The 57671-nt window shown below is 40.4% G+C and carries 58 protein-coding genes (1 of these 58 running past the window's edge); 28 read left to right on the forward strand and 30 right to left on the reverse strand.

What is annotated here, in order from left to right:
* Window positions 1-449 precede the first annotated feature (449 nt).
* The gene (locus tag AAEU30_RS19800; RefSeq protein WP_421962043.1) at window positions 450-983 is read left to right on the forward strand and encodes a gamma carbonic anhydrase family protein; all 534 of its coding nucleotides are present in this window, start codon (window positions 450-452) and stop codon (window positions 981-983) included.
* On the opposite strand, the gene AAEU30_RS19805 is transcribed toward AAEU30_RS19800, so the two are convergent.
* Together AAEU30_RS19805 and aroE are read right to left on the reverse strand one after the other, a co-directional pair.
* Window positions 980-1234, reverse strand: coding sequence for a DUF1488 family protein (locus AAEU30_RS19805; protein ID WP_421962044.1), 255 nt, complete (start codon window positions 1232-1234; stop codon window positions 980-982). The two genes, AAEU30_RS19800 and AAEU30_RS19805, sit on opposite strands and share 4 nt — an antisense overlap.
* Window positions 1231-2055, reverse strand: a complete 825-nt coding sequence (gene aroE, locus AAEU30_RS19810; RefSeq protein WP_421962045.1) for a shikimate dehydrogenase — start codon at window positions 2053-2055, stop codon at window positions 1231-1233. Before aroE ends, AAEU30_RS19805 begins: the two co-directional genes overlap by 4 nt.
* 54 nt (window positions 2056-2109) lie before the next feature.
* Here aroE and AAEU30_RS19815 point away from each other — a divergent pair, with 54 nt between their 5' ends.
* Both AAEU30_RS19815 and AAEU30_RS19820 read left to right on the forward strand, forming a co-directional pair.
* The gene (locus tag AAEU30_RS19815; RefSeq protein ID WP_421962046.1) at window positions 2110-2547 is read left to right on the forward strand and encodes a group II truncated hemoglobin; all 438 of its coding nucleotides are present in this window, start codon (window positions 2110-2112) and stop codon (window positions 2545-2547) included.
* 104 nt (window positions 2548-2651) lie between these two features.
* Window positions 2652-4256, forward strand: a complete 1605-nt coding sequence (locus AAEU30_RS19820) for a methyl-accepting chemotaxis protein (protein WP_421962047.1) — start codon at window positions 2652-2654, stop codon at window positions 4254-4256.
* A gap of 101 nt (window positions 4257-4357) precedes the next feature.
* Here the strand turns inward: AAEU30_RS19820 and hemF are convergent, their stop codons facing one another.
* From hemF to AAEU30_RS19850, 6 genes are all read right to left on the reverse strand, one after another.
* Window positions 4358-5308, reverse strand: coding sequence for an oxygen-dependent coproporphyrinogen oxidase (hemF, locus tag AAEU30_RS19825; RefSeq protein WP_421962048.1), 951 nt, complete (start codon window positions 5306-5308; stop codon window positions 4358-4360).
* 3 nt (window positions 5309-5311) lie between these two features.
* On the reverse strand, window positions 5312-5878 hold the full coding sequence (gene tsaC / locus AAEU30_RS19830; protein ID WP_421962049.1) for an L-threonylcarbamoyladenylate synthase type 1 TsaC: 567 nt from the start codon (window positions 5876-5878) through the stop codon (window positions 5312-5314).
* Between the two features lie 32 nt (window positions 5879-5910).
* On the reverse strand, window positions 5911-6483 hold the full coding sequence (locus tag AAEU30_RS19835) for a DNA topoisomerase family protein (RefSeq protein WP_421962050.1): 573 nt from the start codon (window positions 6481-6483) through the stop codon (window positions 5911-5913).
* Between the two features lie 61 nt (window positions 6484-6544).
* A complete protein-coding gene (locus tag AAEU30_RS19840; protein WP_421962051.1) occupies window positions 6545-7018 on the reverse strand; it encodes a DUF494 family protein in 474 nt (157 codons plus the stop codon).
* A gap of 1 nt (window position 7019) precedes the next feature.
* Window positions 7020-8108, reverse strand: coding sequence for a DNA-processing protein DprA (gene dprA / locus AAEU30_RS19845; RefSeq protein ID WP_421962052.1), 1089 nt, complete (start codon window positions 8106-8108; stop codon window positions 7020-7022).
* Window positions 8109-8136: 28 nt separating this feature from the next.
* Window positions 8137-9258 (reverse strand): LysM peptidoglycan-binding domain-containing protein, encoded by a 1122-nt coding sequence (locus tag AAEU30_RS19850; protein WP_421962053.1) that lies wholly within the window; start codon window positions 9256-9258, stop codon window positions 8137-8139.
* A gap of 117 nt (window positions 9259-9375) precedes the next feature.
* Between AAEU30_RS19850 and def the strand changes: the two genes are divergently transcribed.
* From def to trkA, 4 genes are read left to right on the forward strand one after another with little or no spacing between them, the layout of a single operon-like run.
* Window positions 9376-9882, forward strand: coding sequence for a peptide deformylase (def, locus tag AAEU30_RS19855; protein ID WP_421962054.1), 507 nt, complete (start codon window positions 9376-9378; stop codon window positions 9880-9882).
* Between the two features lie 21 nt (window positions 9883-9903).
* Window positions 9904-10857 carry a methionyl-tRNA formyltransferase gene (fmt, locus tag AAEU30_RS19860; protein ID WP_421962055.1) on the forward strand — a complete coding sequence of 318 codons (954 nt, stop codon included), beginning with the start codon at window positions 9904-9906 and terminating at the stop codon, window positions 10855-10857.
* Window positions 10850-12148, forward strand: a complete 1299-nt coding sequence (gene rsmB, locus AAEU30_RS19865; protein WP_421962056.1) for a 16S rRNA (cytosine(967)-C(5))-methyltransferase RsmB — start codon at window positions 10850-10852, stop codon at window positions 12146-12148. The genes fmt and rsmB overlap by 8 nt, the downstream gene beginning before the upstream one ends.
* 8 nt (window positions 12149-12156) lie before the next feature.
* A complete protein-coding gene (trkA, locus tag AAEU30_RS19870) occupies window positions 12157-13533 on the forward strand; it encodes a Trk system potassium transporter TrkA (protein WP_087533881.1) in 1377 nt (458 codons plus the stop codon).
* 90 nt (window positions 13534-13623) lie between these two features.
* Here the strand turns inward: trkA and AAEU30_RS19875 are convergent, their stop codons facing one another.
* The 14 genes from AAEU30_RS19875 to AAEU30_RS19940 all read right to left on the reverse strand — a co-directional run bounded on the left by AAEU30_RS19875 (window position 13624) and on the right by AAEU30_RS19940 (window position 24245).
* On the reverse strand, window positions 13624-13839 hold the full coding sequence (locus tag AAEU30_RS19875) for an EF-hand domain-containing protein (RefSeq protein WP_087533882.1): 216 nt from the start codon (window positions 13837-13839) through the stop codon (window positions 13624-13626).
* 69 nt (window positions 13840-13908) lie between these two features.
* A complete protein-coding gene (locus AAEU30_RS19880) occupies window positions 13909-14121 on the reverse strand; it encodes an EF-hand domain-containing protein (protein WP_421962057.1) in 213 nt (70 codons plus the stop codon).
* A 132-nt stretch (window positions 14122-14253) separates the two neighbouring features.
* Window positions 14254-14466: an EF-hand domain-containing protein gene (locus AAEU30_RS19885; protein WP_421962058.1), complete on the reverse strand. Its 213-nt coding sequence runs from the start codon at window positions 14464-14466 to the stop codon at window positions 14254-14256.
* 81 nt (window positions 14467-14547) lie between these two features.
* Window positions 14548-14760 (reverse strand): EF-hand domain-containing protein, encoded by a 213-nt coding sequence (locus tag AAEU30_RS19890; RefSeq protein WP_421962059.1) that lies wholly within the window; start codon window positions 14758-14760, stop codon window positions 14548-14550.
* A 484-nt stretch (window positions 14761-15244) separates the two neighbouring features.
* The gene (locus tag AAEU30_RS19895; protein WP_421962060.1) at window positions 15245-15709 is read right to left on the reverse strand and encodes an OsmC family protein; all 465 of its coding nucleotides are present in this window, start codon (window positions 15707-15709) and stop codon (window positions 15245-15247) included.
* Window positions 15710-15724: 15 nt separating this feature from the next.
* On the reverse strand, window positions 15725-16309 hold the full coding sequence (locus AAEU30_RS19900; RefSeq protein WP_421962061.1) for a DUF998 domain-containing protein: 585 nt from the start codon (window positions 16307-16309) through the stop codon (window positions 15725-15727).
* Between the two features lie 417 nt (window positions 16310-16726).
* On the reverse strand, window positions 16727-16939 hold the full coding sequence (locus tag AAEU30_RS19905; RefSeq protein WP_421962062.1) for an EF-hand domain-containing protein: 213 nt from the start codon (window positions 16937-16939) through the stop codon (window positions 16727-16729).
* A 122-nt stretch (window positions 16940-17061) separates the two neighbouring features.
* Window positions 17062-17280, reverse strand: a complete 219-nt coding sequence (locus tag AAEU30_RS19910) for a calmodulin (protein ID WP_087533887.1) — start codon at window positions 17278-17280, stop codon at window positions 17062-17064.
* A gap of 68 nt (window positions 17281-17348) precedes the next feature.
* On the reverse strand, window positions 17349-17561 hold the full coding sequence (locus AAEU30_RS19915; protein ID WP_087533888.1) for an EF-hand domain-containing protein: 213 nt from the start codon (window positions 17559-17561) through the stop codon (window positions 17349-17351).
* 461 nt (window positions 17562-18022) lie between these two features.
* A complete protein-coding gene (locus tag AAEU30_RS19920; protein WP_421962063.1) occupies window positions 18023-18703 on the reverse strand; it encodes a flagellar brake domain-containing protein in 681 nt (226 codons plus the stop codon).
* Window positions 18704-18784: 81 nt separating this feature from the next.
* Window positions 18785-20236, reverse strand: coding sequence for a TrkH family potassium uptake protein (locus AAEU30_RS19925; protein ID WP_421962064.1), 1452 nt, complete (start codon window positions 20234-20236; stop codon window positions 18785-18787).
* Between the two features lie 47 nt (window positions 20237-20283).
* Window positions 20284-20898: a YigZ family protein gene (locus tag AAEU30_RS19930; RefSeq protein WP_421962065.1), complete on the reverse strand. Its 615-nt coding sequence runs from the start codon at window positions 20896-20898 to the stop codon at window positions 20284-20286.
* 57 nt (window positions 20899-20955) lie between these two features.
* The gene (pepQ, locus tag AAEU30_RS19935) at window positions 20956-22278 is read right to left on the reverse strand and encodes a Xaa-Pro dipeptidase (RefSeq protein ID WP_421962066.1); all 1323 of its coding nucleotides are present in this window, start codon (window positions 22276-22278) and stop codon (window positions 20956-20958) included.
* A gap of 80 nt (window positions 22279-22358) precedes the next feature.
* The gene (locus tag AAEU30_RS19940; RefSeq protein ID WP_421962067.1) at window positions 22359-24245 is read right to left on the reverse strand and encodes a transglycosylase SLT domain-containing protein; all 1887 of its coding nucleotides are present in this window, start codon (window positions 24243-24245) and stop codon (window positions 22359-22361) included.
* 210 nt (window positions 24246-24455) lie between these two features.
* Here AAEU30_RS19940 and fadB point away from each other — a divergent pair, with 210 nt between their 5' ends.
* The 3 genes from fadB to tusA all read left to right on the forward strand — a co-directional run bounded on the left by fadB (window position 24456) and on the right by tusA (window position 28220).
* The gene (fadB, locus tag AAEU30_RS19945; RefSeq protein WP_421962068.1) at window positions 24456-26615 is read left to right on the forward strand and encodes a fatty acid oxidation complex subunit alpha FadB; all 2160 of its coding nucleotides are present in this window, start codon (window positions 24456-24458) and stop codon (window positions 26613-26615) included.
* A 4-nt stretch (window positions 26616-26619) separates the two neighbouring features.
* Window positions 26620-27789 carry an acetyl-CoA C-acyltransferase FadA gene (gene fadA / locus AAEU30_RS19950; RefSeq protein ID WP_087533895.1) on the forward strand — a complete coding sequence of 390 codons (1170 nt, stop codon included), beginning with the start codon at window positions 26620-26622 and terminating at the stop codon, window positions 27787-27789.
* Window positions 27790-27980: 191 nt separating this feature from the next.
* Entirely contained in the window at window positions 27981-28220 is a 240-nt protein-coding gene (gene tusA, locus AAEU30_RS19955) for a sulfurtransferase TusA (protein ID WP_421962069.1), read from the forward strand.
* A gap of 34 nt (window positions 28221-28254) precedes the next feature.
* On the opposite strand, the gene AAEU30_RS19960 is transcribed toward tusA, so the two are convergent.
* From AAEU30_RS19960 to dnaA, 8 genes are all read right to left on the reverse strand, one after another.
* The gene (locus tag AAEU30_RS19960; RefSeq protein ID WP_421962070.1) at window positions 28255-29874 is read right to left on the reverse strand and encodes a KAP family P-loop NTPase fold protein; all 1620 of its coding nucleotides are present in this window, start codon (window positions 29872-29874) and stop codon (window positions 28255-28257) included.
* A gap of 72 nt (window positions 29875-29946) precedes the next feature.
* Complete coding sequence (locus AAEU30_RS19965) at window positions 29947-30396, reverse strand: early set domain-containing protein (RefSeq protein ID WP_290211139.1); 450 nt, start codon at window positions 30394-30396, stop codon at window positions 29947-29949.
* A gap of 60 nt (window positions 30397-30456) precedes the next feature.
* On the reverse strand, window positions 30457-32526 hold the full coding sequence (gene glyS / locus AAEU30_RS19970; RefSeq protein ID WP_421962071.1) for a glycine--tRNA ligase subunit beta: 2070 nt from the start codon (window positions 32524-32526) through the stop codon (window positions 30457-30459).
* A gap of 2 nt (window positions 32527-32528) precedes the next feature.
* Window positions 32529-33428, reverse strand: a complete 900-nt coding sequence (glyQ, locus tag AAEU30_RS19975) for a glycine--tRNA ligase subunit alpha (protein ID WP_421962072.1) — start codon at window positions 33426-33428, stop codon at window positions 32529-32531.
* Between the two features lie 142 nt (window positions 33429-33570).
* Window positions 33571-35997: a DNA topoisomerase (ATP-hydrolyzing) subunit B gene (gene gyrB / locus AAEU30_RS19980; protein WP_421962073.1), complete on the reverse strand. Its 2427-nt coding sequence runs from the start codon at window positions 35995-35997 to the stop codon at window positions 33571-33573.
* A gap of 12 nt (window positions 35998-36009) precedes the next feature.
* Complete coding sequence (recF, locus tag AAEU30_RS19985; protein WP_087533903.1) at window positions 36010-37104, reverse strand: DNA replication/repair protein RecF; 1095 nt, start codon at window positions 37102-37104, stop codon at window positions 36010-36012.
* A 6-nt stretch (window positions 37105-37110) separates the two neighbouring features.
* Window positions 37111-38214: a DNA polymerase III subunit beta gene (gene dnaN, locus AAEU30_RS19990; protein WP_087533904.1), complete on the reverse strand. Its 1104-nt coding sequence runs from the start codon at window positions 38212-38214 to the stop codon at window positions 37111-37113.
* 13 nt (window positions 38215-38227) lie between these two features.
* Window positions 38228-39616 (reverse strand): chromosomal replication initiator protein DnaA, encoded by a 1389-nt coding sequence (gene dnaA / locus AAEU30_RS19995; RefSeq protein WP_421962074.1) that lies wholly within the window; start codon window positions 39614-39616, stop codon window positions 38228-38230.
* 508 nt (window positions 39617-40124) lie between these two features.
* On the opposite strand from dnaA, the gene rpmH reads away from it, so the two are divergent.
* From rpmH to atpH, 18 genes are all read left to right on the forward strand, one after another.
* The gene (gene rpmH, locus AAEU30_RS20000) at window positions 40125-40259 is read left to right on the forward strand and encodes a 50S ribosomal protein L34 (RefSeq protein WP_004335215.1); all 135 of its coding nucleotides are present in this window, start codon (window positions 40125-40127) and stop codon (window positions 40257-40259) included.
* 7 nt (window positions 40260-40266) lie between these two features.
* The gene (rnpA, locus tag AAEU30_RS20005; protein WP_421962075.1) at window positions 40267-40692 is read left to right on the forward strand and encodes a ribonuclease P protein component; all 426 of its coding nucleotides are present in this window, start codon (window positions 40267-40269) and stop codon (window positions 40690-40692) included.
* 125 nt (window positions 40693-40817) lie between these two features.
* The gene (yidD, locus tag AAEU30_RS20010; protein ID WP_087533906.1) at window positions 40818-41093 is read left to right on the forward strand and encodes a membrane protein insertion efficiency factor YidD; all 276 of its coding nucleotides are present in this window, start codon (window positions 40818-40820) and stop codon (window positions 41091-41093) included.
* A gap of 8 nt (window positions 41094-41101) precedes the next feature.
* Window positions 41102-42736 (forward strand): membrane protein insertase YidC, encoded by a 1635-nt coding sequence (gene yidC / locus AAEU30_RS20015; protein WP_421962076.1) that lies wholly within the window; start codon window positions 41102-41104, stop codon window positions 42734-42736.
* A gap of 137 nt (window positions 42737-42873) precedes the next feature.
* Window positions 42874-44238: a tRNA uridine-5-carboxymethylaminomethyl(34) synthesis GTPase MnmE gene (mnmE, locus tag AAEU30_RS20020; protein WP_421962077.1), complete on the forward strand. Its 1365-nt coding sequence runs from the start codon at window positions 42874-42876 to the stop codon at window positions 44236-44238.
* A 541-nt stretch (window positions 44239-44779) separates the two neighbouring features.
* A complete protein-coding gene (locus tag AAEU30_RS20025; protein ID WP_421962078.1) occupies window positions 44780-44992 on the forward strand; it encodes a helix-turn-helix domain-containing protein in 213 nt (70 codons plus the stop codon).
* A gap of 136 nt (window positions 44993-45128) precedes the next feature.
* Window positions 45129-47756 carry a TrlF family AAA-like ATPase gene (locus AAEU30_RS20030; protein WP_421962079.1) on the forward strand — a complete coding sequence of 876 codons (2628 nt, stop codon included), beginning with the start codon at window positions 45129-45131 and terminating at the stop codon, window positions 47754-47756.
* A complete protein-coding gene (locus AAEU30_RS20035) occupies window positions 47735-48892 on the forward strand; it encodes an RNA/DNA-binding domain-containing protein (RefSeq protein ID WP_421962080.1) in 1158 nt (385 codons plus the stop codon). The genes AAEU30_RS20030 and AAEU30_RS20035 overlap by 22 nt, the downstream gene beginning before the upstream one ends.
* A 1293-nt stretch (window positions 48893-50185) precedes the next feature.
* Window positions 50186-50641 (forward strand): flavodoxin domain-containing protein, encoded by a 456-nt coding sequence (locus tag AAEU30_RS20040; protein ID WP_421962081.1) that lies wholly within the window; start codon window positions 50186-50188, stop codon window positions 50639-50641.
* A gap of 422 nt (window positions 50642-51063) precedes the next feature.
* A complete protein-coding gene (gene mnmG / locus AAEU30_RS20045) occupies window positions 51064-52953 on the forward strand; it encodes a tRNA uridine-5-carboxymethylaminomethyl(34) synthesis enzyme MnmG (RefSeq protein ID WP_421962082.1) in 1890 nt (629 codons plus the stop codon).
* Window positions 52954-52968: 15 nt separating this feature from the next.
* Entirely contained in the window at window positions 52969-53589 is a 621-nt protein-coding gene (gene rsmG / locus AAEU30_RS20050) for a 16S rRNA (guanine(527)-N(7))-methyltransferase RsmG (protein ID WP_421962083.1), read from the forward strand.
* Between the two features lie 13 nt (window positions 53590-53602).
* Window positions 53603-54388: a ParA family protein gene (locus AAEU30_RS20055; RefSeq protein ID WP_087533915.1), complete on the forward strand. Its 786-nt coding sequence runs from the start codon at window positions 53603-53605 to the stop codon at window positions 54386-54388.
* A gap of 20 nt (window positions 54389-54408) precedes the next feature.
* Window positions 54409-55332: a ParB/RepB/Spo0J family partition protein gene (locus AAEU30_RS20060; RefSeq protein WP_421962084.1), complete on the forward strand. Its 924-nt coding sequence runs from the start codon at window positions 54409-54411 to the stop codon at window positions 55330-55332.
* A 142-nt stretch (window positions 55333-55474) separates the two neighbouring features.
* Window positions 55475-55855, forward strand: a complete 381-nt coding sequence (locus AAEU30_RS20065) for an ATP synthase subunit I (protein ID WP_421962085.1) — start codon at window positions 55475-55477, stop codon at window positions 55853-55855.
* 15 nt (window positions 55856-55870) lie between these two features.
* Window positions 55871-56728 (forward strand): F0F1 ATP synthase subunit A, encoded by an 858-nt coding sequence (gene atpB, locus AAEU30_RS20070; RefSeq protein WP_087533918.1) that lies wholly within the window; start codon window positions 55871-55873, stop codon window positions 56726-56728.
* Between the two features lie 60 nt (window positions 56729-56788).
* A complete protein-coding gene (gene atpE, locus AAEU30_RS20075) occupies window positions 56789-57022 on the forward strand; it encodes a F0F1 ATP synthase subunit C (protein WP_010561330.1) in 234 nt (77 codons plus the stop codon).
* A 41-nt stretch (window positions 57023-57063) separates the two neighbouring features.
* A complete protein-coding gene (gene atpF / locus AAEU30_RS20080; RefSeq protein ID WP_087533919.1) occupies window positions 57064-57534 on the forward strand; it encodes a F0F1 ATP synthase subunit B in 471 nt (156 codons plus the stop codon).
* 16 nt (window positions 57535-57550) lie between these two features.
* On the forward strand, window positions 57551-57671 hold the beginning of the coding sequence (atpH, locus tag AAEU30_RS20085; protein WP_421962086.1) for a F0F1 ATP synthase subunit delta. It continues 413 nt past the right edge of the window; only the first 121 of its 534 coding nucleotides appear in the window; its start codon is at window positions 57551-57553; the stop codon falls past the right edge of the window.

Here is a 57671-nt window from a genome sequence, read left to right on the forward strand (position 1 = left end):
TTAGCGAACTAAGCTCGGCTGTTAGAACTCAATCTGTACGAGTGCCCACACAGATGATTGCTTTATATTGTTAAAGAACGTTGCGATTAAAGCGCTTTGCTTTATCTCGCTAGGGCTGCGCATATTACGCTTTCCTATTTTTTTGTCAACACTTAATTTTAAACTTTTTAAAAAATCTAAACTCAAGTTTTACTCGACTTACTAAGTGACTTGCTTGCCTCGCTAAGCGTTGCCTGCCCTGCCGTCTCAGTGGGGTCGCATTATAGGGAGAACAGATTTTTACGCAAGTGTTTTTTAAAGAAAACTTGAAATAAAGTGCTGTTCGCTCGATTTACGACCGAAACACCTTAAAACCGCTAGTTTAGTAGTCAATTCACTTCCTCTCTGGCCATTTTATAAGCTCTACTGCTATCATCAGCTTTAATAGCTTTCATTTTATTAGGTGTTCTATGACTATCCGTTCTTATAAAGGAGTTACTCCTACGTTTAACCAATCTGTCTATATAGATGAATCAGCAGTATTGGTCGGTGATATCACATTGGGTGACCACAGCAGTGTTTGGCCATTAGTCGCGGCTCGGGGAGATGTTAACTATATCCGAATTGGTGAACGTACCAATATACAAGATGGCAGCGTGTTGCATTTAACTCGCTCAAGTAAAAGCAACCCAGATGGTTACCCTCTCGTTATTGGCGACGATGTTACGGTTGGCCATAAAGTAATGTTACACGGGTGTCGTTTAGGCAATCGTATCTTAGTTGGTATGGGTGCTATTGTTATGGATAATGCTATTGTCGAAGATGATGTAATTATAGGTGGTGGCTCCCTAGTGCCGCCTAATAAACGTTTAGAATCAGGCTACCTTTATGTTGGTAGCCCTGTTAAGCAAGCTCGCCCTTTAACAGAGCAAGAACTTAGCTTTTTAAAAATCTCTGCAAATAACTATGTTGAGCTAAAAGACGAGTATTTAGCAGAAAGCTAAGTAAGTGCATTTATTTCAATTTGTCCCGCTGAGTTATACTCTTCATCTTCGATTAGTTGCTCAGCAAGTTCTTCATAATCAAAACGCAGTGATTCAAAATGTTGTTTAGCCGCTGTCATATCTGAGATTAATAAGCTTTGCGTATTCACAATGCACTCAACCATGAGTCCACTAACTTGCGCATAAAAGGTTAATAGCTGAGGTTGCTCATCAAATTCGACTCTATCTATAAATTGGATTGCTTGATTCATGCAAGCTCCCCTGCTTTTAATGCACTAACTACGGGTAATATCTCTGGCATTTTATTGCGCCATACATAAAACGCTTGTGCGGCTTGGCCAACTAACATACCACTGCCATCTAAAACTGAAATATCGGGTTTATTATCTTGCGCCCACTGCATGAATAAAGTGTTTTCAAGCGAATAGAACATATCATAAACGCAATTACAGCCACTAAGATGCTTTTTATCAAGCGCAGGTAGCTCACCCAGCATGCTGCTAGATGTTGAGTTTACAATTAGCGAGTAATCACTTACTGGTAAATCATCAAAACCATAACCTTTTATTTCGCCATATTGTGCAAATAATTCAGCAAGCGCTTTTGCTTTTTCGTTAGTGCGATTAACGATAATAATTTCACTAGGCTGTTGAGCTAAAAGCGGTAACACCACGCCACGGGCAGCACCACCAGCACCAACTAACAGTACTCGTTTATCTTTTATAGCAACTTTGTTTGCTAGTAAGTCATTTACAAATCCTACACCATCGGTGTTGTCACCGAGTAAGCGACCATCATCAAGTAATTTAATGGTATTTACTGCACCAACAATTTTAGCGAGTTCTGTACGCTCATCAACCAGCTCATAGGCTTGTTCTTTAAATGGCATAGTGACATTAGCTCCGAGCCCACCTTGAGCGAAAAAGTCTCTCACTGATTTTTTAAAGCCGTCAATCGGTGTTAATATTGCGCGGTAGTCAATTTGCTCGCCTAATGAGGTTGCAAATTGCGTATGTATAGCGGGTGATTTTGAGTGTTCGATTGGGTTTCCAAAAACCGCATATTTGTCCATGTTCAAGCAACCTCTTTGCACAGTAAATACTGTTAATTAACGATGATAAAAATTATGATTAAACGACTTTTCTCAAAATCGAAACCAGCAGAGCCACAACAAGCTCCCTCGCCAGAAAAAACACCTTATCAGATGATGGGCGGTGAACAAGGAGCACGTGCTCTGTCTGATAGATTCTACGATATAATGGCGAGCGATGAATACGCTAAACCGTTATATGATATGCATCCTCAACCATTAGACCGCATACGCCAAGTTTTTTTTGAATTTTTATCAGGTTGGTTGGGCGGTCCAGACTTGTTTGCAGAAAAGTACGGCCATCCAATGCTACGAAAGCGCCATATGCCGTTTCCTATCGATCAGGACTTACGCGATCAATGGATGCATTGCATGAACAAAGCATTGGATGCTGAAATTGATAATCCATTACTGCGTGAAGGGCTACGTAAATCACTTGAGCAACTTGCTAGCCATATGATTAATCAGCACTAAAATAAATTATAGCAACTTTAACCTTTTAAGTTTGCGCTACATCAAAGCCCATTGCTTTTAAATGAAGATAATAATGTAATCTTGTTTAACAGAGCATATTGCGCGTGAAATCCATTCAACATAAAATTTATGCACTACTTGCGCTCACTGGGGCGCTTGTTTTGTCTGCTAGTCTTTTTAGTAGTTCCAATCAGCAACATTCTCTCGCGCAAGATACTATTGAAAGTAATATAAAATTGCTTGCTGATAATTATTTTGACTCTATCAATACTATGATGCTCACTGGCACAATGGCTAATCGTGATATTTTAGGAAGTAAGTTGCGTAGCCACCCTAATATTGAAGATGCGCATATAATTCGCGGCCCTATTGTGACAAAAGCATTCGGGCCTGGGAGTCAAAATCAGGCTCCGGTCACCTCTGCGGAACATTCAGCATTAACAGGCAAAGAAGCTCTATTTATTGAGCAACACAAAGGCACACGTTTCATGACCTACTTAAAGCCAATCTTTGCACGCAGCGACTACAAAGGCACCAATTGCTTAGGATGTCATCAAGCAAAAGAAGGTGATGTGTTAGGCGTTGTTAAAATTAGCTATTCACTAGATGACATTGATGAAAAGGTCACTAGAAACACTCTAATTAACACGCTGTTACTCTCAACCTTGTTTTTAATTGCATTCGTATTATTAGGTTTGTTATTTAGAAAGATATTCATTAAAAGACTTAAAAAAATGAATCATGTTATTCATTTAGCCACCAGCAATAATGATTTGAGTTTAACTATTGATGACAACAATAATGATGAACTTAGCTCTTTAGCCGGTAGCTTTAATCAGATGATAGGGGCATTTAAAGAAAATATTGCTCAAGTATCTCACTCATCGAAGGTACTAATTCATTGTGCAGAATCAATTTATGCATCTGCAGATGCAACAGAACACGCAATTTTAAATCAAAAACAAGGGACTGATTCGGTCGCGGCTGCGATAAATGAACTTGAAAGCTCATCAAATGAGGTTAAAAATACAACACATTTCGCCTCGGAAAAATCACAAAGTAGTAACTCACTCGCACAAGAGAGTTTACAAGTAGCAACATATACCGAGCAGAGCATTAATCAACTTGCCGAAGATGTACGCAGTGCGGCTGCGCAAGTAAGTCAATTACAAGCACAAACCATAGAAGTAGGAAATGTACTAGAGGTGATCAGTAGCATTGCTGAGCAAACTAACTTACTGGCACTTAATGCAGCAATCGAAGCTGCACGTGCAGGCGATACTGGTAGAGGGTTTGCTGTAGTGGCAGATGAGGTACGTACTTTAGCAACTCGTACACACGCTTCAACAGATGAAATTCGCCAAACAATTAATAAGCTGCAAGCTGAAGCGGCAAATACTGTCACAATGATGAGCAGTTCTTGTGAGGAAGCTGATGAACGGGCATTACAGGTTAAAAATGTCGCCCAAGCTCTACAGGAAATATCTTCGCAGATGAACGAGATCAATCAGCTGAATGTTCAAATTGCCAATGCCACCGAGCAACAAAACTTGGCTGCCGAAGAAATTAATCAAAGCGTTGTGGCGATTAGCGATAATGCTGAATGTTCGTTAGTTGATGCTAAAGATAATCAAAAAGTCAGTGAAGAGTTATTATCACTCGCTCGATCTTTAGACGAGAAAGTACGTTCCTTCAAACTGACTAAGTAAACCTGCATAAAAATGGCGCTAATGTATTAGCGCCTTATGCCTAAATCGCTTTTAATTCCAACGACGCTCACATATAGAGGTGGCTTGGGTATAATTTGGCTCTACAGTTGCCAGTCTCGAGCAACTAACTGATCGTGTTGCGTATCTAACCAGTTTTGTGGACGTAAGTAATATTGATATAAATTCGCTTCAGCGCTATCCGCCTCGGGGCTATAATTATATTCCCAACGGGCTAAAGGTGGCATCGACATTAAAATAGATTCAGTCCTGCCTCCTGTTTGCAAGCCAAACAGGGTTCCTCTATCCCAGACAAGGTTAAACTCAACATAACGACCGCGACGATACAATTGAAAATCACGTTGCTGTTGAGTGTATTTGTCATTTTTACGACGTTCAATAATCGGTAAATAAGCATCGAGAAAACCATTTCCTACCGCTTGCATAAAGGCAAAGCTCTTTTCAAACCCTTGCTCGTTCAGGTCATCAAAGAATAAACCACCCACACCTCGAGTTTCATCGCGATGCTTAATATAAAAATACTCATCGCACCATTTTTTATAGTTCGGATATACGTCATCACCAAACGGCGCACAGAGATCACTGGCAACTTGATGCCAATGCTTAACATCGTCAAGCACGGGGTAAAATGGAGTTAAGTCAAACCCACCACCAAACCACCAAATAGGTTGTTCACCTTCTTTTTCTGCAATAAAAAAGCGAACATTTGCGTGGCTCGTTGGAATGTGTGGATTTTTTGGATGAATAACTAATGACACACCACAAGCATGAAAGCTACGACCAGCAAGTTCGGGACGATGCGCCGTCGCAGATGCTGGCATTGAAGCACCAAAAACATGCGAGTAGTTAACACCGCCTTGTTCAATAACGTGACCATCACGAATAACACGAGTGCGGCCACCGCCGCCTTCAGCCCGCTGCCAGCTATCTTCAACAAACTTGGCGCTACCATCAGCTTGTTCTAAGCCTTGGCAAATGCTGTCTTGCAATGTCATTAAATAGGTTTTTACTTGTTCGAGTAGGTTACTGTGCATTGCTTATCCTCTAAATACTTTGCCTGTCATTACATCTTTAATGGTACTAGGTTGTGTATTGCCACCCAGTGGTTCATCGACATAAAATGCAACCTGCTCAGCAAATTCATTCTTAGCCATTGCGATACTGGTAACCGTATCGTGTCCAGATAAATTAGCACTGGTTGATACCAATGGTTTACCTAACTCTTGGCATAACCGCTTTACTGTTGGATGGTTGGTAACCCGTACAGCAATAGTATCAAACTGTCCGGTCAACCATTTTGGTGTATTTTTGGCTGCTGGCATAACCCAAGTAATCGCACCGGGCCAGCTAGAAAAAATATCAGCACGCTTATCCATTGGAATTTTTGCATCATCAATATATTTTAATAATTGACCGTAATTATCAGCAATTAAAATTAGCCCTTTTTCGACTGGCCGCTGTTTAATTGCTAATAAGCTTGTTACAGCTTGTTGGTTATCTGGGTCGCAGCCTAAACCAAAGACAGCTTCAGTTGGATAAACAATTACACCACCTTGCTTTAATGCATCAACAGCAGTTAAAGGTGAAGGGATTGGATCTGTCACACAAATCTCCAAATACAATAAAAGTTAAGCGTTTACTCGCTGACAGTTATTTTATGCGAGCAACTTTTCTGTGGGCATTGTAACACAACACTGTTGGTCATTTGCTTTTGCATCATGACTGGCCACTGACACTCAGGGCAAGTATGCTCTATAGGTTTAAAATTAAGGGTATATTTACAGCTTGGGTAGCTGTCGCAGGAATAAAAGGTTTTGCCAAATTTATTGCTACGTGCAACTAACTGCCCTTTTTTACATTTAGGGCAAGCAGGTAACGCTTCTTCATCTGGCTCCTTTTCATCATGAACAATGTAATTGCACTGAGGATAGCCGGTACAGCCTATAAACATGCCATAACGCCCATTCTTAACCACCAGCGAATTTCCACATTCAGGACACGGGCTATCATCAAGTACTTTAATTTGTTGAGTATCGTGCTGTGCTAGAGGGCGAATAAAGTCACACTTGGGATAGCTTGCACAGCCGAGAAAAGGCCCGCTTTTACTGTTACGGATCACTAATTCAGAACCGCATTGAGGGCAAATTTCGACTTCTTTTTCGAGGGCATGCTGGTTAGCAGAGAAAAGCGAATGATCTATTTTACTCATGTGATTCCAAAGCGATTGGCTAATTTTCGCCTAATATACCCAAACTAATTAAAGATACAAGTTAATGTAATACCTCTGCTGGCTCATCAAAAATAAGATCTTCCATTTGCGAATAAGCAAGCTCAGAGCCTGGCACATTAAAGAGCACCATCAACACAACCCATTTTAAGTCATCTAGGCCAATATAGGGTTTGTCTAAAGCGAATAATCGATCCATTACCATTTCTCTGGTCACATTATTGATAACCCCAATCTGCTCTACAAACATTAAAAAGCCACGACACTCAGTACTAAGCATCTGACATTCACTGTCAGTGAAAATTCGCACAGCATGTTGTGGATAAGCATTTAAATAAGGAACTTCATCACTGTGTTGTAAGTCTGCTAATTGCTCAAGCCAGTCAAGAGCTTTGAATATTTCGGGTTTATTAAAGCCTGCGCGCAACAACTCATCGGTAAGCTCATTTTGTTCAACAAAAATTTCAGCTTCACTGTGGATGTAATTTTCAAACAAATACATAAGAATATCGAACATATTATGTTGCTCCTAACTTGATATAGCCGTCTAAGACTCGCTCCACTTTATCGTCTAATTCAAGATCGAGTAAACGGGTCTGTACTTTGTCAATCGGCAACTCACAGCGCCGAGCAATTACATCTACTGGTGTTACTTCAAAACCCACACTTTTGAGCACTGCACATTCGGGCTCACTTTCAATCGGCTCTTCTATATTATATAGACTGTTTTGCCCAAAAAAGCTCACTTCTTCTAAGATATCACTGACATTTTCGACTAATTTAGCCCCCTGCTTTATTAAAAAGTGACTCGCTTGCGATAATGGATTTTTAATTGAGCCAGGTACTGCAAACACCTCTTTATTTTGCTCAAGTGCGTAGCGCACGGTAATTAATGAGCCACTTTTTATCTCAGCTTCAACAATCAGCACACCTAACGATAGCCCCGAGATAATTCTATTTCGCCTTGGAAAGTTATTAGAGTTAGCCGCCGCCCCTGGTAAAAACTCACTAACTAGTACACCGTTTTTTAATACTTGATCAGTTAATAGTTTATGGCGTTTTGGGTAATAAATATCAACCCCAGTACCAAGTACTGCAATTGTTTTGCCTGTACTTGCTAATGCCCCTTTATGAGCGGCACCATCTATACCCAACGCCATGCCGGAGGTAACTGTTAAACCGGCTTCACATAACTGGTGGGCAAATTGCGCAGCTATCTCAAGGCCAATAGGGGTTGCATTACGGCTGCCCACAATAGCTATTTGTGGACTCAGCAGTAAATCACAGTTACCACGGCAAAAAAGTAATAATGGTGCACTGGCAATTTCTTTTAACAATGGCGGGTAACGTGAATCAAAATAGCTTATAACTTGAATGTCGGCTTGATTGATTAGAGTTTCATAGTGTTTAACTTGCGTCCAATTGGTAGCCGCAATATTAGTGGCAACTTGCTGATTCAAACCTAATGCAAGTAATTGTTCATGTGACAGTGTGAATAAGTCTTCTAAGGGTAGCTTTTGGGCTAATGCCAATAACGTTTTAACCCCTAACCCTTTGCATAAATAAAAGGCAAGCCAATGCGTAAGCTTGCCGTATGACTGTTCCATGCTCTCTCCTTAGAGCACTCAAACCTGTTTAATTTATTACTGCAAAATCACCGACTCGGATTGGGTGCTGGTTTTTGACTATTAAGGCATAGCTAACGTTGTCATATACTTTAAACACCATTAACTCACCGACTTTTTCTTTTGGCATATGCCATACAGTCGCGTCTTCATCTGCTTCTACACCAAAGAACTCACTAGTATCTGTGATCAGCTTTTCTAAACTATTTGAGTCTTCTTTATATCTTGGTCCATTGCGACCATCAAATACTGTTGGTGATTGACGCTCTATATCTAATATATGACCCGCTTTAATCTGCTGCTCAGTACCTAAGTTTAGCACTACAATATCCATTGTGCTAAATTCTCGCAATTCATTTACTGCGGCGATGATGTTACCCGCAACAGGTTGCTCAGGTCGCTGCATCGTAAAAAATGCAGGCAATGTTTGCCCTTCCATTGCTGGTAATAAAAAATCCGTTGCTCTGATCTCTTGCTTTACACTCTCAACTCTAACCGATGCCGGGACACCATTATCTACATCTCCACCACGAAATGCCCTACCAATACCGACCAATACCGATTTATAAGCCAATACTTCCTCACTATCTATGTCAGTATAAGCCTCTCCTTTTCGATAAATAGCATAGCTTTCATGTTGTTTTAAATTCCCTTTAACATACACAATATGCCCTTTGGTATTCATTTTTGTATTTTCGTTCGCACCTAAAATGTATGGCTTATCAGCAATATCATCACCACTAATTGCTTGCTCATAAGTTAAATACGGTCTCAGTAATTCTAATGGTAGCGTCGGTATTGCATTTTTACCTTTAGGCGTTATACGTCCCTGCGGAGAAAGCTTTTTATAACCGCTATTAATAACTAATCGAGGATTTCCGTGCTCATCATAAATTAAAGAGAGTGCATCGCCGGGATAAATGAGGTGTGGGTTATTAATTTGTGGGTTCATTTGCCAAAGCTCTGGCCATAGCCAAGGTTCGCTCAAATAAATAGCAGAAATATCCCACAAAGTGTCACCCTTTTTTACAACATATTGTTTAGGCGCATCTTTTTTTATAGATAGAACGTCCGCATAAGACGAAAAAGCAGTGCTTAATGTAAGCAATGCAGCTAAAAATGGGTATTTCATTTGGCTTCCTTGTGGTGTTTTTTCATTATTATTAACCAAAACCTGTTAAAGGTGAACGCGAATGGCTAAAATAAGAGCATACAATACCCTATATTATGCACAAGTGAAAAGGTTACTATGGCTAGGTTAGAAGTTTTAAGATTTCCAGATGAGCGTTTACGTACAATAGCAAAAGACGTTACACAAGTTGACGACCAAGTTCGCCAAATTGTCAAAGACATGCTGGAAACTATGTATGACGAAAACGGCATCGGACTAGCAGCAACACAAGTTGATATTCATCAACGTATTGTGGTGATCGATGTATCAGAAGAGCGCAACGAACCGCTGGTTTTAATTAACCCTGTTATTACCAAACAAGATGGCGCAACAGTGAGTGAAGAAGGCTGTTTATCAGTACCGCATTCTTACGCAAAAGTAGATCGTGCAGAAACCGTTACAGTTACCGCGCTTAATGAACAAGGTGAAGAATACAGTCTAGATGCCGATGAGCTTTTAGCTATATGTATTCAGCATGAGCTTGATCACCTTAAAGGCAAGTTGTTTATTGATTACTTATCACCATTAAAGCGTCAACGTATTCGTAAAAAGCTTGAAAAAGAAGCTAAATTTGCAGCACAGTAATAAGCACCTTAGGAAAACTCAGTGACAAAACCACTTCGCATTATTTTTGCTGGCACGCCGGACTTTGCTGCGCGCCATTTACAAGCTCTTATTGATTCTGAACATCAAATTGTTGGTGTTTATAGTCAACCAGATCGTCCTGCCGGACGCGGTAAAAAACTCAAAGCCAGTGAAGTAAAAGAGCTTGCTTTAGCCAATGACTTACCTGTATTTCAGCCTGCATCATTAAAAAGTGATGATGCATTAAGTGAATTAAGCAGCTTAAATGCAGATATCATGATCGTCGTTGCTTACGGACTATTACTTCCAAAAGCAATTTTAGCGGCGCCACGCCTTGGCTGTTTAAATGTGCATGGTTCAATTTTACCACGCTGGCGTGGTGCAGCGCCGATTCAGCGTGCTATTTGGGCCGGCGATGATGAAACTGGCGTCACCATAATGCAAATGGACGAAGGGCTAGATACTGGCGATATGCTGCACATTAGCCGCTGCCCTATTGATGCTACTGAAACCAGTGCGAGTTTATATACTAAACTTGCAGAGTTAGGCCCAACGGCACTTATCGAGACAATAGCAAAGTTAGCTAATGGCGAGATAACCCCACAAGTACAAGATGACGAACTAGCCAATTACGCCAAAAAGCTATCAAAAGACGAAGCTAATATTGATTGGACAATGGACGCTGCACAAATTGAGCGTAATATTCGTGCCTTCAACCCTTGGCCTGTCTGCTTTACTAAAATGGGCGAGAACACAGTAAAAATTTATCAAGCCGATGTGGTTGAGCAACAAGGTACGCCGGGCACTATTTTAAACAGTGACAAACACGGTATTGTAGTCGCTTGTGGCACACACGCGCTAAAAATAACCCAATTACAGCCACAAGGTAAAAAACCAATGACTGTTACAGACTTTTTAAACGGTCGCAGTGACTGGGTTACTCCAGACAGCGTCTTAGGCGAAAATAATGAGTAATGTTCCAAACGTACGTGCGCTTGCCGCAGAAACTTTATATAACGTAGTAGATAAGGGCGCATCTCTAAACCAAGAGCTCCCTTTTGCAAGCCAGGGTTTATCGCCTAAAGATAAAGCTCTATTACAGCAAATTTGCTATGGCGTGTTGCGTTACCTGCCGAGTTTAGAGAATTACTGCCAACACTTGGTCGAGCAACCACTTAAAGGAAAGCGCCGTATATTCCAGTTTTTGTTGTATGTAGGTATTTACCAACTACAACACATGCGAGTTCCACCACATGCCGCAATTAGCGAAACTGTTAATGCTTTAGCGCAACTGCGGGCACTTGGTTTAAAAGGGCTAATTAACGCAATTTTACGTAGCTTTCAACGCCAACAAGCCGAGCTTGAAGAAAAAGCCAAACAAATTCCTGTGTGTTTATACAATCACCCTAACTGGTTTATCAAGCAAGTTAAAGAGGCCTACCCTGAACAATGGGAGCATATTTTAGAGGCGAATCAGCTACAAGCTCCTATGTGGTTGCGTGTGAATCAAGCGCAATACAGTACAGCTCAATACAGTGAGATGCTCAGCGCAAATGATATTGAGCACACAGTAAACCCAGATTTTGTCGATGGAATTAAACTTGATAAGCCGCGCGATGTATTCTCACTGCCTGAATTTGATACTGGTGCTTGTTCAGTACAAGATGCGGCAGCTCAATTAGCTGCACGTTTATTAGATCCAAAAGATGATGAGCATATACTTGATGCCTGTGCAGCGCCTGGCGGTAAAACCTGCCATATTTTAGAGCTCGCCGACGCCGATGTGCTTGCCCTTGATAGCGATGCAACCCGCCTTGAACGCGTAAAGCAAAACTTAACGCGTATCGGTTTAGGTGCAGACCTACAATGTGCAGACGCATCGCAGCCTCATACATGGTGGGATGAGCAGCAGTTTGACCGCATTTTATTAGATGTACCCTGCTCTGCGACCGGCGTTATCCGTCGTCATCCAGATATAAAATGGCTACGTCGTGCGTCAGATATTAACGACTTGGCGGCGCTACAAGGTGATATTTTAGATAGCATCTGGCCTTTATTAAAACCAGGTGGCACATTAATTTACGCAACCTGCTCAGTATTACCACTAGAGAATCAACAGCAAGTTGCTAAATTTTTAGCAAATAACACAGATGTTGAGCATATACCTTTGCATAATAACGACACCGCCACAAACCCTGGATTACAATTACTACCAGGCGAAAGTGATGGGTTTTATTATGCCAAGCTTGTAAAAAAACAGTCATAAGATAAATAATGAAAATAATCATACTCGGCGCCGGGCAAGTAGGCGGCACACTCGCTGAAAACTTAGTCGGTGAACAAAACGAAATAACGGTTGTTGATATAGATGGCAACCGCTTACGTGAGTTACAAGACAAGTACGACCTACAAGGTGTTACTGGCCACAGCGCACACCCAGATGTATTACGCAGGGCTGGTGCCGAAGACGCCGATATGATCATTGCGGTAACCAGCTCAGACGAAGTCAATATGGTAGCCTGCCAAGTGGCTTACAGTATTTTTAATACACCCACGAAAATTGCCCGCATTCGTTCTGAGCAATACCTAAAGTACCGTGAAAAGCTATTCCAAAACGACGATTTACCTGTTGACCACTATATTGCACCTGAGCAATTGGTGACTAAGTATATTCGCCGTTTAATCGATTACCCCGGCGCATTACAGGTATTACAGTTTGGCGATGGCATGCTGTCATTAGTGGCAGTAAAAGCGTATTACGGTGGCTTGCTGGTCGGCTATGCACTTTCAGCTCTCAAAGAGCATATTCCTAATGTTGAGACACGCGTAGCGGCTATTTATCGCCAAGGTAAAGCCATCAAGCCATTAGGTACCACCGTGATTGAAGCTGACGATGAAGTATTTTTCCTTGCCGCAACCAAACACATTCGCGCAGTAATGAACGAACTGCAAAAGCTTGAGCGCTCATACAAAAAAATTATGATCGCAGGTGGTGGTAATATTGGTGCAGGACTCGCCCGCTCGCTTGAAAAAAACCACAGTGTAAAACTGCTTGAACGCAGTAAGGAACGCGCCGAACAATTATCAGAATTACTCGACAACACCGTTGTATTTTGTGGTGACGCTTCAGATCAAGAGCTCCTCTCTGAAGAGCACATTGAACAGGTTGATGTATTTATCGCAGTAACAAACGATGATGAAGCAAACATAATGTCAGCCATGTTAGCAAAACGCATGGGGGCACAAAAAACCATGGTGCTAATACAGCGTGGTGCTTACGTTGATTTAGTACAGGGTGGCGAAATAGACATTGCGATATCGCCGCAGCAAGCCACAATCTCCGCATTGCTTACTCATGTACGCCGTGGTGACATTGTTAATGTTTATTCACTGCGTAAAGGTGCTGCAGAAGCAATTGAAGCGGTAGCCCATGGTGACGAACACACCTCAAAAGTTGTTGGTCGCGCTATTGCAGACATAAAACTCCCTGCTGGCACCACCATTGGCGCCATTGTACGAAACGACGATGTACTCATTGCCCACGACGATACCATCATCCATTCTGGCGACCACGTTATTATGTTCTTAATCGACAAGAAACATATCACTGTCGTTGAAAAGCTATTCCAAGTTAGCGCCATTTTCTTGTAAACATAAAAAGCAGCTTTGCCTATTTTATAAGGTAAAGCTGCTTTAACGTATATGAAGTGAAATTACCGTATTTTCTATTATTAAACAGTACTACTGTACTTTAGAGAACTCTTCTTTTGAAAGTTCACCATTTTGGTCAGTATCTAAAGCCGAAAAAATCTCAACAAGCTGCGCATTCACTGAAGCTTCTTTTTGGCTAATTACGCCATCGCCATCAGTATCGAATGTATCAAAGCTTACGGCAGCAAAAGCAGCAGATGAAGAAGCAAGAGCGATAATAGCCAATGTTGTATTAATATGTTTCATAATTTGTATCCTAATAAAATAAAGGTAAGAAATCCTTTTCAGAGATCCATTGTGCGAATAAAACTCACATTAAGCTTCTGAAAACTCTTGTTTTGAAAGCTCACCATTGCCATCAGTATCAAGCTCTGAAAATTGACTCATCAACTTTGCATCTACCGCGGCTTCGCTTTGACTAATTACACCATTACCATCAACGTCTAGGGTGTTGAAATCTGTTGCAGCAAACGCTGCTGATGAAGATGCAAGCGCGATAAGTGCTAATGTTTTATTTAATGTTTTCATATTTATATTCCTTCACTGTTTTATCAAAAGGGGTTTTCAGTCCTTGCTATCCTTTGTCATAGGCTCCTTGCCTATTTAGGTTGTCTTGGGCAACTCAGAATTTACTCGCAAAAAACATTCGGTTCGCAACCATTAAGCTTTAGCAAACTCTTCTTTAGAAAGCTCACCATTTTGGTCAGTATCTAGTTCCATAAATTTTGCAGAAATAGCGGCATCAACAGATGCCTCTTGCTGGCTAATTGCGCCACTGCCATCAACATCTAAAGTATCAAAGTCTGTGCCAGCAAAAGCGGCTGATGAAGATGCAAGTGCGATAAGTGCTAATGTTTTATTTAATGTGTTCATAATAAAATTCCTTCAGTTTCTATCTGTTAATGCATAAATTAGTAAGAGTGGAAATCCTTTTCTAAGATCCCTGTGGCTCTATTAAGCCTTTGAAAACTCTTCTTTCGAAAGCTCACCGTTGCCGTCTGTATCCAGCTCTGTAAACTTACTCATTAATGCAGCATCAACTGATGCTTCGCTTTGGCTTATTGCGCCATTACCATCTACGTCAAGCGTATCGAAGTCTGTAGCAGCAAATGCCGCTGAAGAAGAAGCTAGTGCGATAAGTGCTAAGGTTTTATTTAATGTGTTCATAATCAATCTTCCTTCAAAGTTTATGTACGATGCGATTAAAAGCTTAACCACGTTTTCGTTTCGTTCGAGTTAAGTATTACAACTTCGATGCCAAGATTAATAAAACCTTTTAAAACATATGGTTGAGGTAAAAACCAGCAATAATAACGACTATTCACTAAAAAATGTGTTGCTGTTTAGCAACACCGCTCTCCCAACAAAAATAAAAGCATTTATTTTCAGTTGGTTAGATTTAATAAAAAAGACACAGTATTGAAGAAGGGATAATTAAAATGGTTTTATTAACTAAAATAGAGATAAACGCTTGCTGAACAGCATTTTTTGAGAAAGTTTATTAAATTAATTTAATATTTTAACATATTGATTAAATTGAACTATTAAATTTATTTTTATAAAACCTACAAATTAATTCGGCGTATTTGTGTAAACCGTAAGGTTTGTTGCAAATAAGCGAAAGCAGTGATTTAAATCACTGCACTTTATTTTACAAAACAACCTCAATAGTTACTTTGGTCTTTACCGAGTTTGCGATAAAACAAAGTTCATGTGCCTGGTGATGCATTTTTTCAAGCTGCTCGACTGTTGCTTGCTCGCCAGAGAACTTAACGCACGGCTTTAACACAACCTCAGTCATGGCCATACGGTTATCAGCCCCTTTTTCCATTACTCCAACAGCATTATCGATATAACTGTCAACCACAAACCGCTTTTTTGCAGCGATGGATAAAAAGAACAACATATGGCAACTCGAAAGTGAGGCTATAAAAGCCTCTTCTGGGTCAACATTTGCAGCAACTGAATAAGGTAAAGGCACAATATGTGGCGATGACGAGGCTTCAACGTTAGCTCCTCCATCAAACTGCCACTGATGACCTCGGCTATATTTATTATCTATAAACGATTCATTAACACCGCGTGACCAAGTCACTTTCGCACTATACTCAGACATTAAAACTCCTTAAATTTATATCACTAAAGAAAAAGCGCTTAACCAAATCAACTGCACACCATATGCTAACCTTTGATAAGTCCCAGCATTTGTGCGCTGTTTAAATGCTTTAGTTAGCTTGAAGCTAAAATAACAAGTGACGAAAACAGTACTGGCTGAAAATACTCTAAAGCTTATGGGTAAGTAATCACTTATCGCGATTAAAATTGGCGCGATCAATAGCGACAAAAACATTACTAACCCGGCCCAAGAATGGATTTGGCAAGTTACAGTAGGTGATTCAGTATAAGGGTTTGCATCCATTGGGAAATACCCAGCAACCCAAGTTCCTATACCATGAACAATAGAAAGCCAGCCCACTAAAACAACTAATATAGGTGCATTTTCAAGATTAATGACATACCAACCAAAAGCGCAAAAAAGTATGCCTAAAGGGTAGTTATTTATAAGGGGAGATAATCTTTCTGTCGCACTTCCTGCTGCGCCAAGCTCGCTGCAAAACTGTTTATTATGGCTATAACTAGGGTAGAGTTTAGCGACTGTAAAAACACCAATTACAATCCAAATACTTGCGATAATTGCAGTATATACCCAAGCCACCTCAAGATGCGAGTTTCAGTTGGAATTAAAAGCGATTTAGGCAAGGCATTGATTGCAAATAATGGTTGTTCCCTTGTTAAAATCAATAACGCAGTATAAATCGCTTTTAAACCAACCCTTTGGGCGCTTCACAGGGACTTACTCCCATCGTTGTTACTTCTTAAAAGGGATGACCATTCTTGCAAAGTAACGCCTTGATATTAAGCCCCTGTGAAACGCTGAATTCTGCATCTTGAGGTGGCTTGGGCATAAGCTAAAAATTCAAACATAATTTACTTCCATGTGTAGTCAAACTACCATGATAATAAACTCGTTCAGTGACCTTGTATACTTTGCGTATTAGATATGAAAAAAGCAGCCCGGGGTTGGCTGCTTTAGTTTAGGGTAAAATCCATTTCGAGTAAGCACAGCCTAAACTTATGCGTTATCAAACTCTTGTTTTGATAATTCACCGTTGCCATCGGTATCAAGCTCGGAAAATGTTGCTGATGTAATGCCACCCATTGATGCTTCTTGCTGGCTAAGTGCCCCACTACCATCAATATCCAGCTCATCAAAATCTACAGCTGCAAAAGCCGCAGATGAAGATGCTAGTGCAATAAGTGCTAATGTTTTGTTTAATGTATTCATAATATAATCCTTCAATGTACTATCAAAAAAATGCGTAAAATTTAGTATCACTGTCCTTGTTATCCTTTATCGTGAGCTCCTTGCCCACTTAGGTTGTCTTTGGCAACTCAGGATAAACTCAGTTATGCTCTTGAATACTCTTCTTTTGATAACTCACCATTTTGGTCAGCATCACGCTGTGCAAATTGATTAAATAACTCAGCATCTTCTTTGGCTTCAACCAAACTAATCGCACCATCATCATTTACATCTAGGGTGTTAAAATCTAATGCCTCAAATGCAAATACAGATGATGAACAAGTTATCGCTATAAGTGCTATTGCTTTGCTAAATGAACTCATTACTAAGCTCCTTTCATTGCCGTTTTAAATATTTAAGAAATCCTTTTCAACATTCCATTGCAAAAGAATTAAGCTTTTGAGTACTCTTCTTTTGATAACTCACCATTTTGGTCAGTATCAAGCTCTGCGAACTTGCTTAGTAACTCAGTATCTACTGACGCTTCACTTTGGCTGATTGCGCCACTGCCATCGATATCCAACGTATCAAAGTCTGTCCCTGCAAATGCAGCTGATGACGAAGCTAATGCGATTAGTGCTAATGTTTTATTTAACGTGTTCATAATTATATTCCTTCAAGTTATGGCTGCGATTAACTCGCGTTTCGTTTGTTGTAATATGACTATTACAACTTCAATGCCAACATTAAAAACACATTTAATATCAAGTGATTAAGATTAGCATTTGATTGTTTCGTCATTTTTGGTAGGTATTTTTGTTGCCTTTTTGCAACAGCAACAACAAGAAAAATTAAATTCAATTTAAAATCAAACACTTAGAATGTTCTGGGATGATACAAAATCTACGTCTATGATTTTTTAAAGTTGAAAGAGGATTGTTAAATATACGAATGAAGCATAAAAAAATAAATTAATCGATATTATTAAATATCAAATAGGAACTATAACCACCTGATAATTAATAGCTAATTTATTATATAGCGATAATAAAGGGGAAAGTTAAATGCCTAATTTCAAGATATTCACCCGCTTGTTGCAAAATAGCGAATATCAACAAAGACATTTTAAACCAAAGGTTCTAACACGGAGAGGTCGATAAAGTGATCTTTCATAAACTTTTTCATTTCATCTTCACTTGCATGTAACTGCACACCAAACTGCACCTGAGTCGCTAAACTACGAACACTGCATATTTGCCCACTAAACTCTCTCATCCCCTTATTCTCTTTATCAAGTAAGATATTGCACTGAGTGTTTTTTAGGCTGGATAAGTCTTCTTTGCTTTTAATTTCAAACATGACTCCTGTCGCAGAGATATCTTTAATAACCCCTAGCCACTGGCGTTCATCACTTAGTTTAATTTCTGCAGGTAATAAAGTCGGTATACGGGTGTGTGAACGCAAACTAAACAGTTGTACTTGAGTCGGAAAGTTTAAAAAAATTAGCCTGGCGGGGTGTGATGCAACAGACATGACTTGTTGGCGAAAGGCAATAACCTGCCCTCCACCACTTTCAAGTACAGCTCGAATGATAAGCACTACACCATCCTTGAGATATTCGCCTGCATTATGTAAACGTCTGACTGATGGGTAATTTAGGACAATAAAACGATTATTTAGAAGCCCTACAAATTCAGTTTTAACTCGCTTGCTGTCTGTAGGTGTCAGTATTTCAACATCGACAAGTGTTCCCGCAGTAATTTTACCGAGCTTTTCTAAATTAAGTTGCAACTTCGTCTTCGGCATTCCCTTTCACCACATTCTAAATAATAGAGTATTTATATTAACCTAAATAGAGATAGAACAGCGATAACCCTAAAGTCTGAACTATCCTCGCCAGAATGTTGGTGTAAACAATACTAATAGCGTAAATATTTCTAATCGACCAAACACCATAGCTATGGTTAATAGCCACTTAGCTGCATCGCTCACGGCACCATAATGACTAGCAACTTCACCAAGCCCTGGCCCTAAGTTATTCAAACAGGCTGCCGTTGCTGAGAAGGCAGTAATGTTATCCATGCCAGTGCCCATCAAGGCTAACATTATGATGACAAACACGAGCGCATAAGCGGAGAAAAACCCCCATACAGCTTCAACAACTTTGTCTGGAAGTGCTTTTCGACCTAACTTTATTGAGTAGATTGCCCGCGGATGCACTAACCGATTAAGCTCACGCACCCCTTGTAAATAAAGTAAGAACACGCGCACAACTTTCATTCCCCCCCCCGTAGAACCCGCGCAACCACCAATAAAACTAGAGAAAATTAACAAGATAGGTAAAAACAATGGCCATGCAGAGAAGGTATCTGTGGCAAACCCTGCGGTGGTACTCATAGATACAGCTTGGAATAAAGCCTGATCCAGGGTTTCATCGCCATTGGCGTAAATGTTATTCGACGACAATACCGTAAAACACACAACAACTAATGCCAATTGAATAAACAAAAACACTTTAAATTCAGGATCTCGAATATAAATTTTTAAGTTTCGGCTCGAAACGGCAGCATAATGAAGCGTAAAATTGATGGCAGCAATAATTAAGAATACCACACAAATAAAGTTAATAAGCGGGCTATCAAAGTGCCCTATTGATGCATCATAAGTGGAAAAACCACCAATCGCTATAGTAGAAAATGCATGGCAAATAGCATCGAACCAATCCATTCCTGCAGCCCAATACGCCAGCATACATGTAATAGTTAACGATACATAAATGTACCAAAGGTGCTTAGCTGTATCAGCTATACGCGGGGTCATTTTTGAGTCTTTAACTGGACCGGGTATTTCAGCTCTGTATAGCTGCATACCACCAACACCAAGCATTGGTAATATAGCAACAGCAAGTACGATGATCCCCATCCCACCGAGCCATTGTAGTTGTTGGCGATAGAATAATACCGACTTAGGTAAATATTCTATGCCTGTTAGAACTGTAGCCCCGGTTGTAGTGAGGCCAGAAAATGCCTCAAACACCGCATCAGCCAGCGATAAGTTGGGCTCTTGTAAGAAAATAAGGGGAATAGAAGCAAACGCTCCTAACACTAACCAAAAAAGCACCACAATTAAAAATCCTTCGCGGGCTTTTAAATCACCATGCTCTTGTCGATTCGGATAATATGCAGTTAAGCCAATAACAACGCTAAAAATAAATGCTAATACAAATGGTACACCACCCCCATCTTTGTAGATGAGCGATACAACCGCTGGCGGCACCATGGTAATACTGAACAGTACAACAAGTTGGCCTAGAATTTTTATTATGGTACGAAATTGCATTTAGCTATCGCTTATTTAGGTATTTTTATTAACTGTTGGTTATTGTCTTACTGTTTAACTTTTAACTCAACCGCACCATGACTCAAATCATAAATATCTTTAATGGCTTGTGCAGCTTCACGGCTATCTATAGTAATAGTCCATTCAATATTAGCAGTAAATTGTTTTTCGATATTAAGTACTTGGTATTTTGTTTTTAATAATTGCTCAATAGCACCTTGAACGCTGTAATCAGTACAACCTGTTAACTCGATACTAGGTACTTTCACCACGGTGTCTAGTTTTGCTAAAGCGTTATTTAAAGAGCCACCGTAAGCACGGACCAAGCCGCCGGTACCCAGCTTAATCCCCCCAAAGTAACGTGTAACAACAGCGGTAACTTCACCTAAACCAGAGCCAACTAAAACATTAAGCATAGGTTTGCCTGCAGTACCATTTGGCTCACCATCATCTGAAAAGCCATATACATGGCTCCCTCCTGGGTTTCCAGCAACATGAGCCCAACAGTTATGTCGAGCATCGGCGTACTTTTCTTCAATATTTTTTATAAATGCTTTGGCAGCAGCTAAATCCGGGGTGTGTGCAATATGCACAATAAACGTGCTTTTTTTTATTTCTTCTTGATGAAACACATCATCTGCAGGGTATTTGTATTCTGACATATTTTACTTAACCAAAAAAATGGGGCCAACAGGCCCCTTCTCTCGCTAGCTTACAACTTAATCTAAGTGTAAATCGCGCGTCATATTCTCTAAGCTATCTTCGTGTACGATGATGTTATCTTCTATACGAATACCGCCAAATGGTTTAAACGCTTCAACTTTTTCCCAGTTAATAAACTGTTTGTTGTCAGTTTGCGCTAAATCACCTAGCAGTGAGTCAATAAAGTATAATCCAGGTTCAATGGTAAACACTTGGTTCTTTTCAATTAAGCGAGTGCATCGTAAGAACGGGTGCCCTTCTGGTGGCGCTTGATGGGCGCCTTTCTCATCTGCCATAAAACCGCCCATATCATGAACTTGCAAGCCAAGATGGTGGCCAAGCCCATGCGGGAAGAAGGTAGATGTAATACCGCGCTCAACAATTTCAGCAGCTGGTAGCTTAACGATATTAAAATCACTTAATACCTGTGCCACACGTTGATGGCAATCAAGGTGTAACTCACCGTACAATAAGCCTGGCTTTAAGGCGTTGCCTAAGGCAATTTGATGCTCAGTCATAACCTTAACCAAATCTGCAAATTCACCTGACTTTTTAAAGTCATAAGTACGGGTAATATCTGCGGCATAACCATTAAAGTTAGCACCAGCATCAATTAAAAATGATTTATGCTCTTTAGGTGCTACTGGGTCAAAGTGCGTATAATGCAAAATAGCGCAATTTTCGTTAAGTGCAACAATGTTGCCATACGGCATCTCATTTTCACTTTGACGTGTTGCGATTAAATAGGCTTGTTGAATATCAAACTCAGAGCCACCAGCAAAAAAAGCATCACGCGCTGCTTTATGACCATCTACCGCGATACGGTTTGCTTGGCGTAAACATTCAAGCTCGTATTGTGTTTTATAAGCACGATGATAGTTAAGATAGTTTATAACCGGCTCTGGGTTCATAACGCTAAAGCCAAGCGCTTGCGCTACTTCGAGATATTCCCCGATATAAGCGAACTTTTCTTTATCATACGGTAATAACTTCTCAACCTGATCAGGCTTTAAAAGAAGTTCAATATCAAAGTAATCAGCCCAAAAATCTCGTGGTTCATCAGGAACTTTGTGCCAAAAATCAACCGGACGATAAAAGATAAGCTTTGGCTTATCACTGCCATTGACCACAATCCAACAATGAGGGTTATCGATGACCGGTAACCAAGCTTTAAAATGAGGATTAACTTTAAACGGGTAATACATGTCGTCTAAAAACTGGCGTTTAGCTTGGCCCGAATGAATCACTAAACCTTCTAAACCTTCACGATCAATAATAGTACGCGTACGCTGTTGCAGTGTTGCAATATGTTCGGCGTATGAAACGGCTAATTTATCCATAGTAAACCCATCTGTTAAATTTAACTTGTGCGAGAGTCTACCATAGACTCATATAACGGCCAAAGCGTACCTAAATAAGGTTAACCGCCCATTTTCATGTCGAGTATTGGCTCGAGTATATTACCCTCTCGCCCTAAACGTGTGTGATACACCTGACGATAAGCAAATACATTTTTAACGTAATTACGGGTTTCACGATACGGGATCAACTCTACCCATAATTCTGCAGGCATAGCTTCATCAGGTAGCCAGCGTTTTATACGATGATATCCAGCATTATATGATGCTGTAGCAAGCACTTCGTTGCCATTGTTTTTCTTTTTTAAGTACTCTAAATACTGAGTGCCTAAACGAATATTGGTTTTTGGTTGATTAAGCCGCGTACTCGATACAGTGCTTTTGTTTACGTATTTTGCTGTGCTAGGTAGTAACTGCATTAAACCACGTGCATTAGCATGAGAACGCGCGTCGGGTGCAAATGAACTTTCGCGACGCGATATCGCGATGCTCCAAGTAACATCTATGCGGTTACGTTTACTATAGCGTTCAAATAAGTCTTGAAATGCAAACGGAAAACGCAGCTCAACATAATCCCACGCTTTAATTTGCGCTAAGGTATAAATAGTGCTGTCGTACCAATCAAGTTCAGCTGCAAGCTTTGACGCTGCCAACTTTTCTTGCTCGCTTGAAGTACGTGTTAAATAGTTCCACTCACGTCTTGCCGAAGTAAAGCGCTCTAATTCATAAAGCGCTTTGGCACGTTTAAAACCAGGTGCTTGTGCAACCTCGGCCACTAACCCATCGCTGACCTGCAGAGGCTGATTGTTTAATTGCACCGGTATATTTAACCTTGCTGCAGCTAAAAACCCATAATAATCACGCTCTTTCGCCACGGTTTGCCAAATCGCATTGGCTCGTTCTTTATCACCGCGCTGCGCTAAACTATAAGCCAGCCAATATTGCTGACCCAGACTAAGGTTTTCTTTACCTGTAAAAAACGCCACAATGCCCGACCAATCTTGAGCTTTTAACATATTACCCAATTGCCACTGCATTAATTTACGATCTTGACGTTCCTTAGGCACTTTATTTAACCAAAACCGTGCTTGTTCATGGCCACTCGATGCTAGGGATAAAGCAAAGGTATAATATACATCGGCCTTTTGCTCATCAGTATAAGCAAACATTTTATCAAGCTTTTCCCATGCTTTTAGTGCCAAACCTCTGTCACGCCAAACCAATCGCTTTACACCATAGTGAGCAATTTCGCTTTCTTTAACAGTTTTATTCTTATACCGATAAAGCCCTGCAGCGGCACTTGGATCACTACGTACTTTTTTGTATAAGTCAGCTAAATACTGTTCATTCTTCGGGAGTAAGGTTTTTAAATACGGGAGTAAATTCCTGTCGCCACCTTGAGCTGCTAAAGTAACACGCTGCCAAACACGATCTTGGTTCAAATAGCCTTTTTTGCTCCACAAGCTAAATAACGAGTCACACTCATTTGGTTGTGACTTACCTACCACCCATAAATCACTGACTTGGCTTAAAATTGCTTTTTCCGGCGCACCTAAATCAAGTTGATATTGCAAATAAGTACAGGTGAGTTCGTTATTAGACGTTTTACGGTAATTATTTATGTAAGCAGCTTTGCGATCATGTTTACGTAAATATTGTAGCCAAGCTTTACGCACGGGCCATTCAAGAGGTGTATTTTGATAGACCGTTAAATAGTTTTCGATCTCTGTTTGATACTTCACACTTGGATGTCGCTGCCAATAGGTTTTCTCGATATACGGCTTAAGTGGATGATCCAAGTTATTAATGACGTCTTGAAATTCTTTATAGCCGCTATAACGTACTTTTTTCTCAGCGTCTAAAAACGCGTCATGTTTGTCGTTGGCTTCGGCAGAAAAAAAAGGGAGAAATAATGCTGCTGCCGTCCAACCTAATAAATGTTTTTTCATGATGACCTTTATAATTAAAAGCACTCAAAAATAAAAATATAAATTCTGTTTATAACTTCAACTACACCTTAGCACCAAACCAGCTATATTTTAACCAGTAGTAAGGCACCACAGTAAATTTTTCGTTGCATTTTTTATTTAAAGCAAGCACACTGATTGAAATGCAAACTCATCGTACCAGTCTTAGTTCACACACTAGGGAGAATAATAATGTTATATAAGAGCGATTCCTTTGAAGTTGCTTTCATCAAGGATAATATCGCCGAGTTCAAATTTTGTGTTGCAGGTTCTGTAAACACTTTGTCTCAGCAAACCTTGAAAGATTGCGCTTCTGCATTAAAAGAATTAGCAGCAAATAATGATATCAAAGGCATGATTTTTACCAGTGATAAAGACCACTTTATTATTGGCGCCGATATTTTCGAATTTTTACCAACGTTTACTAAACCAGAAGCTGAATTAGTAACATGGATCAAAGATGCCACTGATGTATTTGACGCTTTAGAAGATTTACCATTCCCAACGCTAAGCGTGATAAACGGCTTAGCACTTGGCGGCGGCTGTGAGTGGGTACTTGCTACCGATTATCGCGTTGCCAGTACTACGGCTAAAATTGGCCTTCCAGAAGTTAAACTTGGTATTATGCCTGGTTTTGGTGGCACAGTTCGTCTACCACGTATCGTAGGTGCTGATAATGCGATGCTGTGGATCACTTCTGGCACAGAAAACCGCGCTGCAGATGCCCTTAAAGTTGGTGCAATTGACGCAATAGTTAGTGCTGACAAACTTTTAGAGTCAAGCATTTCAACACTTGAACTAGCTATCTCTGGAAAGTTAGATTGGCAAGCAAAGCGTAATGTTAAGCTACAACCGCTTAAACTAAACCGCGTTGAGCAAGGCATGAGCTTTGCAATGGCTGAAGGTATGGTTATGGGTAAAACCAAAGGCCACTATCCTGCACCAGTTATGGCTGTTCGCACTATTAAAGCAGCGGCTAACTGTACTCGCGATGAAGCAATGGCAATCGAAAACGCTAACTTTGCAAAACTAGCTCGTACACCAGAAGCAGCAGCACAAACAGGTATTTTCCTTGCTGATCAATACATCAAAGGTAAAGCACGTAAATCAGCTAAAACCAGCGATGTTGAAATCAAGCAAGCCGCTGTATTAGGCGCAGGCATCATGGGTGGCGGCATCGCTTACCAATCTGCGTATAAAGGCACGCCTATTATAATGAAAGACATCCAACAGGATGCGCTTGATTTAGGTATGGGTGAAGCATCTAAACTATTAGGTGCTAAAGTGAAGCGCGGCCACATGGCAATGGATAAAATGGTTGCCACATTAGGTAAAATTAAGCCAACTCTAAATGATAGCGACTTACAAAGTGCAGATATCATTGTTGAAGCCGTTGTTGAAAACCCTAAAGTTAAGCAAGCTGTGCTATCGCAACTTGAAAAAGACATGCCAGAAGGCACCGTGCTTACATCTAATACCTCAACTATTCGTATTGATGAATTAGCAACTGCGCTAGAAAAGCCTGAAAACTTCTGTGGTATGCACTTCTTTAACCCAGTGCCTAAAATGCCACTTGTAGAAATTATTCGCGGCGAAAAAACGTCTGAGCAAACAATTAATGCAGTGGTAGATTACGCATTAAAATTAGGTAAATCACCGATTGTTGTTAACGATTGCCCAGGCTTCTTTGTTAACCGTGTTTTATTCCCTTACTTTGCAGGCTTTAGCAAGCTCGTTGTTGAAGGCGCTAACTTTGCTAAAGTAGATAAAGTAATGGAAAGCGTATTTGGTTGGCCTATGGGCCCAGCCTACTTACTAGATGTTGTGGGTATCGATACAGCTTATCATTGTACTGGCGTAATGGCTGACGGTTTCCCTGAGCGTATGTCTCGTCAAGAAAAAGATCCTGTTACCGTATTTGCCAACGAAAAACGTTTTGGTCAAAAGAACAAAGCAGGCTTCTACCAATACGCACCAGACCGCCGTGGTCGCTTGAAAAAAGCTCAAGACCCACAGGCTGTTGAGTTACTTAGCTCAATCACTGATGCACCAAAAGAATTTGATAAACAAGAAATTATTGACCGCTGTATGGTGCCAATGATTAACGAAGTACTCCTTTGTTTACAAGAAGGCATTGTTGCTTCGCCACAAGAAGCAGATATGGCGCTTATTTACGGTATCGGTTTCCCTCCATTTAGAGGCGGCGCGTTCCGTTACTTAGATCAAACTGGTTTAGCTAACTTTGTTGCAACAGCAGACAAGTACGCTCATCTAGGTGCGATTTACCAAGTATCAGAGCAAACTCGCCAATGGGCTGAAGAAGGCCGTGTTTTCTATAAGGTGGAAGGTTAATATCATGAATAATCCAGTAATTGTAGATTGTATCCGCACACCAATGGGTCGCTCAAAGGGCGGCGTATTCAAACACAAGCGTGCGGAAGACTTAAGCGCTCACTTAATGAAGGGCTTACTAGAACGTAACCCTGCCGTTGATCCAGCATCAATTGATGATATTTATTGGGGTTGTGTACAACAAACTTTAGAGCAAGGCTTTAACGTTGCTCGTAACGCATCATTACTTGCCGGTATTCCGCATTCAGTACCAGCAACGACAGTAAACCGCTTATGTGGCTCATCTATGCAAGCATTGCATGACGCTGCTCGCGCTATTATGACTGGCGCTGGTGACACTTACCTCATTGGTGGTGTTGAGCACATGGGCCACGTACCTATGACACACGGTAATGACTTTCACCCAGGCTTAGCAACATCAATTGCACAAGCGTCTGGTTCAATGGGTTTAACTGCAGAGTACCTTGCTACTATTCACGGCATTAGCCGTCAGCAGCAAGATGAATTTGCTTACCGTTCACACCAGCGTGCACACGCTGCAACTGTTGAAGGACGTTTTCGTCGTGAAATTCTCGCAATGGAAGGCCACGATGCAGATGGCTCATTAATTCTTGTTGAAGACGACGAAGTAATTCGCCCTGAAACAACAGTAGAAGGCCTATCGCAGCTACGTCCAGTATTTAACCCTGCTACTGGCTCTGTTACTGCTGGTACTTCTTCAGCACTTTCTGACGGCGCATCAGCAATGCTAGTAATGAGCGAAGAAAAAGCCAAAGCATTGGGCCTACCAATTCGTGCTCGTGTTAAAGCAATGGCGGTTGCAGGTTGTGATCCATCAATCATGGGTTACGGCCCAGTACCAGCAAGTAAAAAAGCACTTGCACAAGCGGGTATCACTATTGATGACATCGACGTTGCTGAACTTAACGAAGCATTCGCAGCACAATCATTACCTGTATTAAAAGACTTAGGTCTTGCAGATGTGGTTGATGAAAAAGTGAATCTAAATGGCGGCGCAATTGCACTTGGACACCCGCTTGGTTGTTCAGGTTCGCGTATTAGCACGTCACTTATTCACTTAATGGAAGACAAAAACGCAAAATATGGTTTAGCTACTATGTGTATTGGTTTAGGCCAAGGCATCGCAACTGTATTTGAACGTGTACAAGACTAATTAGCTTATACACGTAACCAACTCTTGGTGATAAAAGGCCGCGCTGATTTATAAATCAACGCGGCTTTTTTTATATGCTGTGCTTTGTAGCTTAAAAAGCATAACTGAAGTGACTTTATTTATTGCAGCGAGGTCGTTAAACTAGCAGCCTTAAATTAATCGTTAAGCGCCACTTGATAAAGGTCACCGCCATGAGTTTTGATAATCCCGATCACCAATTAGACGCCATCGGCCTTCGCTGTCCAGAGCCTGTCATGATGATCCGTGGTGCGGTACGCAAAATGGCTGAAGGCGAAACCTTACTGATCATCGCAGATGACCCCTCAACCACCCGCGACATCCCCAGCTTCTGCACGTTCATGGATCACACGTTGGTGGCTAAAGAAGTTGATGCAGTGCCGTATCGGTATTTGGTGAAGAAAGGGTTGTAAGAGCTATTAGCTATCAGCTATCAGCTATCAGCTATCAGCTATCAGCAAATTTACTCGTTAAGCCAATTAGGTTCAAGTAATCATTCACTGTAAAACTACTTAATCCGAAGAACGTCATTTGTGCTTCTAACAGCTGGTAGTCATGTATAGCCCCACTCCCATCATAACCAAACGTATTCATATAGCCTCGTTTTATAGCTTTATCGCCCCTGTTTAAAACGCTTTGAAAACTCAAAAAATAAGTTAAAAGATCAATATCTGAAAAGTTGATTTTAAGATTCATCAAACTTGCTTTTTCATAATTTTCTAGTTTTAGTAATTGGTTTATACCATCTAGCTTCTCTGCTGCAAAAAGCATTTCTTTTAGGTACTTAGGTAAATTTAGTTGTTTGGAGGAAAGCTTTAAATCTGTAACCCTAGGATTTATTTCAAATCGTTGTTCATCAAAAATGCTGCACATATAGTCATATTGAGGTTTATTGAACATATATAAACAAAGTAAAACTAGCAGGACTAAAATATCTACTGTTTTCTCTTCGCCAATTAACTCTATACTTGTAAGTAATCTATTTGCTAATTGTATAGCTGACCTAGGCGCTAAATTTTGCCAATTCGAAATATCAGCAATAAGAGATGATAACTGTCTTTTTATATCATCACCTTGAGATAAAAGCGGAAACAGTAAAATACTTTTTTGTTCAAGATAGTGATTATCAAATACAGTAAAATCACAATTTGCTTCTAGTAAACTGGCAGAAATCCCAACATCTAGATGATACTTTGTATCGAAGAAGCGCCTTAAATAATTATCAGCATTAAAATCGTTTCCATATAAAGCTTTTATTGTGTGCTGAAGCTCTTCTGTGTGTGTTGAAACAACTATTACTAACCCTTCAATATCGAATATATGCTTTATGGCCTCAAGCATTTCTACTGCATAAATTGGACGGCAGCGATCTAACTCATCAATAAAAATGAATGCAGGGTAATCACGATCTGTTGCTCGCAGTCCATTTTTAGGTTTTTCAATTGAGTATTTAACTAACTCTTTTATTGTTACTTTTAGTTCTTTTACGCCTTTTTTATAATCACTGTGCTCTTTAAATGCTTGGGTCGTCATAGCTTCCATTGCTGCTGATAAATCTAATGACTTATTGTTTTGTGTTGATGATGTAGCATCTGTGTCAGAGCTTTCTTCAACAAATAAATCTTCAATATCAAACCCACCATAGCGTTTAACTAATGCTGCTAAGATTTTAGGTAATACTGATATGCCAATATTCTTAAAGCTTTTTCTTTTGGCTTGAGTTAAATGACTTTTGTTGATTGTTTCTAAAAGTTGCTCTTGTATTTCAGCAAGGACGGTAATAATGGGTGAATCCATAAAGTCATTTGACCAAGCATCTATATACACTACAGGATGCTCGTGCTTTAAGTCTTCAGCCCAACGTTTTACAAAGTAAGTTTTACCTGCCCCCCATTCAGCATTAACGTTAATTACATAAGAAGATTTATTAGGTTTTTCTCTATTCGAGTTTGAGCGGCGAATAAGAACTTTAGCTAGAAGTTCAGCGTCTTGCTTTCTATTTAACTGATCTGCAGGATAAGTAACACCGTTAATTTTTATTTCTTCATTCCATTTCTTAGTATTCATTCTAACGTCCTTGTCACTCATCTATAAGTTCACTCGGGCAACTGAAAGCTGACGGCTTATAGCTTACAGCTCTTACTTCTTGGTTATCGTCACTTTTGGTTCATCGTAATTACGATAATCGATACTAACTATATAGCTGCCTTTAATTGCTGGGGTGAAGCTGAAGTAATTATAGATGGTATTACAGTCGGCAATAGCGGCTTGGCCAAGTACTAATGACTGCCCTGCTGGTGCGGCTTCACTGTAACCACAATTGTAGCCTTCGCTAAAGTCGGCATCGGCAATTTTAAATTCGTATACTTTACCAGGTGTTGAAAACTTAACATTGGCTTGGTAAATCGCGGGAGCAACTTGTTCAAACTGATATTGTGGCTCTGCGTCCCATAAGGTGAAATCGCCTCGTAGGTACATGGTTTTATCTAGCTCTTTACTAGGTAGTACGTCATCAATGCTAGGGAGTTGGACCTGACTCGAACATGCGGTTAATAAGCTAACTACCGCAAGCGTTAAAATACGTTTCATAGGTTAACCTCTAAGACAAAAAAGCCAGCATAGCTGCTGGCTTTTTAAGCTACGCTGAACTTACTTCTGCAGTACAGAAATATCAGCAATATCTAAAAATAAGCCACTTAATTGGCTTAACAGTGCTAAACGATTTTGCTTAACTGCTTCATCGTCTGCCATTACCATCACGTTATCAAAGAAATTATCTACACTTTCGCGGATACCCGCTAATTGCGCTAATGCTTCTTGATAATCGCCAGCGGCGTATAAAGGTGCGAGATCAGTTGCGAACTTAGCAACCTGTGAAGCGAGAACTTTTTCAGCATCATCGCTTAATAGGCTCTCATCAACCTTACCTTGGCTCGTAATATCATTCTTAGCAAGAATATTACTTACACGCTTATTAGCTGCTGCAAGTGCTTCTGCGGCATCTAAAGTGCGGAAATGGCTTACCGCTTTAACGCGGCGGTCAAAATCAACAGGCTTAGTCGGGCGACGTGCAAGTACCGCTTGAATAACATCAACTTGAATGCCTTCATCTTGATACCAAGCGCGGAAGCGACCAAGCATAAACTCAAACACATCAGTCGACACATTTAAGTTAGTTAGCTTTTCGCCAAATAAGCTTTGTGATTTAGCAACTAAGTCTAAGATATCTAATGGCAGCTCTTTCTCTACCATGATACGTAACGCACCAATCGCTGCACGGCGAAGTGCAAACGGGTCTTTATCGCCTTTTGGCGCTTGGCCAATTCCGAAGATACCCACTAGCGTGTCAAACTTATCAGCAATGGCAACCGCACAGCTGATTAAGTTTGTTGGTAAACTGTCGCCTGCAAAGCGCGGCATGTACTGCTCATTTTGCGCAATGGCTACGTCTTCGGCTTCACCGTCATGACGTGCGTAATGCATGCCCATAACACCTTGTACGTCAGTAAATTCCATCACCATTTCGGTCATTAAGTCTGTTTTACTTAATAAGCCAGCACGCTCTGCGAGTGCTTTATCTGCACCAAGTTGCTCAGCAATGTAACCGGCAAGTGCTGCAATACGCTCAGATTTATCTTTTAGCGTGCCCAGTTGCTTTTGGAACAATACGCTATCTAGAGATTCTAAGCGGCTTTCTAGAGTTTTCTTTTTGTCTGTTTCAAAGAAGAACTGCGCATCTGCTAAACGTGGGCGCACTACTTTTTCGTTACCCGCAATAACAACACTTGGGTTTTTGCTTTCAATGTTTGAAACAAACAAAAACTTGTTAAGTAGCTTGCCATCTTGATCTAGTAACGGGAAGTATTTTTGGTCGTCTTTCATGGTGTAGATCAGCGCTTCTGCTGGTACATCTAAAAACGCCTCTTCGAAAGTTGCGGTCAGGGTAACTGGCCACTCAACTAAAGAAGTTACTTCTTCAAGTAAATCTTCGTCCATCGCAACCACGGCATTAACTGCTTTTGCTGCTGCTTCAATTTGGCTGCGAATTTGTGCTTTACGTTCCTCATAATCGGCAATAACGTGTGCAGATTTTAGTACGTCAAAAACATCGTCAGCATGGTTAATGCTAATTTTTTCTGGATGATGAAAGCGATGACCTTGAAGCTGGTTATTAATAGCTTTACCTAGTACTTCGCCTTCAATTAGCTTATCGCCAAACAAAATAGTGGCTGTATGCACAGGACGAATAAATTGTGTTTTATTCGCGCCCCAACGCATTGGCTTTGGAATTGGCAGTTTCGCTAACGCCTTATTTACTACGTCGTTTAATAAAGCGGTGGTTTCTTTACCTGCTACTTTAGCAATATGTAATAACCATGCGCCTTTATCTGTTTCAAGCGTTTGCGCGTCTTTTACATCAATACCACAACCGCGCGCCCAACCCATGGCCGCTTTAGTTGGGTTACCTTCGCTGTCAAATGCAGCTTTTGTTGCAGGTCCGCGTTTTTCAACTTCTTTATCCTGCTGTTTGGCTTCAAGCGCTGTCACTTGTAAACCTAAACGACGTGGTGATGCATACCATTTCACACCTTGATGAGCTAACTCTAGCCCCTCAAGTTCTGCTGTTAGGTTTTCAGCAAATGCTTCTGCTAATTTACGCAGTGCTTTTGGTGGTAGCTCTTCTGTGCCAATTTCTACTAATAAGTTTTGTGCTGACATGGTTAATCCTTACAAAGCGGGAAGCCAAGGGCTTCGCGTGCATCATAATAACTTTGTGCACATGCTTTAGATAATGCACGAACACGTAATATATAACGTTGGCGTTCTGTCACAGAAATCGCGTGACGAGCATCCAATAAGTTAAATGCGTGCGATGCTTTCATTACTTGCTCATAAGCAGGTAATGGTAAGCCTGCTTCAATTAGCTTTTGGCTCTCGGCTTCACATTTATCAAACTGCTCAAATAAATCGGCTACGTTTGCGTGTTCAAAGTTATAAGTTGATTGCTCTACTTCGTTTTGGTGAAAAACGTCACCATAAGTAACGCGTCCCATTGGACCATCAGCCCAAACCAGATCGTAAATACTGTCTACGCCCTGAATATACATAGCTAAACGCTCAAGGCCGTAAGTAATTTCGCCGGTCACAGGTGAACACTCTATGCCACCTACTTGTTGAAAGTAAGTGAATTGCGTTACTTCCATACCGTTTAACCAGATTTCCCAACCTAGACCCCATGCACCTAACGTAGGTGACTCCCAGTTGTCTTCTACGAAGCGCACTTCATCAGTTAGCGTATCAATGCCTACAGCAGCTAAAGAGCCTAAGTAAAGCTCTTGGATGTTCTCTGGTGATGGCTTTAACACTACTTGAAATTGGTAGTAATGTTGTAATCGGTTAGGGTTTTCACCGTAACGACCATCAGTAGGACGGCGACACGGTTGTACGTATGCGCTAGACATTGGTTCAGGACCAATAGACTTTAAGAATGTTTGTGGGTGGAATGTACCTGCGCCAACTTCCATATCGAGTGGCTGAATAATGACACAACCTTGCTGTGCCCAGTAATCCTGTAAAGCCAGGATCAAACCTTGAAAGGTTTTAACGTCATATTTTTGCATATTTGGCTTTTAGTATCTGCTGTGATGTAGCGTGAAAATTACCCTCAGTATACCTTGTGCGTAGTCATGTTTTAAGCAGTTTGTGCAATTGCAGCCAATAAAAAAGGAGCCATAAGGCTCCTTTTTTTATTCTCAACGAGAATTAAACATCTAGATTAACTACGCGTAGTGCGTTTGTTTCGATAAACTCACGACGAGGCTCTACTTGGTCACCCATCAATGTTGCGAATAATTGGTCAGCACCAACAGCATCTTCAATGGTTACTTGCAGCATACGGCGAGCATCAGGGTCCATTGTAGTTTCCCACAGTTGACTTGGGTTCATTTCGCCAAGTCCTTTATAGCGTTGAATATAGATCCCACGCTTAGACTCTGCAATCAACCAATCCAATGCATCCACAAAGTTATCAACAGCTTTTGTTTTTTCACCACGTTGGATATATGCACCTTCAGAGATGATATTTGCAATGTTTTTACCTGTTACGGCAATACGTTGGTAATCTCTTGATGTAATAAAGTCATAATGTAATACGTGAGCTTTATCCACACCATGCTGACGAATATTCACAACTGGGTAATATAAATTACGCTCAGCATCGTACTCAGTACCGGCATGGAAAATTGTTGCATCTTCGTCACGCTCGATTAAGTCATCAACAAGCTCTTTTGTCCACGCGATTACTTTCTCTTCATCAGCAAGCTGCTCAGCTTTTAGTTCGCTTTGGTAAATCAAACGATTCATAACCGTGTTCGGGTATTTACGTTTTAAACGCTCAATCACTTTAACTGTATTTTGGTAATCGTGAACAATACTTTCAAGTGCTTCACCTTCAAGCGCTGACGCATCAGCACTGGTGTAAAGTGCTGCACCATTTAGCGCTAACGATGTTAGGTAATCAACTAATGCTGGATCATCTTTAATATATCGCTCTTGCTTACCTTTTTTCACTTTATAAAGTGGAGGCTGAGCAATGTAGATATAACCGCGCTCGACAATTTCAGGCATTTGACGATAGAAAAAGGTTAGTAACAATGTACGAATGTGAGAACCATCGACGTCGGCATCGGTCATGATAATGATACGATGATAACGTAATTTTTCAGGGTTGTATTCGTCACGACCAATACCACAACCTAATGCAGTGATCAGTGTCGCTACTTCTTGCGAAGATAACATTTTATCAAAACGTGCTTTTTCAACGTTTAAGATTTTACCTTTGAGCGGAAGAATCGCTTGATTCTTACGGTTACGACCCTGCTTGGCTGAACCGCCAGCTGAGTCACCCTCCACTATATATAGTTCAGATTGTGCAGGATCTTTTTCTTGGCAGTCAGCTAGTTTACCCGGCAAACCGGCTAAATCCATAGCACCTTTACGACGAGTCATTTCACGTGCTTTACGTGCAGCTTCACGTGCGCGTGCCGCATCAATAATTTTACCAACAACGATTTTTGCATCCATTGGGTTTTCTAATAAAAACTCAGTGAATTTTTCAGCCATTGCTTGTTCAACTGCAGACTTAACTTCGCTAGATACTAGCTTATCTTTTGTTTGCGATGAGAATTTTGGATCAGGAACTTTAACGCTAACAACTGCAGTTAAGCCTTCACGAGCATCATCACCCGTCGCATTACTGGTTGTTTTAGCTTTCTTGTTAAAGCCTTCTTTTTCCATATAGTTATTAAGCGTACGAGTTAGCGCAGATCTAAAGCCCGCTAAGTGAGTACCACCATCACGCTGTGGAATGTTATTTGTGAAACAGTATATGTTCTCTTGGAATGCATCATTCCACTGCATTGATACTTCAACGCTAATACCATCTTCTTCACGTTCGTGAGTAAAATGGAAAACACCTTTATGTACTGGGTTTTTATTACGATTTAGATATTCAACAAACGCTTGAATACCCCCTTCGTATTTGAAGTGATCTGATTTATTTTCTTCTCGCTCATCCGTTAAGATGATGCTCACACCTGAATTCAAGAATGATAATTCGCGTAAACGTTTAGCTAAAATATCATAATGGAAATCTAAGTTAGTGAACGTCTCAGCACTTGGCCAAAAGCGTAACTCAGTACCTGAGCTATCAGAGTCACCAATAACAGCTAATGGTGCATCTGGTACACCCATGGTGTAAGTCTGCTCGTGTAATTTGCCTTCACGGCGAATAGTTAGTTTTAGTTTTTCAGACAATGCATTTACAACAGAAACACCAACACCGTGTAAGCCACCTGATACTTTATAAGAGTTATCATCAAACTTACCACCGGCATGAAGTACTGTCATAATAACTTCAGCAGCAGATACACCTTCTTCTTCATGGATTGAAGTTGGAATACCACGACCGTTATCTCGAACAGAGACTGAACCGTCTAAATGAATTGTGACAAAGATGTCATCACAGTGGCCAGCTAAGGCTTCATCAATAGAGTTATCAACGACCTCAAACACCATATGGTGTAAGCCTGTGCCATCATCGGTGTCCCCTATATACATTCCAGGACGCTTTCTTACTGCGTCTAATCCTTTTAGTACTTTAATACTCGACGAATCGTAATTCTCAGACATGGTTAATCCCACTTATCTTGTTATTAGGTTGCCATGTTTCACGTGGAACATTTGTAGTTCTCGTTGCATGGGTTCCACCACAGCAGAAATACTTTCAGACTCAATTGCAGAGATAAATATTTGAGAGTTACAGTGCGACAATAATTGGCCGACCTTCTCTTTTGTATCTTCTCCGAGCTCTGAAGGTAAATCATCTATTAGCAATATAGATTGCTTTTCAGTCTCTGATTCAATCAAACTATTTTGCGTTACTTTTAACGCATAAAGCAATAGCTTCAATTGACCGCGGGAAAATGTATTTTCAACACTATTACCAGAGACACTAAAATTAAAATCGGCCTTATGTGGGCCTTTACTTGTAAAACCTTGGCGGCTATCGCGTTCAAAGTTTTGTTCAAGGGCGTCGCTTAAAGACTCAGTCTCTTTCCAGCCAGCTTGATAGTTTATTTCTAAATCGCTTATAAGCGTTAAGTCTGCACACATTTTATCAAAAAACTGCTGCTTAAACCTACTTATATACGCAATTCTTAAAGTATTTATTTGTTCTGCCAGTCTAACAAATTCTTTATCCCAAAACCTAATTTGGTCAAAATAATTTCTTGGTTTACTTTTCAATAATGCATTACGTTGTTTTAATACTTTATTGAATGATTGCCATAAATAAAAAAAGTCTTGTTCCACGTGGAACAATCCCAAATCTAAAAATTTACGGCGCTCTTTTGGGCCACCAAAAAATAAAGAGTAGCTTTCAGGTGTAATAACCTGAACAGGCATGAGTTGTGCGAGCTCAGAGACTCTGCGGCTAGTTTTACCTTGAATCTTAAGCTCGGTATCACCATTTAAGCTTTTGCTGATACCGATAGGTATAGACAAGTTATAAAGCGATTTTCTACCATGAATTGTAAACTTACTTTGCTGGTGCTTTATAATGCTTTTATGTTTAGGTGTACGAAATGATTTGCCATGAGAAAGGTAATAAATAGCCTCTAAAAGGCTGGTTTTTCCACTGCCATTTTCACCGTAAATTACATTGATACCGTTTACTGGCTCTAATGTAAGCGCCTCAACATTTCTAAAATCATTGAGGCTTAAATGACTTAAACTCATAGAACCTTATAAGCGCATTGGCATAACAACGTACATGGCTTCTTCGTCACCCGCACCTTCTATTAATGCACTACTATTTGAATCTGCAAGGGTAAATAAAACATCTTCAGTTTTAAGCGTGTTCAACACATCAAGTACATAAGAAACGTTAAAACCTATTTCAAGGTCATCACCTTGATAATTTACCTCAACCACTTCTTCTGCTTGCTCTTGCTCTGGGTTGTTTGCAGTTATTTTTAGTAAACCTTCAGAAAGGTTTAGCCTAACGCCTCTAAACTTTTCATTTGATAAAATAGATACACGCTGAAACGCACTGCGCAACCATTCACGATTAGCGGTAATGACTTTATCACCACCGCGCGGTAATACTCGGCGATAGTCAGGAAAACGACCATCGACCAATTTACTGGTAAATGTAAACTCAGTATCGATTATTCGAATATGGTTAGCACCAAACTGAATAGTTACCAGCTCTTCGTCGGCAACCATTAAGCGCATAATTTCTTGCACACCTTTACGCGGTATAATTAACTGGCGCTGGGTATTTAATGACTGCGGTAGTTCTTTTTGTGCAATAGCTAAACGGTGGCCATCTGTTGCCACTGTTTTAATATCAGCATTATCAACTTCAAACGACATACCATTTAAGTAATAACGCACGTCTTGATTAGCCATAGAAAAATGTGTGCTTTCTAAAAGCTTACGTAACTCTAATCGCGTTAACTGAAATTCAACTTCGCCATCCCACTGCTCTAAATTAGGAAAATCTTCAGCAGCAAGCGTTGTTAATGAAAATCGGCTTTTACCACTCGTTAAAAGCAACTGATGGTCTTGGCTAGATAATGTTAACTCACAACCATCTGGCAAACTTTTACAAATATCGAGCAATTTTTTTGCTGGTAACGTTAGCTTTGTATCTTCAACATCGTCACCAACAAATACGTTAGCGACTAGCTCAATTTCAAGATCAGTACCTGTCATGGCCAACTGACCATCTACGACCTCTAACAACACGTTAGATAAAATCGGCAAAGTGTGTTTGCGTTCTATAGCACCCGACACTTGCACTAAAGGTTTTAAAAATTGATCTCTTGGTATGGTTATTTGCATAGTAAAGTCAGCCTTAAGATGACAATGTTCTTATTAGGTTTTGATAATCTTCTTTAACTTCGTGACTTTCATCACGTAGCGATTTAACTTTGCGGCACGCGTGCAATACAGTGGTGTGATCGCGTCCACCAAAAGCGTCACCAATCTCGGGTAAACTGTGATTAGTGAGTTCTTTTGATAATGCCATAGCAACTTGGCGCGGCCTTGCTATAGAGCGGCTACGGCGTTTTGAAAGTAAATCTGATACACGAATACGATAATACTCAGCAACAGTGCGCTGAATATTATCAATAGTGACCAGCTTATCTTGCAAGGCAAGTAAGTCACGCAGTGCCTCTTTAACAAAGTCGATTGAAATTGGGCGGCCGGTAAAATTAGCGTTGGCAATTACACGGTTAAGTGCACCTTCTAACTCACGTACATTTGAACGCAGTTTTTTTGCAATGAAAAACGCGACTTCATGAGGTAAGTTAATTTTACTCTGCTGCGCTTTTTTCATCAAAATAGCAACACGCGTTTCAAGCTCTGGCGGCTCAATAGCAATGGTTAAACCCCAACCAAAGCGTGATTTAAGGCGGTCTTCAACCCCTTCAATCTCTTTTGGATAACGGTCAGAGGTTAAAATAATTTGTTGGTTACCTTCAAGTAACGCATTGAAAGTATGGAAGAATTCTTCTTGAGAACGCTCTTTGTTAGCAAAAAATTGAATGTCATCAATCATTAATGCATCAACACTACGATAATAACGCTTAAATTCTTCAATGGCGTTATTTTGCAGCGCTTTTACCATATCTTGTACAAAACGCTCTGAATGCATATACACGATTTTAGCATCTGGCTTATTCGCCATGATGCCATTACCTACGGCATGTAATAAGTGCGTTTTACCTAAGCCGGTTCCGCCATATATAAATACAGGGTTAAAGGCAGCACCAGGGTTATCTGCAACTTGTGTTGCCGCCGCTTTCGCTAACTGGTTAGATTTACCCTCAACAAAACTATCAAAGGTATAGTTTTCTTTGATATTTGATTTATATCCAGACTTAGGTGCAGGTTCAACAGCTTGCTTAACCGCTTTAGGCGCTTGTTTAGCAGCAGGTTGATTTACGGGGGTTGTGCTTTCTACTACAGGCGGAGCCATTTGTGTATTAAGAATCGGCTTACTGCCAACGTCAAAACGCAACTCTGGCGCTTCATCTTTACAGATCTCAACAAGCAATTCATTAATGCGATTTAGGTACTTCTCTCTTACCCAATCAAGCACAAAACGGTTAGGCGCATAAATAGTCAGGGTATCTTCGGTACTTTCTGCTTGTAGTGGTCTTACCCACATACTGAACTGCTGCGAAGGCAGTTCATCTTGCAATACATATAAACAACTTTGCCAAACCGACAGATACACAGTTAAACTCCCAAAGATTTAGTTTTTATTCCCGGTCATATCAAGGTGACCAAAAATCATACTTTAATTACTATTATTTAGGCAATTTATTAACCCAAGACCGAGTATTATGAAGGCACTTTATCCACAAGTACAAGATTGATTTTTTTGAAAAACATGATCTCGGCCACAAAAAACAGTAACAAGCTGATTTTAAACAAATAATATTTTTAATGCTAATGAGTGATCATAACAAAAAAGACACTAGATCGCGATTAAAATGTATGATCTAATTTACTTACCCCAAGCTTTTATGCACTTTTTATACAGAGGCTGTGGAAAACTCTATATTAATGATGATCCTATAAGATCCCACAATAGGATCCTTTATAATTAAAGTGTTTGCGGCGTAATTATGATTGACATTTGTTACCTTCCTCTATAATATCTCGCGCTCGCAATGGCACCTGTGCCAGGATCGCGACCTGCATAGGATGTTTTAACCTTTAACCGATCGGATGGAATTGTTATGAAAAGAACTTTTCAACCTAGCGTTTTAAAACGCAAACGTGCTCACGGTTTCCGTGCTCGCATGGCAACTGTAAATGGCCGTAAAGTATTAGCTCGTCGCCGCGCTAAAGGCCGTAAAGTTCTTTCTGCTTAATATATAAGTGGAAGACTTTAACTTTGGCAGGGAGTTACGTCTGTTAACTCCCTCGCATTACTCTCGCATATTTAGTGAACCCGCTCGGGCTGCAACTCCTTTCTTTACCTTATTAGCAAAACCCAATGACCAAGCAAAACCTCGCTTAGGACTTACTGTTGCTAAAAAACGAGTTAAAAAAGCCTGCCAACGTAACCGTATTAAACGTCTTGCTCGCGAAAGTTTTCGTTTAAATCAGCACACGATTGATAATATCGATATTGTGTTAATGGTTAAAAGTGGTATTGATGAACAATCAAACGAAGAGCTCACTAAACAATTAACGAAGTTGTGGCGCAAAATTAATGAACGCTGCAAACCTGGCGCACCTAAGCCTCCACCATTTAAAAAACGCCCTAACAAATCGGCTAAATCCAATAAACAAAGCCAATAGCAATAGAATTATAGGGTTAATTAAGGTATCTTTAGCTCACCTTTTAATCATGCATTTAAAATTCCGTTTCGGGTGTTTAAATTCATGGTATCAACCCACTAAATCTACACAGAGGATAGAACATCATGAGGTTACTTAAACCACTTGTTGCTTTTCCAAAGTTCTGTTTAGTGTTTTTAATTCGCGGTTATCAAAAGTGGATTAGCCCACTGTTAGGCCCGCATTGTCGTTTTAATCCCACTTGCTCAAGTTATGCTATTCAAGCAATTAATTTGCACGGATCAGTAAAAGGCAGTTGGTTAGCGCTCAAACGCATATTAAAATGTCACCCTTTACATTCAGGCGGAGACGACCCCGTACCTGAAAAAACAACCCATATTAACCACCAACACGAGAAATAAGAGCTGTTATGGAATCGCAACGCACGTTTTTATTCATCGGTTTGATGCTTGTATCGTTTTTACTGTTCCAAGAATGGAATAACGATTACAACGCACCAAAAGCCGATCCTAGTGCCAACACACAAACACTACAATCTAACTCACCTGATTCTGATGATTATGTACCTTCATCTACAGATGGTGACTTACCAACTGCAGCAACCAGTGCAAAACGTTCAGTAATCGAAGTTACAACAGACGTATTCACAGTAAAAATTGATACCCGCGGTGGTGATATTGTTGAATCAGACTTGCTCCAATATGAAGAAGTAAAAGGTGAAGAAACACCATTTATGCTTTTAGGTGAGTTTGATGGCAATCAATACTTCTCACAAAGTGGTTTAATTGGCTTAAATGGTCCTGATGCATCAGCAAATGGCCGCCCTGTTTATAGTACAGAACAAAAAAGCTATACAATGAATGGTGATGAGCTTCGTGTTCCTTTAACGTTTACTGATAGTAAAGGTGTTACGTTTACTAAAACCTATGTATTCAAAAAAGGCCAATACGATGTTGCTTTAGAATACAAGGTAAACAACACCACTGCTGAGCCAATTCAAGTACAGCTTTACACGCAAATTAAGCGTACTGTTCAAGAAAAAGGTAGCTTAGTTGACCAAAACTACCTTGGTGCTGCTTATGGCTCAAGCGAAGAAAAATACGACAAATACAGCTTTTCAGACATGGCTGATAAAAACCTTAGCATTAATACGCAAGGTGGCTATGTTGCCTTTATTCAGCATTACTTTGTAAGTGCTTGGGTACCTGTACAAGAACAACAAAATACACTGTACAGTTTAATTGCGTCAGGCAATGCCGCAATCATAGGTGCTAAAGGTGAGCCAGTAAATATACAAGCTAACCAACAATCTACCATTGGTGCTACTTACTACATGGGCCCGAAAGAGTCTGATAAGTTAGAAGCGATTCACCCTAACCTAGATTTAACAGTTGATTACGGTTGGTTATGGTTTATCTCACAGCCATTATTTGTATTACTAAAATGGTTGTACGGAATTTTAGGTAACTGGGGTCTGGCGATTATTGCCATTACTATTATTGTTAAGTCATTAATGTACCCATTAACTAAAGCGCAATACACCTCAATGGCGAAGATGCGTGCGCTGCAACCTAAAATGGCTGCATTGAAAGAAAAGTATGGTGATGACCGTCAAAAATTCGGCCAAGCAACCATGGAAATGTACCGCAAAGAGAAGGTAAACCCTATGGGTGGCTGCTTCCCAATTTTGCTACAAATGCCTATTTTCTTAGCCTTGTTCTACGTATTTTTAGAATCAACAGAACTTCGTCATGCAGAGTTTTACCTTTGGTTAACTGACTTATCAGCAATGGACCCATACTACGTATTACCCGTTTTATTTGGTGCTAGTATGTTCATTACTCAAAAGCTACAACCAATGACAGTAACTGATCCGATGCAACAAAAGATGATGACCTTTATGCCGGTTATCTTCTCTGTGTTCTTCTTATGGTTCCCGTCAGGCCTAGTACTTTACTGGTTAGTATCTAACCTTATTTCAATCGCGCAAATGCTCTATATTTACCGCGGGATGGAAAAACAAGGAATAAAAGTAAGGGGCTAACTTAGCCATTACTTATACAAAGGCGACTTAGGTCGCCTTTTTTATTGCCTGTTTTTCACCATAGCTATTCGCTACAAATAAATCCATAGGTTACAATACGCACATATCGTTATTCATTTAGTTGGCAAATTATTAGCATGATCAATCAAGATACAATTGCAGCACAAGCAACCGCGCCAGGGCGTGGTGGTGTAGGTATTATTCGCGTTTCAGGTAGCTTAGCAAAGAGTGTTGCAGAGCAAATTATTGGTCGTTGCCCTAAAGTTCGCTACGCCGACTATGTGCCGTTTAAAAACCTTGCAGGCAAACAACTTGATCAAGGCATTGCTATTTTCTTTGCTGGTCCTAATTCATTTACCGGCGAAGATGTACTTGAGTTACAAGGTCACGGCGGCCCAGTTGTACTGGACATGCTATTAAAGGAAATAAGCCAAATAGACGGCGTAAGACTTGCCAAGCCGGGTGAGTTTTCAGAGCGCGCCTTTATGAACGATAAAATGGATTTAACCCAAGCAGAGGCCATTGCAGACTTAATAAATGCAACCAGTGAGCAAGCAGCTAAAAGCGCCTTGCAATCGCTTCAAGGTGAGTTCTCAAAGCATATTGACACCCTAGTAGAAAAAGTAATTCACTTACGTATGTATGTTGAAGCAGCGATTGATTTTCCCGATGAAGAAATCGACTTTCTATCAGACGGTAAAGTCTCAGGTGATTTAAATGCCATAATAGAGCAGCTTTACAATGTCACCAATCAGGCTAAGCAAGGCAGTATTATGCGCGAAGGTATGCGTGTAGTTATTGCTGGGCGCCCTAATGCAGGTAAATCAAGCTTACTTAATGCCTTAGCAGGTAGAGAAGCCGCCATTGTAACTGAGATTGCAGGAACAACGCGTGACGTACTGCGTGAACATATCCACATTGATGGTATGCCGCTGCATATTATAGATACAGCAGGCCTGCGTGAAAGCCCAGACCGAGTAGAGCAAATAGGTATTGAGCGCGCATGGGATGAAATTAACCAAGCTGATCGGGTGTTATTTATGCTCGATGGTACAGACACCACAGACACCGACCCACATGCAATTTGGCCGGAGTTTATGGCTAAGCTTCCAGACGGTATGGGGGTAACTGTGATCCGAAATAAAGCTGATTTATCGGGTGATGAAGTAGGTATGAGTGAAGATCAGCAATATCCCGTGATAAGTCTCAGTGCTAAAAATGCTGATGGTATAGAGTTAGTTCGTACTCACTTAAAGGCATGTATTGGGTTTGATGGCGCAACAGAAGGCGGTTTTATGGCACGCCGTCGTCATTTAGATGCGCTAGAAAGTGCTGCACACCATTTGCATACAGGTAAAGACCAATTAGAGATGCATATTGCTGGTGAAATCCTGGCTGAAGAACTGCGTTTAACACAGCATTACCTCAATGAAATTACTGGCGAATTTACCTCAGATGACCTGCTCGGCAAAATATTTAGCTCATTCTGTATCGGTAAATAACAAGGTAAACCAACACCTAATTTATTGATAAATTTAATAGCTTTTAAGTCTTTCTTTAGTTTCATAATATGGCTCTCGAATGGCCCATCGACCTCTTTGTTGTGGGCCACTATTGGTCCACCAAAGAGGAAGAAGTTATTTAGTTCGACAGTAAAAGAGCCATGAGCACCCTACCAAGTCTATTTTAATAAAGAAGATTAGATTAGGGGAAACAGATAAATATAGGCTTATTTACTTTCCCTCTTGCCCGTTTTTATTTGAAAAGCCAGTTGTATCCAGAATATGTGAAAACATCGAGTACTTGCCACTCAGAGCACCGCATACCTCTTGGATAACCTTCACTACGCCAGTCAAGCTAGAAATCGCCCGAAGGGTTGCGAAGAAAGGGGCCCCGCTTGCCGGGTTCCGATTTATGGCTTTACAGGATTTGAAAGGAGTGGTTACACATTGAGATATAATTTTGTCATTTGAACTTAAAAAATTGCTTCTTAGCTTTATACTGCTATTCTTTCCACAATTAAAAAGTTGTTAGGGGCTAACGGTGATTAAGTGCCATCTCGCAAAACTCATGGGTGAGCGAAAAATGCGAATAGCTGATGTTGCCAGAGAAACTGGTCTAAGCAGAAATACAATTACCTTACTTTATCGTGAAACGGCTCAAAAGGTAGATCTTATAGCTATAGATAAGCTTTGCCTTTTATTTGACTGTGAAATTCACGAACTTTTTGAGCAAGTAAAAGTTAAAAATTCATAATTTAGGAGCGTAGACATTTAAATTGCGCCTCACTGCATACATTACACAGTGTCAAATTATATAAAGAAGAAAACTATGCTTGCACAAAAAATATTATGGTAAAAATAAATACCCCCTTAAATGAGGTAGATTATAAATGAGTAACTCTATTTTTTCGTATGGCAGCAAATGGTTAAAAGCAGACTTCCACCTTCATACACGCGCTGATAAAGAGTTTACTTATAATGGTGAAGAGAACGACTATGCAAACCAGTATGTCGCGGCACTAGCTAATGCAGGTATTGGTCTTGGTGTGATTACTAACCACAACAAGTTTGATCTAAATGAATTTAAGACGCTGCGCAAAAAAGCCAAAAAATCAGGCATTGGTTTATTGCCTGGCGTTGAGCTATCCATTAAAGATGGCCAGGCCGGTGTGCATACTTTAGTGATATTTTCAGATGAGTGGTTTAATAACAAAGAACAAACCAACCATATTCAGACATTTCTCAGCCTGACTTTTGCTGGTATTTCGAACTTTGAAGATGAAAATGCGCGATCGAACCACGATATTGTAGAAACAGTTCGTGAACTGGATAAGTTTCACAAAGATTATTTTCTCACATTTGCACATGTTGAAGCGCCAAAAGGGTTATGGAAAGAACTCGCACCAGGGCGAATAAAAGATTTATTTGATAATGCGGCAGTAAGACGCAGAGCATTGGCATTTCAAAAAGTTCGTACCCGCGATGAGCGAGTAAAAATCCAGCAGTCGTTAAGTAATTTATATCCGGCTGAAGTGGAAGGTTGCGACGCTAAGAATCTCGCGGATATGACGGCTCGAAAAGAAGCTAGTTACCTAAAGCTAGGCTCATTTAGCTTTGAAGCGGTTAAGTTTGCGCTGCGTGACAAAGCCTCCAGAGTCAGTGCAGAGTTACCCAGATATGAGCATTCGTATATTCAAAAAATCCACTTCGAAGGGGCTGGTACTTTAGGTGGTACAGAAATTTGCCTTTCGCCTGAGCTCAATACCCTGATTGGTATCCGTGGTAGTGGTAAATCATCTGTGCTTGAGGGGGTACGCTACGCACTGAATATTCCGTTTGGCGATAAATCATCAGATGTGGAATACAAAGAAGGACTGGTAAAACATTTACTACGTAGTGGCGGCAAAATTACCATTGACGCCATTGACCGCCGAGGCCAGCCTTATCAAATCCGTCGTATATTGGGTGAGCGCCCCGATGTATATGTGAATGGTCAGTTACAACCGGGCGTGTCGGTGCGTGAAACGGTATTGCACCAGCCAATTTACTTTGGCCAGAAAGACCTTTCCAGCACTGGCGCTGGCTTTGAAAAAGACTTGATTGAAAAACTGCTTGGCGAAGCGTTGGTACCCATTCGACAAAATATTGAGCAAGGTCGTCAGCGGGTGGTGGATGCGATTAATCAGATTAAGCGCCTTACCCGAGCAGCAACGCAAAAGCAAGAATGGTTACAGAAAAAGCAAGATGCTGAATTTAAGCTAAGGTTCTATCAGCAACACGGTGTTGAAACTAAGCTACAAAAGCAAATTGACTTTGAGCGCGACGAACGCAAAGCACTACAAGTCATTCAAAGTGCCAAACATTATCTTTCAGAGCTCAATAGTTTTTTGGCCAACTTTGAAGATGAGCTAAAAAATCAGGCGCTGTATAAATCTGCTCAGAACCAAGCATTTTTTAATGACTTTTTTACTACCTATCAGCAGTTGATTGCAGGCTTTGATGGCATCAAACAAACAGTGCTAAATGGTCACAGTACGGTTGCTCTGTTACAGCAGAAACTTTCTGGCTTTGTGCAACAAAAACAAGCGCTGAAGGAAGAGTTTGCTGAGATTGAACGTAAGTTGGCCACAGAGCTTAAGCAAGCCGGTGCACAAGCAATAAGTCCGCAAGAATTTAAGCAGCTTAAAAGCTTGTTAGACCAAGCAGAGCAAATGTTAGCCGTACTCGCCAAAAGCGAGCAGCAGTATGCGGATTTGAATCAATCCCTAGAGCGTGAATTAGCGCAGCTTAATGATCTATGGCTGGAGGAGTACCGCACTATTGAGCAGGTGCTGAGCAAGATCAATCGAGCTGATTCCCCCCTTAAAATTGTGCCACAATTTAAGGCGAATAAGGCTGCCATGCTTAAGCACATCCAAGATTTATATCGAGGGAGCCGTATTCGTGAAGCAACGTTGCAAAGTGTGGTGGATGAATACAATGACTTTGCATCGGCCTATCGCGACGTTGAAAAGCTGAAAAGCACGCTTAGCGGCTCTTTTGATACCTTCTGGCAGTATTTTGAAGACAACCTAGAAGCCTTGTTAACCTGGCAAGTGCCGAATGTGTTTACCATCGAGTATCACGGTAAAGCACTGGCACACCACTCGTTGGGGCAACGGGCATCGGCGTTGATGCTGTTTGTGTTGAGTCAGCAAGAAAACGACGTAGTGATCATCGATCAGCCGGAAGATGATTTGGATAACCAAACCATCTATGACGATGTCATCAAGCTGATTCGCCAGCTTAAGCCTTCTACCCAGTTTATTTTCGCGACACACAACGCAAATATTCCGGTACTGGGTGATGCTGAACAAGTGATTGCCTGTGAGTATCAAGATGACCATATCGCGTTAGTTAACGGCAGCATTGACTGTGCTGAAGTTCAGCAACGCATTGTTAGTATTATGGAAGGTGGTGCCGAAGCCTTCGAGAAACGTAAGCAGGTATATGAAGCATGGAAACCGAAGAACTCTTAGCCATTATTGCCAACGGTGAAGACTCAAGGCATCAGTTTAAACAAAATATTACCCGAGCTGAAAGCCTGGTGCAGGAGTTGGCCGCATTCAGTAATTCGAAAGGTGGTTTATTGCTTATCGGGGTTACTGATGAGGGGGGCATTCAAGGACTAACTATTGAGGATATGGGCCGAATCAATCAGTTGGTTTCTAATGCAGCAAAGGATGTAAAACCACCGGTTTCTGTAACCACGGAAAACATTGCTTTACCCAGTGGTATGGTGATGATTGTTGATGTTCCTGAAGGCATTAGCAAACCTTATATGGATGGCAACTTACATGTTTGGGTAAAAAATAGCGCTAACAAATCCAAAGTTAGCGCACGCGAAGAACTCCAAAGAATGTTTCAAGAAGCTGCACTGATACATGCTGATGAGATCCCTGTTGGAGGAAGTTCAGTTGCAGACATAGACCATGAGTTTTTTGAAACATTTTTCGAAAGGGAATACGGCGAACGGGTTGAAGATCAAGACGTCCCACGCGTTCAACTGCTTGAAAACATGAATTTGGCAAAGAGTGGACAGCTTAACATCTGCGGTACTTTGTTGTTTGCGTCACGACCCCAAATACGCTTACCCGTTTTTATTGTAAAAGCGGTAGCCTTTCCGGGTGTTGATATCGAAGACGAGCAGTATATCGACAGTCAGGACATTAACGGAAAACTGTCGGATGTGTTCCAAAAAGTTCTAGGGTTTGTGTTGGCTAACATTCGACATGTGCAGAATGAAAAAGGCATCAACTCTGTAGGTGAGCCAGAAATTCCGAGAATCGTGCTTGAAGAGCTTATTGCCAATGCACTTATTCATCGCGATTACTTTGTATCCGGATCGATTAAAGTTTTAGTGTTTGCTGATCGAATTGAAATTGTGAGTCCCGGTCACTTGCCTAATAATCTAACGATAGAAAATATCAAAATGGGTAACTCAAATGTAAGAAATCCAATTTTAGCGTCTTTTGCGCCTAAAATTTTACCTTATCGAGGGCTTGGCAGTGGAATAAAGCGCGCAATTAAAGCTTATCCTGATATTGAATTAATTGATGACCGAGATGGCAATAATTTTAAAGTAATCATTAAAAGACTTGGGGATTTAAAGTGAGTCGTCCCTACTCGAAAGAGGTAGGGACGACTCGCAGAGTCGCCCGTCGAGGCCACGGCTCATGATGCCTCGACACACAATCCGTCCTGAAAAATTGCAGGGCCAGAAGAGGGATGGAGATTTGAGCGTGTCAAAAAGGTGTTGCAATCTCTGATCACTGTGATAATTTTATTTATGAACTAGCTCGAAATGAGCACCAAGAAAAAGGGCGTATCCACTGCCCGCAACACGTTCCTGAGGAGCTGCATTCGCAGCATTATGGGTCACACGACCACCCCACTATAAACAACACAAATATAAACCACAGTAGTTCGCGCTGTATTTCAACAGAAATCACACGGCTCAGCTTTGTTGCTTTAGATTAGTTAGCTTTTTTGTTACGACAATATGCTCGGATACGCACTGTTTGTATGATTTTAAAACTAAGCTACTCGGCATTTTAGCCTCGAGATTTCCGTTTTGTGATTTTCTCTATACTTCCAAATCAATTTTTAAACTCACAAGAAAGGTAAAATGAACAAATGAGGGTATCGTTTTTAACAACTGATAAGCTGGTGGAAAAGTATTACAGGATAAGATTGCACTAGCTCGTGCAAAGAAAATGGTGAACAAAGTTCGTGTCCGTATTTTTAAATCAACATGGATTAGCACAATTTTTACTAATACATGCGAAGCTGTTACCTGAAAACTAGAAAAAACTTACACTCAAAAAACCAAAAACAACCAATTAAAACTGCTTTAGATCTCGATCTGTAAAATTTGTTATCCACAATTGCTGCTGATCGAGCCATATTTAGCTGAACGAGGAATAAATAACTAATTAATTTTAGCTACGCCCCTCTAATTTGTTTAATAAAACCACAAAAATGCACTTAATTTGTAAATTTAAGTCGATTACTAATAAATTTTCAGTTTTATTAAAATCCATAACCTAACAAAATGATCGTTATCAACAAGCTTTCTATCCACAATCAAATATAGAGCGTCAAAGCACTTAAAAAATCGTAATTAAGATTAACGACGAAATTAAAGATCAAAAGCTTAGGCCATATAACTGGCAATAACATAATTAAAGAACAGAGCTTTCTTACTATTTATCAACAGCTTGATCATAAGATTACAATTAGGAATATATTATTTTATCATTTAAAATCAATACCTTAATAAAATTCATATTTTGTTGTATAGTTTTAAACCATAAAAACTTATACAAAGATCGATTATCTACTTTACTGCGCAGTAAACTTGTTTATCATAACCATCAAATCTAGCAGGAAAGCGATCAACTAAAACATGTATTCAGTAAACATTATCATCGGTAGTCAAATGGGATCTGCAGAATATGTAGGTGAACAACTGGCCGAGCAGTTAATCTCGCAAGGGATCACCACTGAAGTACATGATCAACCTGACTTTTCTCAAATAGATCAAGCAAATACTATTTGGTTATTATGCACCTCAACATACGGTGCGGGTGACTACCCTGAAAACCTATTACCCTTCATTGATGATATTAACCAAGTTGATGATCTAAAAGGATTAAAGTTCAGTGTAATAGGCCTCGGTGATACCAGTTACGATACCTACAACCTAGCAGGTCGTAATCTAGAACAACTACTTATAAGTAAAGGAGCTGAGTGTACAGCGCCAAGGTTAGAACTGAATATTTTGGATGAAGAACTACCAGAAGACACAGCTTTAACTTGGTTACCTGAGTGGATCGAAATAAACAATCTTAAAACACAGTGATCTAATACAAGTCCACCAGCTAAAGTTATACACAATTTATCTATAATTTAGATCGGATTGTGGATAAGCTATGATCTAATTGCGTTTTAAAGGGGTGTTATCCATTGGATAAGATCCGAAGATAAACCCCCTGTGTATAAATAGCCTTTTTGATCAGAGCTTATATCTATCTTGATCCGATCATATAAACACCTTTAGATCGGATCTAACTTCATGTTTTCAATTATAAACTAAACCTTATCAACAGAAATGGCGATCACTAGTAGTAATAGAAATAAAAGATCTCTTTAAAAGATCCTTTATATTATTAGAGATCACTTACTTAGATCTTGGCGAGAGTTTAATCATTTATCTTCTGTCAATTTATAGGTAGAATACGTTCCCCTTGGTAGTTTGCTGGTTGATTTAAGTAGGATCCTGAAATGATTTTTCACGAAAGTTTTGATGTTATAGTTGTTGGTGGTGGACATGCAGGTACAGAAGCTGCGCTTGCTGCTGCGCGAATGGGAATGAATACCCTGCTGCTAACTCACAACATGGATACCCTTGGTCAAATGTCATGTAACCCAGCTATTGGTGGTATTGGCAAAGGTCACCTGGTAAAAGAAATTGATGCACTAGGTGGTGCGATGGCGCAAGCTATTGATAAAGGCGGGATCCAATTTCGTACATTAAATTCATCTAAAGGCCCTGCTGTTCGTGCAACTCGCGCACAAGCTGATCGTGCTCTTTATAAAGCGGCTATCCAAGACATCCTACAAAACCAAGATAACTTAAAGATCTTTCAGCAATCGTGTGATGATCTCATTGTAGAAAATAATCAAGTTAAAGGCGTAGTGACCCAAATGGGATTACGCTTTAGCGCACCATCTGTTGTATTGACCGTGGGTACTTTCCTTGGTGGACAGATTCATATTGGTCTTGAGAATTTTAAAGGCGGCAGAGCGGGTGATCCACCTTCAATCGCATTAGCAGATCGCCTACGTGAGCTACCATTTCGAGTAGATCGCTTAAAAACAGGTACTCCACCACGTATTGATGCCCGTACCGTCGATTTTAGTAAGATGCAAGAGCAACCTGGGGATGCGCCTACACCTGTATTTTCATTTTTAGGAAAGCAATCAGATCATCCACAACAGATCCCATGCTATATCACCTATACCAATGAAAAAACGCATGACGTGATCCGCAATAACTTACATCGCTCACCTATGTATTCAGGTGTGATTGAAGGCATTGGTCCGCGTTACTGCCCTTCTATTGAAGATAAAATTGTTCGTTTTGCTGATAAAGACAAGCACCAAATATTTGTCGAGCCTGAAGGACTTACTTCTTACGAGCTTTATCCTAACGGCATTTCAACCAGCTTACCTTTTGATGTACAACTAGAGATTGTGCAATCAATAGCGGGTTTTGAAGATGCTCATATTTGTCGTCCGGGCTATGCTATTGAATATGACTTTTTTGATCCTCGTGATTTAAAAAAATCACTCGAAACTAAGTTTATTGATGGTTTATTCTTTGCTGGCCAAATCAATGGTACCACTGGTTATGAAGAAGCCGGTGCACAAGGGTTAATCGCAGGTATGAATGCGGCATTACAAGTTCAAGGTAAAGAACCTTGGACACCACGTCGTGATGAAGCCTATGTAGGTGTACTTATTGATGACTTAACAACACTCGGTACTAAAGAACCATACCGTATGTTTACTAGTCGTGCTGAATACCGTTTATTACTACGTGAAGATAATGCTGATATTCGTTTGACTGCAAAAGGTCGTGAATTAGGTTTGGTTAATGATGAGCGTTGGCAATCATTTAACGAAAAAATGGATGTGATCGCAAAAGAATCACAACGAATTAAAGAAACCTGGATCCACAAAGATCACGCTGTTATTGATCAAGTAAACAGTTTACTTAAGACACCATTAATACGTGAAGCGAGCTTAGAAGATCTTTTGCGTCGTCCTGAAATTCGTTATAACGATCTTATGGCAATTGATGGTCTAGGATCTGAATTTGATAATGCATCAGCACTTGAGCAAGTTGAGATCCACACTAAGTATGCCGGCTACATTGCTCGCCAGCAAGATGAGATCAACAAACAACTTCGTCATGAAGAAACTGTATTGCCAAAAGATTATGATTATTCGACTGTTTCAGGGTTATCAAATGAAGTTGTTGCTAAGTTAACAGCTGCGCGTCCGGATACCATTGGCCAAGCATCGCGTATTTCTGGTATCACCCCTGCTGCTATTTCGTTATTATTAGTGTATCTAAAGAAGCAAGGCTTGTTACGTAAAATCGCGTAATGATTAAGGAATACTGTGTTACAGCAACAATTGACCTCTTTGTTAGCGCAAACTGATATTGCGCTAACTGAAAAACAACAGCAACAACTCGTTCAATATGTTGAGCTACTTAACAAATGGAACAAAGCATATAACTTAACCTCAGTGCGAATGCCTGAAGAAATGATGATAAAACACATCATGGATAGCTTAGTTGTTGCACCTCACCTACCCGGTCATCATTATATTGATGTTGGAACGGGGCCAGGCTTACCTGGCATTGTATTAGCAATCGCGTTACCTGATACTCAGTTTGTATTATTAGATAGCTTAGGTAAACGTGTACGATTTTTAATGCAGGTGAAACATGAGTTAGGCCTTAAAAATGTAACCCCGGTTCAGTCTAGAGTTGAAGAATATCAACCAAGTGTTAAATTAGATGGTGTATTAAGCCGCGCATTTGCTTCATTACAAGATATGGTTGACTGGTGTTCGCACTTGATTGATCATTCGGGTAAATTTATAGCATTAAAAGGTGTATTTCCTAGTGACGAGCTGGAATCATTACCTGATGGCGTTAAATTTGAGCAAAAAATAGCATTGGAAGTTCCAGAGTTAGATGCACAAAGACATTTAATTATTCTTTCTAAAGACTAGGGATCAGAGCACTGTGGCAAAAGTCATCGCAATAGCAAATCAAAAAGGCGGCGTGGGTAAAACCACCACAGCTGTAAATTTAGCAGCATCAATGGCTGCAACAAAACGTAAAGTGCTATTAATCGATTTAGACCCTCAAGGTAATGCAACCATGGGGAGTGGTATCGATAAATACAGTGATGTTGCCACTATCTATGATTTATTAATTGAAGATAAGCCAATTGATGATGTTGTTTGTAAAGAAACATCTGGCGAATATCATTTAATCGCCGCAAATGGCGATGTGACTGCGGCCGAAGTTAAATTAATGGAATTATTTGCTCGCGAAGTCCGTTTGCGAAATGCACTTGAAAAAATCTCAGATCAATACGAGTTTATCTTCATAGACTGTCCACCGTCATTAAATATGCTAACAGTAAATGCGATGGCTGCAGCTGATTCTATTTTAGTGCCAATGCAATGTGAATATTATGCCCTTGAAGGTTTAACCGCCTTGATGGACACCATTACCCAATTAGCAAAGCTGGTAAACCCTAAATTACAAATTGAGGGGATTTTACGTACTATGTACGATCCTCGTAATCGTTTAGCAAATGACGTATCAGAGCAGCTAAAACAACATTTTGGTGATAAAGTATACCGTACAGTGATCCCACGTAATGTGCGTTTAGCTGAAGCGCCAAGTTTTGGTGCACCTGCCATGTATTATGACCGGGCATCAAGTGGTGCTAAAGCCTATTTAGCGCTTGCGGGTGAAATGTTACGCAGAAAAGAAAAAACATCTCCTATTGTCGCCTAACTTTGAGGTAAAAAAATAACATGTCTGCTAAAAAACGCGGTTTAGGCCGAGGACTCGATGCTTTACTTAGTTCATCAAAACCAGCACCAAGCCAAACACAAAGTGTCCAAAATAGTGCACCTGAGGTGGATACAGCTGTCTTAGAGCAGCCAAAAAGTGAATTACAAAAGTTAGCTATTGAGTTTTTACATTCGGGTAAATACCAGCCGCGTAAAGATATGTCAGAAGAAGCGCTGGAAGAATTAGCAAGCTCGATTCGATCGCAAGGTATTATTCAACCAATTGTTGTTCGCCCTATTGCACAAAATAGTTATGAAATTATCGCTGGTGAGCGCAGGTGGCGTGCAGCGCAACTTGCTAAGCTTGATGTTGTTCCGTGTATTATTAAAGACGTGCCTGACGAAGCGGCGGTTGCGATTGCACTTATTGAGAATATTCAGCGCGAAGATTTAAACGCCATGGAAGAAGCTATTGCACTAAACCGCTTACTTAATGAATTTGAATTAACTCATCAACAAGTGGCTGATGCTGTAGGTAAATCACGTACAACAGTGACCAATTTACTGCGTTTAAATAATTTAAATGACGATGTTAAAATATTGTTAGAGCATGGTGATATAGAAATGGGTCATGCACGTTGTTTATTAGCCCTAGAAGGTGAACCTCAATCAGACACTGCTCGATTGGCTGTTGCTAAAGCATTAACGGTACGCGAAACTGAAAAATTAGTCCGTTCAATTTTAGAACCTGCGCCTAAAAAAGAAATTGTAGAAAAAGATCCAGATGTCAAACAGTTAGAACAGAAATTAGCAGATAACTTAGGCGCAAAAGTGGAAATTAACTACAACAAAAAAGGTAAGGGTAACTTGGTTATTTCTTACACTAACCTTGATGAATTAGACGGGATTTTAAACCGTATAAACCAAGACTATTCCCAACATTAATTAATATCATGTCCAAAATGAGACAATTGCCTCATTTTTGCACCACAATACACCGACTCAAGTTGCAAAACTGGTAGGATTCAGTATAATTTCGCCAGTTTTCATACCCTGACAAATAGAACGCTAATAAGGTTAACTAAACGTGACTAATAAGTTAGCAGCGCCTTATCAATTGGCTGCATTTAAATTAATCTGTTTGCAAGGTAGTGTAGCATTGGTTGCTGCCATAATAGTTTTCATCGGTTGGGGAGTAAATGCCGGGCTCTCAGCATTAGCTGGAGGCGCTGTAGCAGTACTTCCCCACTGTGTATTTGCCATCTATGCATTCAGGTATATGGGTGCAAGTAAGGTAAATCAAGCGTATTCCTCGCTAAAACGAGGCAACGCACTAAAATTTTTGCTGACAATCATATTGTTTGCACTAGTACTTAAGCATTTTTCGGTAATTTTATTACCTTTTTTTAGTATCTATGTACTGGCGTTATTAACTGGATTGTTCGCACCCGTTTTTTTTAAACATTAACTTTTGGGATATAACATGGCTGCAGAAGAAGTTACTCTATCTAGCCATATTCAGCACCACTTAACCAATGCTAAGATGTGCTCGACCGATGCTGGTCTTGCCTTCAATAAAGCATGTACGGACAGTGGTTTCTGGACATGGCATGTAGATACCCTCGCATGGTCAATCGGTTTAGGTCTTATATTTTTATGGATCTTCCGTAGTGCCGCTAAAAAATCAACACTGGGTGTACCAGGTAAATTTCAATGCTTTATTGAAATGATCGTAGAGTTCGTTGGCGACAACGTACGCGATACCTTCCACGGTAAGAGCAAGCTTATTGCACCATTAGCATTAACAATATTCGTGTGGATATTCTTAATGAACTTAATGGATTTAATACCAGTTGATTTCCTACCTGCATTTGCTGGTGTTGTTGGCGAAACTGCATTTGGTATGGATTCACACGACGTATACATGAAAATCGTACCTACTACTGACATCAACTTAACAGCTGCGTTAGCGCTAGGTGTTTTCTTATTGATGATCGGTTATTCAATTAAAATCAAAGGTATCGGCGGTTTTATTAAAGAACTAACACTTCACCCGTTTAGTTCAAACAATACAGCTATGCAGATTCTTTTAATCCCATTCAACCTATTACTAGAGCTTATCGCATTGGTTTCTAAGCCGTTTTCACTGGCTCTGCGTTTGTTCGGTAACTTATATGCAGGTGAGTTAATTTTCATCCTTATAGGTGCTATAGGTTTAATGCAACTACCGTTGCACTTTGTGTGGGCTGTATTCCATATCTTGGTAATTGTATTGCAAGCATTCGTATTCATGATGCTTACAATCGTATACCTAAGCATGGCAAGTTCGGATAATCACTAATTACTATATTTACAATTTTACTTTTAACTTTAATTTACAATTGAAACTTTGGAGAAAAAAATGGAACTAATGATCGGTCTTAAGTATATCGCTGTAGCTTTACTTATCGGTTTTGGTGCAATCGGCACTGCAATCGGCTTCGGTAACATGGGTGGTAAATTCCTAGAAGCATGTGCACGTCAACCTGAACTTGCTCCTTCACTACAAGTTAAGATGTTCATCCTAGCTGGTCTAATCGATGCTGTAGCAATGATTGGTGTTGGTATCGCGATGGTATTGTTGTTCGTACTTTAATTTTATTTTTTGAACAGCTTACTATTTAAGGAGGAGCGGTTGTGAACTTAAACGCCACTCTTATCGGTGAATTAATTGCATTTACGGTGTTCGTACTTTTCTGTATGAAGTTCGTATGGCCACCACTAAACGGTGCAATTGAAGCTCGCCAAAAGAAAATCGAAGATGGTTTAGCTGCCTCTGATAGAGCCGAGAAAGACTTAGAACTAGCGCAACATAAAGCTGCAGAACAGCTTAAAGATGCAAAGGCTCAAGCGGCAGATATCATTGAACAAGCTAAAAAGCGTGCCGTGCTAATTGTTGACGAAGAAACTGTTCGTGGTCAGCAAGAGCGTGAAAAAATTATTGCTCAAGGGCACTCTGAAATTGAATCAGAGCGTAACCGTGTGACAGAAGAGCTACGTAAGCAAGTAGCAACTCTGGCAGTGGTTGGCGCAGAACGAATTTTAGAGCGCGAAATCAATCAAGCCGCACATAGTGACATCGTTGAAAAACTTGTCGCTGAGCTGTAATTAGGAGGGTATGAGCATGTCTGAATTGACTACTATCGCTCGCCCATACGCTAAAGCGGCTTTTGAACTTGCCGTTGAAAAAGGCGCTATTGATAGCTGGAATGACATGTTGTTCTTTGCTGGCCACGTTGCCAGCA

The sequence above is a fragment of the Pseudoalteromonas mucoides genome, assembly GCF_049257175.1.
Classification (GTDB): domain Bacteria; phylum Pseudomonadota; class Gammaproteobacteria; order Enterobacterales; family Alteromonadaceae; genus Pseudoalteromonas.

Bases quoted from the DNA above. Each gene is read 5' to 3' on its own strand.
- AAEU30_RS20030 (WP_421962079.1), top strand. From the start codon at position 45,129: ATGAGTAACTCTATTTTTTCGTATGGCAGCAAATGGTTAAAAGCAGAC.
- AAEU30_RS20060 (WP_421962084.1), top strand. From the start codon at position 54,409: ATGTCTGCTAAAAAACGCGGTTTAGGCCGAGGACTCGATGCTTTACTT.
- dprA (WP_421962052.1), bottom strand. From the start codon at position 8,108: ATGGAACAGTCATACGGCAAGCTTACGCATTGGCTTGCCTTTTATTTA.
- AAEU30_RS19815 (WP_421962046.1), top strand. From the start codon at position 2,110: ATGATTAAACGACTTTTCTCAAAATCGAAACCAGCAGAGCCACAACAA.
- AAEU30_RS19940 (WP_421962067.1), bottom strand. From the start codon at position 24,245: ATGAAAAAACATTTATTAGGTTGGACGGCAGCAGCATTATTTCTCCCT.
- AAEU30_RS19960 (WP_421962070.1), bottom strand. From the start codon at position 29,874: ATGAATACTAAGAAATGGAATGAAGAAATAAAAATTAACGGTGTTACT.
- AAEU30_RS19895 (WP_421962060.1), bottom strand. From the start codon at position 15,709: ATGTCTGAGTATAGTGCGAAAGTGACTTGGTCACGCGGTGTTAATGAA.
- hemF (WP_421962048.1), bottom strand. From the start codon at position 5,308: ATGCACAGTAACCTACTCGAACAAGTAAAAACCTATTTAATGACATTG.
- AAEU30_RS19835 (WP_421962050.1), bottom strand. From the start codon at position 6,483: ATGAGTAAAATAGATCATTCGCTTTTCTCTGCTAACCAGCATGCCCTC.
- AAEU30_RS19925 (WP_421962064.1), bottom strand. From the start codon at position 20,236: ATGCAATTTCGTACCATAATAAAAATTCTAGGCCAACTTGTTGTACTG.
- AAEU30_RS19805 (WP_421962044.1), bottom strand. From the start codon at position 1,234: ATGAATCAAGCAATCCAATTTATAGATAGAGTCGAATTTGATGAGCAA.
- aroE (WP_421962045.1), bottom strand. From the start codon at position 2,055: ATGGACAAATATGCGGTTTTTGGAAACCCAATCGAACACTCAAAATCA.
- AAEU30_RS19965 (WP_290211139.1), bottom strand. From the start codon at position 30,396: ATGAAACGTATTTTAACGCTTGCGGTAGTTAGCTTATTAACCGCATGT.
- AAEU30_RS19910 (WP_087533887.1), bottom strand. From the start codon at position 17,280: ATGAGTTCATTTAGCAAAGCAATAGCACTTATAGCGATAACTTGTTCA.
- rpmH (WP_004335215.1), top strand. From the start codon at position 40,125: ATGAAAAGAACTTTTCAACCTAGCGTTTTAAAACGCAAACGTGCTCAC.
- recF (WP_087533903.1), bottom strand. From the start codon at position 37,104: ATGAGTTTAAGTCATTTAAGCCTCAATGATTTTAGAAATGTTGAGGCG.
- fadB (WP_421962068.1), top strand. From the start codon at position 24,456: ATGTTATATAAGAGCGATTCCTTTGAAGTTGCTTTCATCAAGGATAAT.
- AAEU30_RS19885 (WP_421962058.1), bottom strand. From the start codon at position 14,466: ATGAACACATTAAATAAAACATTAGCACTTATCGCACTTGCATCTTCA.
- AAEU30_RS19875 (WP_087533882.1), bottom strand. From the start codon at position 13,839: ATGAAACATATTAATACAACATTGGCTATTATCGCTCTTGCTTCTTCA.
- AAEU30_RS19920 (WP_421962063.1), bottom strand. From the start codon at position 18,703: ATGCCGAAGACGAAGTTGCAACTTAATTTAGAAAAGCTCGGTAAAATT.
- pepQ (WP_421962066.1), bottom strand. From the start codon at position 22,278: ATGGATAAATTAGCCGTTTCATACGCCGAACATATTGCAACACTGCAA.
- mnmE (WP_421962077.1), top strand. From the start codon at position 42,874: ATGATCAATCAAGATACAATTGCAGCACAAGCAACCGCGCCAGGGCGT.
- AAEU30_RS19880 (WP_421962057.1), bottom strand. From the start codon at position 14,121: ATGAAAACATTAAATAAAACATTAGCACTTATCGCGCTTGCATCTTCA.
- yidC (WP_421962076.1), top strand. From the start codon at position 41,102: ATGGAATCGCAACGCACGTTTTTATTCATCGGTTTGATGCTTGTATCG.
- AAEU30_RS20035 (WP_421962080.1), top strand. From the start codon at position 47,735: ATGGAAACCGAAGAACTCTTAGCCATTATTGCCAACGGTGAAGACTCA.
- atpE (WP_010561330.1), top strand. From the start codon at position 56,789: ATGGAACTAATGATCGGTCTTAAGTATATCGCTGTAGCTTTACTTATC.
- AAEU30_RS19840 (WP_421962051.1), bottom strand. From the start codon at position 7,018: ATGTTCGATATTCTTATGTATTTGTTTGAAAATTACATCCACAGTGAA.
- yidD (WP_087533906.1), top strand. From the start codon at position 40,818: ATGAGGTTACTTAAACCACTTGTTGCTTTTCCAAAGTTCTGTTTAGTG.
- AAEU30_RS20040 (WP_421962081.1), top strand. From the start codon at position 50,186: ATGTATTCAGTAAACATTATCATCGGTAGTCAAATGGGATCTGCAGAA.
- AAEU30_RS19930 (WP_421962065.1), bottom strand. From the start codon at position 20,898: ATGTCAGAATACAAATACCCTGCAGATGATGTGTTTCATCAAGAAGAA.
- gyrB (WP_421962073.1), bottom strand. From the start codon at position 35,997: ATGTCTGAGAATTACGATTCGTCGAGTATTAAAGTACTAAAAGGATTA.
- AAEU30_RS19800 (WP_421962043.1), top strand. From the start codon at position 450: ATGACTATCCGTTCTTATAAAGGAGTTACTCCTACGTTTAACCAATCT.
- glyQ (WP_421962072.1), bottom strand. From the start codon at position 33,428: ATGCAAAAATATGACGTTAAAACCTTTCAAGGTTTGATCCTGGCTTTA.
- dnaN (WP_087533904.1), bottom strand. From the start codon at position 38,214: ATGCAAATAACCATACCAAGAGATCAATTTTTAAAACCTTTAGTGCAA.
- def (WP_421962054.1), top strand. From the start codon at position 9,376: ATGGCTAGGTTAGAAGTTTTAAGATTTCCAGATGAGCGTTTACGTACA.
- AAEU30_RS19890 (WP_421962059.1), bottom strand. From the start codon at position 14,760: ATGAACACATTAAATAAAACCTTAGCACTTATCGCACTAGCTTCTTCT.
- mnmG (WP_421962082.1), top strand. From the start codon at position 51,064: ATGATTTTTCACGAAAGTTTTGATGTTATAGTTGTTGGTGGTGGACAT.
- glyS (WP_421962071.1), bottom strand. From the start codon at position 32,526: ATGTCAGCACAAAACTTATTAGTAGAAATTGGCACAGAAGAGCTACCA.
- trkA (WP_087533881.1), top strand. From the start codon at position 12,157: ATGAAAATAATCATACTCGGCGCCGGGCAAGTAGGCGGCACACTCGCT.
- fadA (WP_087533895.1), top strand. From the start codon at position 26,620: ATGAATAATCCAGTAATTGTAGATTGTATCCGCACACCAATGGGTCGC.
- AAEU30_RS19915 (WP_087533888.1), bottom strand. From the start codon at position 17,561: ATGAACACGTTAAATAAAACATTAGCACTAATCGCATTAGCTTCGTCA.
- AAEU30_RS19850 (WP_421962053.1), bottom strand. From the start codon at position 9,258: ATGAAATACCCATTTTTAGCTGCATTGCTTACATTAAGCACTGCTTTT.
- tusA (WP_421962069.1), top strand. From the start codon at position 27,981: ATGAGTTTTGATAATCCCGATCACCAATTAGACGCCATCGGCCTTCGC.
- AAEU30_RS19905 (WP_421962062.1), bottom strand. From the start codon at position 16,939: ATGAATACATTAAACAAAACATTAGCACTTATTGCACTAGCATCTTCA.
- atpB (WP_087533918.1), top strand. From the start codon at position 55,871: ATGGCTGCAGAAGAAGTTACTCTATCTAGCCATATTCAGCACCACTTA.
- rsmB (WP_421962056.1), top strand. From the start codon at position 10,850: ATGAGTAATGTTCCAAACGTACGTGCGCTTGCCGCAGAAACTTTATAT.